Origin of the sequence: Sinanaerobacter chloroacetimidivorans (assembly GCF_018128545.1) — a bacterium.
Lineage (GTDB): Bacteria > Bacillota > Clostridia > Peptostreptococcales > Anaerovoracaceae > Sinanaerobacter > Sinanaerobacter chloroacetimidivorans.
Window position 1 is genome coordinate 173015 of record NZ_JAGSND010000002.1, and the last position, 57671, is coordinate 230685.

The window sequence follows — 57671 nt, forward strand, 5'->3', positions numbered from 1 at the left end:
GAGTAGTACCTCCTTCATCTTATGCTGACCGTCGGTTAGTATGAGATTAACATTTTATTGACCATCGGTCAATATGTTTTTTATTAATATTTCTTGGTATAGTTTCCTTTTATTCTCTCCCGAACATTAGTACGTATTCTTTGGAACGTAACATCAAAATATATAAAATATATTTACCTGCAAATCTCGCGGAAGTTCCAGCAGGAGAAAAAATATTTTTATAAATAATGTAATATTTTTTAATTTTATGCGACTAATTAAAAGAAAGGAGGATTTAGATGAAACAAATAGAGAAGCTGTATTTTACATATAAAAAGGACATTTATCAGTATTTGTTGAGTATTACCCAGAATCCTGCCCTTTCAGAAGATTTGCTCTCAGAGACATTTGTGAGGGCGATCTATTCTATAGGCAATTTCAAGGAGAATTCATCGGTTAAAACATGGCTGTTTGGGATTGCCCGTCATGTATGGCTGCAAAATTTACGGAAAGACAAGTCTGCCATAGAATATAATGACCTTCTAGAATTTTATGTGGCTGACAATATAGTGGATACCATGAATGCAAAATTATTAGCAAACAGGGTCATGGAATTGCTTGAAACGAAAAAGTCCATTTTAAAAAAGGAGGAATTCATTTGAAAATAGCATGCAATATTATATTGGATCTAATCCCGCTTGTAAAGGACCATGTTGCAAGTGAGGATAGCATAAGACTGGTATCAGAACATCTGAAAAGTTGTGAAAGCTGCCTCCTTGAATTTGAAAATGATGCTTTACCAAAAGAAACAAAAATAGATGATATAAAAGTGATATCTTCAATCAGAAAAAAGCTTCTGTTTATCGCATCGGCATTATTATTAGCAGGTGCTTCTATTGGGATGATATTGAACAATAGCGTGTCTTCCAACTTCATTCCAATATTAATAATTATTTTGAGTATCCTTTTGGCAGGAATACTGATATTCAAATATGATCTAAAGGGAGGTAACAGAATGAACAGATTTTTTATGGGAAAAGCGATTGGTACAATCATTGTCTTTGCCGCATTGGGGATTTATTTGCTGCTTAAATATGATTTGCATCTTTTTTAGCAAAGGATATTCAAAACAAAGAATGCGGCTCTTCCTTCCGAGAGTCGCATCCTGTTCGTTTATCCATCAAATTTCTTATCAAAAGAGAACAGCTTCCTTGTTTTATTATTTCTCAGCAGCCAAAGCTCCTGTATTAATTTCTTAAATGTTTCGTACGCAGGTTTTGGCGAGTAATCATCCCTCATAATCCCAAATTGATGAAAAAGATCTTCTTTGGAGCTGTCCGCGTCCCAAAGTCCGAAAAGTTCATAATGGGTGATATGAAGCTCCAGCCGTAAATTGTAAACACATCAACGAATAATATTGATGACATCCTTTCTGGGTGCTGCGGGGTTTGGTTCATCAGCCGGATACCCCAGAACAACCGTACCATAGATGATATGATTTTCCGGAATGTCCAGTTCATTTAAAAGCTGTCGGATCACCGGCATATGGGTCAATCCGGGCAATTGATTCAGCCAGCAGGATCCGACTCCAAGGGAGTGCGCCGCCAGCATCATATTGCCGATGGCCAATGCGGAATCCGGCATCGCATTTCCGCTGTCTTTCAGATTCGATACAATGATATAGGTTGGTGCATGATATAAAAAATCGGCAGTCTCATCCTTTGCCTTCTCAATCAAGCTGGCCACATAGGGATGTGTTTCCGCTGTAACCGGAATGGACAGCAAAGCCTGCCTTATGGATTCATTCACTTTCTGCATCGCATCCCGCCCCTGGATCGCAGTAAACTTCCAGGTTTGCAGCCCCATCCCGGAAGGAGCATAGCTTCCTGCCAGAAGGATATCCTGTAGTTCCTGGTCCGTTATTTGTTCGGAACGAAATTTTCGGATGCTTCTTCTTGTCATAATATTTTCCAATATCTGATTCATATGATTCTCCCTTTTGAATGTATTATAGATTTTATTTATATGATTATTCTTTGACTCTTACCGGTACTTTATCTTGGCACGGAACCCTGGATTGGCACAATCCGCACCCGGAAATATAGCTGCTCTTGGTAAGGATATCCGGTCCGATTTCATTCTTTAATTTCTGCAGAAAAGCACTGCAGACATCTTTGTCATGGCCTTCCTTCGTTATGGCATTTACCGGACACCTTTGAATACAGGCGCCGCAGGTTCCATCGGCATAAAACTTACACCACTCGTAATGGCTTTGGTAAGTCCGTTGATCCGCCGGCAGACGTCCTTCTATAATGATGGTGCAAAACCGCATGGCTTTTCCCTGCCTTGTGATCAGACCATCAGATAAGCCGAAAGTGCCCAGTCCTGCAGCATAGGCAGTATGCCTGTGGGACCATTTGGAAGCGATTCCCAATTTTTCGGAAGTCATCCGGCTCCATTCCGGAAGCAGATCAATGGCAACGGCTCTGATTCCCTTCTTTTCCAACTCCTTTAGAACTCTTTCGCATACATCATAGATAAAAGGTTCCCACTCTCCTCTGGTGACAATCCATCTGAGGCTCGGCATCCCTTCCGCCTGCTTCTGAACCATTTTGGTTTCTGCTGTTTGTGCGAATCCAAAGCTGATTACTGTCAAGTCCTCATCCGTTACCGTGTCATCGTGGTATTTCAGCGAAAAGGCTTCGGAAGGCGACCAATAAAAGTCACCGATATGCTCTTTATAAAAACGGAAGAGTTCGTCACTGCCTGACGCAAATCCTATCATAGGCAAGTTCCACATGGGTTCATCCGGCAGGTCAAGGCTGTGAAAATTATTCAACCCGGATGATTTCACCGCATTCGTAATGATTTTGCTCACTTCCACTTTTGTCGTATTCATATTTTCCTCCATATCTTTCTGACTATCCCAGTTTATTTTGTTTTAACTAGTGGCAATCATACGCCTGGCCAGGGTTAAAATGTCTTCCAGCACCTTGATATCCTGTTTGTTTTTCATGATCATAATTCCCCCTTCAATCAAGGCCACGACACCCTGCGCAACTTCGACACAAGAGGAACCTTCCTTTCCCCGTGCCATCTCCTCAAGAACGATGCTGAGTTTATCGATCCATTTATCAAATACCTCTCTTACTTTTTTAGAGAAAGCCGGATCATGTTCACTCAATTCCAGCGCGATATTGCCGAATATGCAGCCGCATCGAGCTTGTTTGGAGGTATGATTCTCAAGAACCCATTGGAGCATTTCGTTTATTTTGGCTTCCGGGCTCTTTTTCGAGCTTAAAATGCCCTCAAGAACTTCTCTGTCAAATATTTCATAAAAGTAATCCAAAACCTCTAATCCAAGTTCATGCTTCGATGAAAAGTAATGGTAAAATTGGCCTTTTCCAATAGCGGCCGCTTCTAAGATGTCGCTCAGCTTCGTATTTTCATATCCTTTTGATTCAATTAAAGCTGCTGCTATTTTAATAATTTCCTGACGTTTTTGAGACATAACACCGCCTCCTTTCAGCGACATTCTTTTACCTACCGGTTGGTACAATTTTAATATAAAAAAATTTATTTTGTCAAGCAATGAAATTATTCTTTCATTATGCCCGTCATAACGGTCAGATCCACCGTAATATGAGTCGGCATTTCAAAATCCCGAACTTCCAGTCTTGCCTCATCCGCTCCCCAGGTCAGTGGTGTCATTTTCATCAATTGAGGAAAAAGCTCCCTGGAAATTTCGAAAGAATAGGTTATCTTACGGGTATCTGTTACGGTGAGCTTCTGAGCAAAGTAATCGACCATCCTATCATTTGAATAGGAAATATTCTCTTTTCCATGATACAGTATATTTCTTAGTTCCATCAGGTACCGGGAGTCCGGAAATACCTTTACGATGATCCCGTCATTGCGGAGAACCCGTGTGAATTCAAGGTAATTCGCCGGAGAGAGAATATTCAGAATCACGTCAAAGCTTCCGTTATGAAAAGGCAGCTTAGCCAGATCGGCTACACACCACAGGATATCTCCCCCATCACTTCCTGCTGCGATATGAATGCTTTCCTTTGAAATATCAGCACCGGCAAAAAAATATTCTTTCTTCCCGGTTTCTTTCTCCGTGGATTTTCCCTCATCCGCTGCCACAAGCCGCCGTGTAAGGCTGGAAAGGTGGGAGCCTTCACCGCAACCTGCATCAAAGACAGCAAGTTTCCTGTCTCCGACTTTATGCTGATGCTTCTTTATGATTTCTTCCAGAACGTCCATCAGGGGATCAAAGAATCCGGCTCTGCATACCTGATGTCTTGCTTCAAATAAGTCTTTGGAATACACCGCATCATAATGCGATGTCAGTAAATTCAGATAGCCTTTTTTAGACAAGTCAAAGCAATGCTTTGATTTACAAGTCAAACTGGAGGATGCCTGAATCTGCATCTGCTTTCCGCAGAGAGGGCATTTCAGGATTCCTTTGTTCTCCATAATTAATTTACTGATTCTGTCTTTCTTTTTCAGCATTTGATTCATATGACTGTCACCTCTTATTGCCATCTTTTCCGTATCGAGTTCATCATAACATAGACCCTTTGGAATTTCAATCCTGGGGGTATGTACCACTTAATTAAAAACAAAAAATTTTTTTATTTTATTCCTTGACAATTTCTAGCCATTGGAATATATTACATATTGAACAGTGTTCAATAACCTAACACCGTTTACAATCACAGGAGGCAATTAACATGACTATAGAAGAACGCAGAGATCGCGAAAAGGAAGAAATGCGGGAGCTGATCATCAGAACAGCGGGAGATATCATTGCGGCGGAAGGAATCGAAAAGCTTTCCATCCGCAAGATCGCAAACCAAATGGAATATTCTCCGGCCATCATCTATCACTATTTCAAAGATAAAGAGGATATCTTAAATCAGCTGATGTCCAGAGGGTATCAGAAAATCATGTCGGCACTGGTCTCCGCAGATGCAGCTTCAGGAGATCCCGAGGAAAAGTTAAAATTACTTACAAAAAATTACATCGAAACGGCTTTGAAGATGCCTGAGGAATATAAACAGGTCCAGCTTTCCGGCTCACCGGCCTCTTTGCAGTTCACTTCATCCATGTTCCAAGGAGCTTCTGCAAAAAAACCGGCTTTAAAAGTTCTTTCTCAATGTCTGAAGGAAATGTATCCGAATCAGGATGCAAGCGACAGCACCATAGAGCTCACTGCCCAGCTCATTGCCGCTTCCACCTTCGGATTGATTATCAAGCTCATTATCGAAAAGGACATCGACCAAGAGCAGCAGGCAAGGCTCATCGATTATTATGTTGAAGTCATGATCTTAAATATGGCTTCAGGCAGTATTTCTAAAAATAAAAAATAAGGAGGTTTCCAATGAAAAGATTACTGAAAATAGCAGCTTCCATATTGATCTTAATTGCAGTCATTTGCGCCGGAGGAATATTCTATATCAGCCGAGGACTGGAAGAAGGACAGAATCTGGCTCTGAACGGCGTCGATCCCCCTTCCCTTTCGGACGGAACATACCATGGAATCTATGACGGTGGACGTTGGTCCAACGAGGTGAACGTTACGATTACCAATCAGCAGATATCAGAAATAGAAGTTGTAAAAGACGTCCGTTTTCCAAAGCCGGAGGTAACCGGTGAGTTGATCAGCCGTGTTATACAGGAACAGACAACGGCCATAGATGCCGTCTCAGGATCCACAGTAACTTGTAAAGCTTACTTAAAATCAATTGAAAATGCATTGAATCGTTAAGATTTAAAGGATCGCCCAACAAGTCCGGTGTAAACGAAAAAATTTGTGATCGGATCAAAACCGGCGAAAAGCCAAAAGAAAGGAATAGGAAATAAAAATGAAAACACTTGTGATCTATTCAACCAAACATGGCTGTACAGAGCTTTGTGCAGAAAAGCTTTCCGGTCAGCTGCAAGGTTCCGTTGATCTTTACTCGCTGAAAAGCAAAAAGGTTCCGGAGCTCACGCTATACGACAATATCATTATCGGCGGATCCATCTATATGGGAAAGATACAGAAAGAAGTTTCTGAGTTCTGCAATCAGAATTTGGAGCTGCTGAAGAAGAAAAAACTTGGTCTTTTCATTTGCTGTATGGGAGAAGGAGAAACTGCCGAAAAGCAATTGGAAACCTCTTTTCCAAAAGAGTTATTGGATATAGCCGTTGTCAAAAGCAACTTCGGCGGAATGTTCGACTTTAAAAAAATGAATTTTATGGAGAGAACCATCGTAAAAAAGGTTTCGAAAATTACGGGAGACACTTCAAATATCCGGGAAGATATGATAAAGGAATTTGCAAATTTCATGGATGAAGTGGTAAAATAATAGAATAAGGGCAAAATTCAAATAATATGCCCAAGAAAGACGGGAAAGGAGACTTGTTTTATGAAAATTCAAAAAAATGCGGCCATTGTAGGTTTAATGGAGGGCGTTAAAGTTCATTAAACTTGCTACCCTCCAAAAAAGTAAAATCAAAAGCACGAAATTTTGGAGGAAAAAATGGAATATAGAAACTTAAAAAAATATGGTCTGACAGAACGTTTTGAACAGGAAGCCACTATGTATGAGGAACTTTTTCTGGCCAGAGTCAGTGAACAGCACCGAGATCTATACAAAGTAATCTGTGAAGAGGGAGAATTGAATGCCGGTGTTTCAGGAAAGCTTGCCTATGAAGCCTACGATGCCGCTGACTATCCGGCGGTAGGTGACTGGGTCATGATTGACAGGCAGAGAGATGATTCCGGGAATGCTGTGATTCATAAGATTCTGCGCAGAAAGAGCGTCTTTGAGAGAAAGGCGGCGGGTACCTCCCAAACCATTCAGATTGTGGCCGCAAACATTGATATCTTGTTCATCTGCATGTCACTGAATGCCGACTTTAATCTCCGGCGTTTGGAGCGTTATCTGACAGTGGCCTGGGACAGTATGGCTGTACCGGTAATCGTTCTCACAAAATCTGATCTATGCAATGATCTTAGCCTGCGGCTTTCGGAAATTGCAGCGGTCAGTGCGGGTTCTGATGTGGTTGTCTGCTCAGGTATGGAGGAAAACGGCTATGAAAGCATCCTCCCCTATCTCAAAACAGGCAGTACCATCGCGTTTATCGGTTCTTCCGGCGTTGGAAAATCCACATTAATCAACAGGCTTATGGGCCGTGAGGTTCTGGCGACAAAGGAAATCAGAGAAGACGACAGAGGCCGGCATACCACTACTCACCGGCAATTACTTCTGCTGCCGGACGGCGGTGTTGTCATCGACACACCGGGAATGAGGGAATTACAGCTGGAATCCGGTAATCTCTCCAAAACCTTTGAAGAGATCGAAGAGCTTGCTTCCCAGTGCAAGTATGGGGACTGTTCTCATACGACAGAGCCGGGATGCGCTCTTAGAAAAGCAATCGAGACAGGGATCATTTCCAGGGAACGCTTTGAAAGCTATCAAAAACTGCAAAAAGAACTTGGATATGAAGGTTTGAACTCCCGGCAGCTGGAACAGGAAAAAATCAAAAGAATGTTTGGAAGCAAAGGTGAAATGAAGCAGACCATGAAATATGTAAAAAACAAGCATAAAAGATAAGCATGCTGAAGGCTGCCCGTCACGGGCAGCCTTTCTCTATTCATCATCCTTCTTATTCTGTATTCTTCTGATTGCGGCCGTAATGCCCGCAATAATCAGAGCGATTGCGGGAACAAGAAAAAGGATTGGAGCTCCCGCATCCTTCAGTCCCCCGCCCGCCGGACTGCCGGCAGTCAAATCAGGCTGGTATCTGGAAAGTATAAACACCGTAACGGCCGCACAGGCTCCGGCTGCTATAGCACCTATTACAATAGAAGCTGTTGCTGAAGTTGATTTCCGGTTCATCGAGACGGGGCCTACATAGGCATTTCCCTTAATCAAGCGGATCACATAAATACCGGAACATACCGTTAACAGGATCACGATATTGGCCGGATATGCAATCCAGCGGAATCCAAAACCGTAAAGTCCTGTATCAATCAATAAAAGATACAGTAAAAGAAGAAAAGACTGGTTTCCGATTTTATCTCTCCTCTGCATCTGCATTTCATCCAAGTTATTTTTTTTCATTGCTCTCATCCTCCCAAAAGATATCATTAAGGGTCTTCCCCAATACTTTACAAATTGCAATACATAGATTAATCGAGGGATTATAATCCCCGTTTTCTATAGCATTTACCGTCTGTCTCGTGACTCCTACGGCGTCGGCTATGTCCTTTTGAGACATATCCTTGGCTGCCCGTGCTGATTTCAGCCTCAAATTTTTTCCCAAACTACCACCTCATTTTACTTATACATTATCTTATTTTCGGCATGTCCTCGCATTTCTGTATTCACCCTGCATTCACAGTATCATATATGCGATATAATGTCAATTATATTTTACATATATTATAATTAACTTTACACATCCTTGCATTCAAGGTGAATTGTAAAGTAAACTTCCTATTTGCAAATCAAAAGTCTCCTTTTGAAGTGGTCAATATCGCTCATCTTTCATCACCCTTTCCGATGATCGTAAATTTTTCTTTTGATCATACTATTGGTTATTTGAGTCGGTTTCCCTTCTCCGTTAAATAAAACCTTTATCTCCGGTTCGTATCCAAGCTTATACTGGAGAGCTTCCTTTATCCTGCGGGCTGCTTTTCCCTCTATCCTCCGAAAAACCTCTTTATCCTGTACCGCCAATTCCAAAACCAGATTTTCATTCGTGTCCATACTGGCTTTATAATCCATCACTTCTTCAAAGGACAGCACGATTTCATCCAGTTCTCTCAAGTAGAGAAACTGGTTTTCTTGTAATACGACCCGGTTATTCAGCCTTCCCAGAACTTTATTCATGGTATTCAGAAAGGTGCCGCAAGAACAAGCTTTCGATGAAAAGGAGGCGATATCTCCTGTTCTATATCTGATTAAAGGCATGGCCTGTCTATTCAAGGTGGTAAACACTACTTCTCCGTATTGTCCGTTTTCAACAGCCTTCCCAGTATCAGGGTGAACGATTTCAAAATACAAATCACCTTCCCTCATGTGATACCCATTCAAGGCTTCACACTCCACGCCTCCTCCGTATCCCATTTCCGTCATCCCGTAATGGGTAAAGACGCTGCACCCATAGCGTGCCAACTCCTGTACCAATATGGAAGGTACATAATCCGTACTTAACAATACTTTTTTAATTCTTCTTTTAAATAATTCTCTTTTTGCTCTGCTTAGATATAGAATCTGCAGAGGGATCCCTACAATACAGTTGATGTCCTTTTCTTCAATACACTTTGCAACCTCTTCCGTATCTGTAAGGACTCCATGAACCACACATTCTGTCTTTGACATTGATAATGCTTTTTGCAATAAATCTCCGATACTGCCGTAGGAGCTTCCCGGAAGAAGAACCAGTACACGATCTTTGTTATCTGTTAAACAGCTCATACCGAATTTGAAAAAATCAACCGTTAGATTTAGATCTTCTTCCGTGAAAAATATTCTTTTTCCATCACCGGTTGTACCGGAAGTATTCAACGTTACGATTCTTTTTACTTCATGCTGTGGTACACAAAGGAAGTCAAAGGGATTACAGCTGATATCCCGGGGAAATGTGAACGGCAAACGCTGAAGATCTTTTAATGTTTTTATATCATCTTCATGAAGGTCTTTCAGCTTTTCTTTGTAATAGATACTATTTTTCTTTGCATGATTTATCATTTCCCGTATCCTGACTAATTGATAAGCTTCCAATTTTTCTCTGCTTCTCTCCAAGATGCCGGTCCTGTCTACGATCCAGCTTTCAAGAGGTGTGGTTCTCATATTGATTCCTCATTTCCAAACGAGACTGTAAGGTTTGTTCCCCACATCTCTGTAAGGTTTGCTCCCCAGCGCTCTGCAATAAGCTATACTTCAGATTTATCTCTGTTCCCGAATTCATGATTATGATTCTCTAATATCTCACGAACCTTTTCATAGCTCTTAAGTAAAACATCACCACATTTTATCATATAATCCGTATTTCCGTCATCATCGAAGAATCTGCAAACACCGATAATATCGATGCATTCCGTACTCTGAAACAGTTCTTCAAACCACGTTATATATTCATCATCCATGCTCCCAATAACTGACAGTTCTATAAGATATATAATTGATACAATAGAAAATGCTTTCTATCCCCATCTTAAACAGAAAAACACCTCAACAGGCAGTTTCCTATTGCCTGTTGAGGTGCATTTTTTTATTTTTTATTTATTTTCATCATTTATATAGGAATATCAAAGAAAGCACATTAACCGTTGCCGCTCCTTATTTATGACCCATCTTCCGAATGACGTCCGTGATATCCTCAAGAGCCCTTTTCAATTTTATCAAGTCCTCTTCTTCCAATACAGTCAATCGATCTTCAACGTATTTTGCTAATACTGCCTTATGTTCATGAAGGAAATCAACACCCTTTTGGGTTAATGAAACGTTTACAATTCTCCTGTCGTTTTTATCTGCAGTTCGTTCAATCAATCCATCCTGATAAAGCCGATCCATCATGGTTGTCAAATTTGGCTTTGAGATGCATGCCGACACTGCCAGGTCCGACATGGAAACGGGGTTATTGCCTTTTGACAGGATCCAGCGCATTACATGAATAAATCCAGGCGGATAGTTGGTGGTTTTCTCCATTTCCCGAATAGGTTTGATAAAGTGTGCTCCTACTAAAAAGCGTAATTTCATGAGCAAATCACTGATAGATCGTATTAATTCCTTACTCATTTTCCTCCTCCTTAGCATCGAAACGCTTTGCAAATTGGCTGTTATAGAGGTCCTCATAAAAACCCTTCCGTTTCATCAGCTCATCATGGGTTCCCTGCTCGATGACAGTGCCGTTTTTCATCACCAGAATCAAGTCTGCATTTTTAATGGTAGACAGGCGGTGAGCGATAACAAAGCTGGTACGTCCCTCCATCAGGCTTTTCATCGCTTTTTGTATCAGCGCTTCTGTTCTCGTATCAACGCTGGAGGTGGCTTCATCAAGGATTAAAATCGGGGGATCGGCAAGAAGCGCTCTTGCAATGGTTATGAGCTGTTTCTGACCCTGCGATATATTGGATGCCTCTTCATTTAATATTGTATCATATCCCAGGGGTAAAGATCTAATAAAATGATCCGCATGAGCAGCTTTTGCTGCTTCTATAATTTTTTCCGGATCGGGATTTTCCAGACCGTAACCGATGTTTTCCAGGATCGTTCCTTTATAAAGCCAGGTATCCTGAAGCACCATGCCGAACAATCCCCGGAGATCCCCTCTCGTCATCTTTGTTATATCGATACCATCAATGGTGATCCGCCCCCCGTTTAATTCATAAAACCGCAGCAGCAGGTTGATCATGGTTGTTTTTCCTGCCCCTGTAGGTCCGACGATGGCTATCATTTGTCCGGGATTTACGTGAATATTCATATCCTCGATAAGAGGAACATCCTCTTTGTATCGGAAGCTTACGTGCTCAAAATCAACCTTTCCCGTTATGTTCCCTTTTTCAATTCTTACGTTATCAACGGGGTCCGGGATCTGCTCTTCCTCATCCAGTACCTCGAAAACTCTCTCCGCACTTGCGATGGTTCCCTGAATAATATTGGCGATGTTGGCAGTTTGAACGATGGGCTGGGTAAATTGACGCATGTACTGAATAAAAGCCTGAATGTCGCCGATTTCAATGGCCTTTTTTGCCACCAGCAGACCTCCTATGATACAGATGAAAACATAACCGAGATTATTCACAAAGTTCAGTGCCGGCATAATGACACCAGACATGAATTGGGCTTTCCATCCTGCATGGTAGAGCTGCTCATTGATCCTGCGAAACTGCTCAATGGATTCCTTTTCGTGTCCAAAGACCTTTACGATTTTATGCCCCGTATACATTTCTTCAACATGGCCGTTTAATTCTCCCAGAGATTTTTGCTGACGGGCAAAAAATATCTGAGATTTTTTAGCTATGAATACTGTCAAAATACCGCAAGCTGGCAGCGTAACCAAGGCAATCAAAGTCATCAGCGGGCTGATAGACAGCATCATGATCAAAATCCCGATAATCGTAACCAGGGACGTGATAAGCTGTGTCAAGCTCTGCTGCAGTGTTGTGGCAATGTTATCCATGTCATTGGTTACACGGCTTAGAATTTCTCCATGGGTTCTGCCGTCAAAGTATTTTAGCGGCAGCCGATCCAATTTTTCCTTTACTTCATTTCGCATGATAAAAACCGTTCTCTGTGAAACCCCTGACATGATAAAGGACATGGCATAGCTGCACAGACAGCTGATGACATACAGAAAGATCATCAGGATCATGATCCTGCCGATATAGCCGAAGTCAAAAAGAGGAATCGGCGATTTTCTCAATCCATCTATGACAGGTTCCGGCGCATGCTGACTGACAGCGGCCTGAATCTTTGCAATATACGCATATTGAGCAATTACTCCATCAGCGATTTTCGTTGTCGCTTTTCCCAGCACCTTCGGTCCGAAGATAGAAAAAACAGTGCTGACGACGGCTAGTATCCCAACTGCGAAAAAGCGCATTTTCTGAGGCTCCAGATAACGGACCAGCCGCTTCAGGGTTCCTTTAAAATCCTTCGCCTTCTCAGTGGGCCTTCCCATGGCGCCTCCCATGGGACCTCCCCCCATGGGGCTTTTCACTGGCTGTTTTTTTTCATCACTCATAAGTATTCATCTCCTCTTCAGAAAGCTGGGACGATACAATTTCTCTGTAAACCTGACAGCTTTGCAAAAGTTCTTTATGGGTGCCCATCCCAACCAGTTCTCCATCGTCGAGAACCAGGATTTGATCTGCATCCATAACCGTACTGACTCTTTGTGCCACAATAATCACCGCCGCATTCCCGGTTTCATTTTTTAAGGCAGCCCGGAGCTTTGCATCTGTTTTAAAATCAAGTGCTGAAAAGCTGTCGTCAAAGATATAGATCTCCGGTTTTCTGACCAAAGCCCTGGCAATGGAAAGCCGTTGTTTTTGTCCTCCGGATACATTGGTGCCCCCCTGGGCAATGATCGTATCAAAGCCGTCGGGCATATCCGCAATGAAGTCGGAAGCCTGCGCGATCTCTGCTGCATGGCAGATTTCTTCTTCAGTGGCATTCATCTTTCCATAGCTGAGATTTTCCGTAATGCTGCCGGAAAACAAGACTGCTGACTGCGGTACAAATCCAATCTTATTGCGAAGCTCCTCCTGGGAGAAATCCTTTACATTGATGCTGTCCACAAAAACGGCCCCCTGGCTTGCATCATAAAATCTGGGTATCATATTGATCAAAGTGGATTTTCCGGAGCCGGTTCCCCCTATAATAGCCGTAACCTCGCCAGGCCCTGCCTCAAAGGTAATATTGGATAATGCCGGCTGCTCTGCTCCCGGATAATAAAAGGAAACATTCTCAAAGGCCACAAATCCGGTTTTACCGCCAGACGGCCTCCTCTCTTCAGGATCCAGAATTTCCGGTTCCATTTCCAGGACTTCATTGACACGTTCCGCAGAAGCCTGAGCCCTTGGTATCATTACAAACATCACCGCTACCATGACAAAGGAGAACATAATCTGCATGGCGTATTGGATAAATGCCATCATATCACCGATCTGCATGTTGTTCTGGGCGATCCTCCAGCCTCCGAACCAGGTAATGGCAATGGACGTCACATTCAATAGAAGCATCATCACCGGTTGAATCACCGCCATGGTTTGATTTGCCTTGATGGCCGTATTGGTCAGATCCCCATTGGCATCCTTGAATCGGTTATGTTCATGGTTCAGCTTATTGAAAGCCCTGATGACCCGGATTCCTGTCAGATTTTCTCTAAGGACCATATTCAGCCGATCCAGCTTCTTTTGCATGGATTTAAATAGCGGCATCACGGCCAGAGAGACCGCTCCCATAAATGCCAACAAAACAGGGATAACCACCAGCAGAATCACCGTCAGCCCCTTATCCCTGGATACTGCCATAACAATTCCGCCGATGCACATTACCGGTGCATAGATCATAAAGCGGAGCATCATAACCAGAACCGTCTGGATTTGAACAATGTCATTGGTGGTTCTGGTGATCAGGGAAGCCGTTCCCAGTTTATCGAATTCATGGAGTGAATAATTTTCCACCCGGGTAAATACCATATCCCTCAGATTTTTTCCAACACCCAGTGCAACCTTGGCCGAGAAAAATGCGCCTATAATTGAGCACAGCGAGCTGCCTAAGGCTACCAGCAGCATATAGCCGCCGTATGTGAGGATATATCCGGTATCCCCCTGCATCATCCCGTTATTGACCACATCGGACATCAATGTCGGCAAAGCCAGCTCTGCCATGGCTTGCCCGAATATGAACAATAATATGAAAAAAATCATCGTAGAAAATGGTTTTAAATTTTTTAATATCTTAAACATATCTATTCGTTCGCGATTTGAACCGGCATACTATCAAATAAATGATTCGCATTTGTTATCGCTACCGACTCATTGCCGTTCAAACCTTTTAGAATTTCTATCTCGCTGTCATTTTTCAATCCGGTAATAACCATTTTCTTTTTGGCAATGCCATCCTCTATTACAAAGAGATAGCTTTCCCCATTATTTTCTACGACTGAGGAAGAAGGTACCACCATATGAGAAACCCCTTTTGCCTTTATCTCTGCATGAGCGGATAAACCCGATGCGAAATTTTCGGTATTTTCCAAACGGATTTCTACCGGAAAATAAGTCCCTGTACTCACCGACATGGAGCCAATGGTTTCAATTCTCCCTTGAAAGCTGCGGTCAGGATAGATATCAATGGTCAACTCCACCAGGTCTCCCTTCTTTATGTAGGGAAGTGCATTTTGGGGTACCGTACCCTTCAGCTTCAAAACACTCATATCCGCTATCGTCAGCATCGTACTGCCCACTGCAGCGTTCTCACCTGCCGTAATATTTTTATTTAATACAACTCCGGCGATGGGACTCTTAATGGAAGCATTTTCAATCTGAACTCTGATAGTATCCACCGAGGCCTTGGCCGCATTAGCCTGGGAAGAAATGCTGGACTCATATTGGTTTTTTGCAAGATCATATGCCTTTTGATCTGCCTCCAATTGTGTCTTCGCAACGGCTCCCTCTGCGTAAAGACTCTTTGTTCTTTCCAAGGTTCTTGAAGCATTGTCCAAATTGATTTTTGCCTGGGTTTGGGTATTCTGAGTGCCCTGATAGGCAGCTGCGGCTTGCATCATCTGAGTGTTCAGCTGAGAATCATCCATTCTGGCAAGAATTTGACCCTGGGAGACGGAATCTCCTTCCTCAACATTCACTTCTGCCACTTTCCCCATGAAAGGAGCGGAGATCTCTGCGGTTTGAGCCGGAACAACAGCGCCTGTGATGGTAAAAGCGGCTTCGATCTGACCGGTTCTAACGACTTCTGTCTTTACTTTCATTTCTCCGCTGTCACCGCTGCACCCGGGAAGCACAAGTACCATTGCTGCTGCCAGAAGCATTACGGTTATTTTTGCTGTGTATTTCATATTACCAGTTCCTTTCCTTATTTAATGCTGATTTTTACGGTAGCGTTCATGCCGATCACCATAGGAAGTTCTTCATCATTGATCAGCGTAATCCGTACCGGGATCAGCTGTGTCACCTTGCTGTAAGTTCCGCTGGTATTCAGTGATGCATATTGCGAGAAAGCATTTTGAGTTGCGGCTCCGATTGATTCTACATATCCTGTAAAGTTTTTCCCCGGATAGGCATCAATTTTAATTTTGACCCTTTGACCTTCCTTGATTTTAAAAATATCTGTTTCTTCTACGTTAGCCTTGATGAAAAGATCCGAAGTATCGGCTACCACAGCAACGGTGGAACCGGCTGATGCAGTTACCCCCTTGATCACATTGGACTGAACGATTTTTCCATCGATGGGAGCCTTGATTTCTGCCTTTGACAGGATAGAATCTGCTGAGTTTTCAAGGGCGTTCTGATCGATCTTGCTGCTGTTTACCATAGATGACAAATCCTGTTTTCCCAGCAGCTGTCCCTGCTTGACATCCTCTCCCTCTCTCACTTCCCAGCTTGAGATCGTGCCCGACAGCAGCGGCATTACATTGACCATGTTGGCAGAGACAGATGCATTGTTGGTTTTAAAGTAATTTATCGACTCATAGATGAAATATCCGCCGATGCTGCCGCCAATGAGAATCAATGCAATGACTGCAGGAATCAATATTTTTTTTGCTTTTTCCATAGATGTTTCTCCTTTAAACTTTGATTTCATTCTTTGTCAGATTATTTTTGAATATATAATATTTATATTTGAATAACTATTATACTCACATAACTATTATAGTTTTATAATATTATTTGTCAAGAGAATTTCTTAATAATGAATGTCCCTTTTAAAAATGCCAATCTCTGAAGTAACATAAAAATGAGAACTTAATATTATGTACTAAAAACTTTTTAAAGGAGGTTTCGTGTGTTATCAAGTTTGGAATATATTAGGCAATCTTTAGAAACACATCTTTTTTTTGCCAGAATTATGAAAGAACACTCTTTCTTTTTAGAAATTGGTTTTACACCAAAAGACAGTATCTTATCTGAGCAAGCAGATGATTTTAGAAAGGGCTTTGACAGCTTATTAGAAGAAGCCATTACATTATCCAATGGCATCGTTAGTCCGGAAGTTCTTCATTCCGGAGAGGTAATAACTCAGTATACACTTGCTGCGGAAAAAGCATCTGCATATTATACAGGTATAAGAATTCAAACATCTCTTACAGAAGAAGAAAAAAATCTAATGGCTGCTGCTGATCATTGTAGAGATATTAACAATGCGTTTATTCAAAAAGTATATATGCTGAATCATAGGGCAATGGATTTACTGGAGGGTCTTATTGATTTCAAGACAAAGCTCCTGTCCAACGTACTATCCTGTAAATTGTTTACTGTTAATTATCCGCTCTTGATTGATCACATATTAAGAGAAGCAAAATTCTATTTTACATTAATTCAAAGATTACAAAACCAGGAAGATTTTAATTTAGAGCAAGAGGCTTTAGAACAGGAATTATTCTGGAATAGAATCATGGCAGAACATTCATTATTTATCCGTGGTTTATTAGATCCAACGGAAAATGATTTGATTATTTTAGCAAATAATTTCGGATATGAATTTGACCAGCTCACGGAAGAAGCAAGAAGGGCTATGGATCGTACATTGCCTTTGTCTCAAGTTACCAGTGAAAGTCTGACAGCCACTAGAGCGATTCGTGACTTTAAGGCTCAGGGTACTCAGGGAATACTTGAGTGTAAGGTAAAGTCAATTATTATCCCTTTATTAGGTGACCACACACTCAGAGAAGCAAATCACTATTTACGTTTACTTGAATCCTATAGAAGATAGTTTTTTAATTACCTTCATTTATCAGATAAAACATTTCTATTCGATCTTCATATTTTTAAATAAATTGAGAGGTGCATGATTGAACCTCTCAATCTTTTTTATGATTCCGTCCATATCGCTTTCAGCGGTATGGACGGAATATCAAAGAAAGCTATAGAGTTGATTTATTAAATAGTGAATCAAACAATCGAATAAACTCCTTCTCTACTTCCTGAAACTCCCTTTGACGAAAGTCCGGAAGGCTCTGCAGCTCCGGTGCTTTTGCGAAAATTGGTTCATCCATAAGCTCCAGCAATTCATAATACAGCATGGCATCATCAATTCCCTTCACGTATAAAAGTTCCCGTTCAGTCAGATCCTCTGTGAAGAATTTCCGGTATATAACAGTCTGCAGAACGTCTTCATACTCCATATATTTAGGAAGACTCCTTTTTACCGGACGTGTAATATCCGACAAATAGGCTTCACTGGCATCATGGAGCAGGCAGGCAAGCTGTATCCGATCCGGCAAGCCCCTGACCTTTGCCTCCAAAGCACAGTTTAAGGAATGCTGCGCTACGCTGTAAAAATGCTTTATATGGCCGTTTGCTCTGCACATCAGGGATAAAGCATGTGCAATATCAATCACGTCAATATGTTCGGCTTTTCCTGCAATTGGTGAAAATTTCAGCTTTGAATAGGTAATAATAAAGTCTTCATTTTTGTCTTCTGCCATCAGTGTCACAACCTTTCTTTTATCTTTCAGTTTTATCCATGGTTCCGATGATCCTTCTATAAGTGCCGGGAGGAATGGAAAGACCCAGGCTTTCCACGCAGGCACAGTATTTGTCAACCATGGCTACGATCAGGGATTCCCTGTACCTGGGCATCTTGTATGTCAGGGGCCACATGTGTTTTACAATGATATCTTTTTCCAATTCATTCAAGGGGAACAGGCTCAGGGCATTTTTCAAAGCCACATGAGGATGGGTAAAGCCGTGCAACCCCTTCTCCGTTTTCGTGCAATGCCAGTCATAAAGGAAAAGATCATGCAGTAGCCCCCCTCTGGCTGCCGCGATATAGTTCAAGCCCAGGGTTCTGCAGATCAGATAGCTGTAGAAGGATACGTTCAGGCTGTGCAGCAGACAGGAGGTGCGGCCATGGTGCTTAAAATGATCCATGGAGCGTACCGTTTCATCTTCAATCAATTCAGCGATATATTTTTTATATTCCTTAACACTACAGGAACCTGCTCTTGAATTCCATTTTGATTTTATCAATCTGCTCACTGAGTATACTCCTTATATCTCTGTTTATAATACCGGCATTCAGGATCAATAACCTTGGGAAAGCAAAAAACAGCCGTTCATATTGAATGATCTTTTCGTAATATTTATCCACCGGAATTTGAGAATAGTTCAGAAGGACCTTTCTCAAATCCAATGCGCCGGCTACGGATTTCATGATATCCGCCAGAAAGTAGATCACAAGCAAGATGGACAAATCCCTCTGGACAGATACCGGAATCTCGGAAAGAACTGCAGAAACTTCCGGATGCACAATCTGAACCAATAAGGAGCCTAGCAAGCCCCATAGCAGCGAATATTTGATGCAGATATACCCTTTGATATTCAGGGCATTGCTGCTGTAGTCCCACCACTTGCAATGAAAAAATTTTTCCAGGAGAAATCCGGTTACAAACTCTAATGCGGTCACCGAAAAGATTGCCATTAGTATGATGACAAATTGAGACTGAAAATATCCATGAAAAGCATTGTTGACCCACTCATAGGACTGCACGATAAGAACGGCGGAAAATCCGTAAATCGGGCAAAAACAGCCGGTAAGGAATCCCCTGTTGATGAATTTCTTTTCACAGGCCGTCGCAAATATCGATTCCAGCAGCCAACCCAAAAAAGAATAAACGGAAAAAAGTAAAATCATATATGTAACATATTCCATCATCTCTAGCCCCCCTAAGCGTTATTTGTTTCAGTGTTTTCTACATTTTAGTATGTTGTGAATATCCATTATGTTACAATCATTTCTACCAAATCTAACGATGCAAAATCATGTTCCTCTTCAAATTCAAGCAGGATTTGTACGGATGTACCGTACAGGGCCCCTAATATGAGCTTTGATAAGGACTTCGGAGAATACTGCTCTCTCCTGCCGTTCATGTTTTCATCTGTCAGGATATGTTTCTCAATGATTTCTGACAAATTTTGAAACAGTTCCTTTAATAAGGATTTAAAATTGGGAACCCATATAGACTGGGCCGTAAAATCAAGAAACAACCGGAATAGTTCGGTTCTTTTTCTCAACAGCCTGTTAAAATATCCGATGAGTGACCCGATCTTTTCCTTTGAATCGGCAACAGACTTCAGTTCTTCGTCAACTTCCAGGAGAAATTGCTGCATCATCATCCGAATTACTTCCATATACAGGCCTTCCTTGGTTTTAAAATGATAGTTCAGCTGACTTAGAGCAACCCCTGCTTCCTCGGCGATATCCCGCATGGAGACATTCGCATAGCCTTTTGACGATAGGCAATGAAATGCTGTCCATAGTATTTTCTGTGATTGATTTGCCTTTGAGGCGAGAGTTCCCATAACAGACACCCTTTCTTTGATATTCCGACAATATCGCTTTCAGCAATATCTCCTTCATAATAAAAAATTAATTCGTACATACGTACGAATTAATTTTATCATACCAATTCTTGCCATGTCAAATCTAGGAATCTATTTTTAGTACCCTTTTTTGCCCACTGTATGCTGATGGAATTTATCTACTTCCTCTACCATACGGTACCCTACGCTTACTTCCGTTACAATATATCTCGGCTCTGCCGGATTTACCTCCAGCTTTCTTCGAATATTGGCCATGTTTACCCGTAAAGCCTGTATCTCATTTGCATAGGGCCCCCAGACTTCTTTTATGATAAAGTCATAGGTAAGCACCTTTCCGATATACTTGGAAAGTAAAACCATGATCTTATATTCTATCGGGGTTAGATGGACTTCTTCCCCCGCAAGGAGTACAAGCCTTTTCTCATAATTGATCTCCAGATCCCCGACGCTTATTTTTTCCGAATCCGGTTGATTATCGTTCATCGCTTTTTGACTATGACGCAGTGCTGTTCTGATTCTTGCCAACATTTCCGATGTGCCGAAGGGTTTGGTAATATAATCGTCTGCCCCCAAATCCAGCGCTTCCACTTTCTCCCGTTCATAGCCCCGGGCAGAAACCACCACTACCGGGATTGCAGACCACTGCCGGATTGTCTTTAATACTTCTATCCCATCCATATCCGGCAAGCCAAGATCCAGCAGTATCAAATCCGGACTATGCGAAGCGGTCAGAGAAATGGCATCTTTTCCTTTAGCTGTTTTCATAACATTAAAATCATTGGAAACCAGCACTGCAGAAATAAAACTGCAGATGGCTTCTTCGTCTTCAACAATGAGAACCAGCGGATTCTTATTCATTTGCTCACTTCCCCTCTAAAGGCAGTTTAAACAGGAAGACAGCTCCTCCTTCTTTTCTGTTGGCGGCCTCCATTTTTCCGTTATGCGCTTTAATGATGGACATGCAAATAGAAAGGCCGATTCCCATTCCTCTTGAGGAATCAGAACTGCGTTTTCCGTTTGGCACATAACTCTCAAACAAGTAAGGGAAATCCTGCTCTGCGATACCCTCTCCATTGTCACGTACTTCAAAGACGGCAAATTTTCTTTCCTTCTTCACTTCCAGCTCAACAGCCGATTCCTCCGGCGAATGCTTGATCGCATTTTCGAGAAGATTAATGAGTACTTGTTCTATTAAGGTTCCATCCATTGGAACCATCAGTAACTCATCCGGCACTTTCACAGAAATTTTCCGATTCGGAAACCTTTTTCGAATTCTGCTGAGGGTTTCCGCAACAATTTCTTCCACAGCCTCAGGGGATTTCGCAACGTTCATGGTTCCCTCATTGATACGGGTAACCGACAGGAGATTTTCCACCATACGAATGAGCCATTGGGAGTCCTCTTTTATATTGGAAATTAATTCGTCATGAGTGTGCTTATCTAAATTATCACCATTTTCAAGGATTGCGGAACTAGCCCCCAAAATACCGGTAAGAGGTGTCCTCAAATCATGGGATATGGCACGAAGCAAATTGCTTCTCATTTTTTCCTTTTCCGATTCTATGACGATTCGTCTTTGCTCATCCGACAAGGATTGACGCTCCAAAGCCATGGCCACCTGAGAGGTCAGCATTCGCAAAAACAAGCGGCTGTTTTGGTCAAGCTTGCCGTTGGCGCAGGAAATACCGATTACACCAAGTACTTTGCCCTGTGAAATGATCGGCATATAGTAAGCGCCGGCCCCCATCAGGGTATCCGTACCCGCACCTGCCCGTTTTTTATTCAGGAATACCCAATGCGCTACGGCTCTCTCATCATCCTTAAGCAGGAAAGAGGCTTCCGAATCTGAAGGTGATTGCATGAGAACCCCTGTAGAGCTATCCTCAGGATCCTGAGTGTAAAAAATTACTGATCGGTCAAAGATTTTCGTAATATATTCGTTTGTCAGCGTTACTATATTTTCAAGCCCTCTGGTTACCAGAAGCTTTTTATTGATTTCATAGAGCACTCTTGTACGATGCTCCCTTTCCACGGAAAGACGTACCTGTGTTTTTATCCGGACAGTGAGTGTACTTGTAATAAATGCTGCAAGGAACATAATCACAAAGGTTATCGGATAGCCCGGCTGTATTGCATTAAAAGTATAAAAGGGAACTGTAAAGAAAAAGTTAAACAAAAGTACGCTCAGTACAGATGCCACCATTCCATAAAGATGCCCCATCGTAATCCTTGAAATTACCAGCACGGACAAGATAAACACCATGATTACATTTTGATCGCCGATATCAACGGCTCGCAGTCCCATGGAAAGCAATGTAGCTGCCAGGAGAATTCCGATGGTTTTCAAGGTATCGGGCCAAGACAAGAACAGGTTTTCTCTGATCCGTATTCGTTTCTGCTTTCGGTACAGTTTTTGCGGCGCTCCCGGAATAATATGAATTTCAACGTTTGGAAGCAACGAGATGAGCTTATCCTCCAGGTCTGTTTCAAACAGGCTTTTCAGTGATTTTTTCGTTTTGCTTTTACCGATTACAATATTGGTTACGCCTGAAATTTTTGCATATTCCGCGATGGTAGCCGCAATGTCATGACCGTTTAATCGCACGGTTTCAGCGCCTAACCTCTTTGCCAGGTCCAGATTTGCCTGGATATCATTTTTTTCACCATCGTCAAAAAGGCGGCCTCCTATATTATCTACATAAATAGCCGTCCATGGTGCATGAAATGCTTCTGCGGTTCTCGCAGTCCATCGTATGGACTTTGCGGAAGAAGGCGATTCACTGACACAGACCAGCAGCTTAACATTTGCCATTTTATTTGCGATACAGAATTCAAGCTGGTTATCATGGCTGATTCTGTCCGCCGCTTTTCGCATGGCAATTTCACGAAGGAGACGAAGATTCTCTTTGGTAAAAAAATTCTTCATGGCGGTTTCGGCTCTTGCCGGCCGGTAAACCTTTCCTGCCTCGAAACGCCTTAACAATTCGTCAGGGACAAAATCTATAATCTCCACCGTATCGGCATTGTCGAAAATATAATCGGGAATGGTTTCCCGTACAGCCACCTTTGTGATATCCTGAACGATATCATTCAGACTTTCAATGTGCTGGATATTTACCGTTGTATAAACATCTATCCCTGCGTTGAGGAGTTCTTCAATGTCCTGGTACCGCTTTCTGTTGCGCATGCCAATATCATTGGTATGTGCCAGCTCGTCAACCAGAATCAATTCGGGCTTCCTGCCAAGTGCTGCATCCAGATCAAATTCTTTAAGCTCAATATTTTTATGCTTCACCACCTTTGGCGGCAAAGCCGGCAATCCTTCAAGCAATTGCATCGTTTCAGGGCGCGCATGAGGCTCCACATATCCCACCACAACATCAATGCCGCTTTGGAATTTTTCCCGTGCATCGTCAAGCATGGAATAAGTCTTGCCTACTCCTGCCGCATAGCCTAAGAAAATCTTCAGTTTTCCTCTTTTACAGGTTTCATTGGAACGAATACTTTCCAAAAGTAAATCCGGATTTGGACGTTGATCATCCTGATTAGTCATTGTAATTCACCACCTAGGTAAGCTATTATACTCGCTTTATCGCAATCCATCAAGTGCTAAATTAACATTTAACACATTCACGGAAGGTTCACCCCAAAATCCCAGAAATCTTCCGGCTGTATTTTCTGCTATAATCGCTTTAACGGACTCCTCGCTGATCCCTCTTTCCCGGGCAATCCGTTCCACTTGATAAGCGGCACCGCTCGGTGAGATATTCGGATCCACACCACTGCCGGATGCGGTAACCAAATCCATAGGGATATCCTTCTTGTTATCGGGATCCAGGGAATGCCACCACGCAATCCGTTCCGCTACAAGCCTCTCCTGCTCCTCACTGACCGGAGACAGGTTGGTTGTTCCCATGGACCTTCCGATCAAATATTTGGGATCGGAAAACTCCTGAGCAATCAAAGACGAACCATAAACTTTCTGGGTTCCATCCTGTAACGTTACCGACACGACACTGCCGTCAGCCTGACTAGGGAACATAGTCTGGGCAATGACCGTTACAATGCCGGGATAAATAACACCACAGAGTACCGTCATGATAAGAAGGCATAAAAATGCCGATCTCAACCCATTTATAATCTTTTTTATCATTTTCTTCACCTCATGATCTCTGCTTTATGCGAGACCCAATACGGTCAGCAGCATATCGATTAGTTTAATGGCCGCAAAGGGGGCGGCAATCCCTCCCAGACCATAGATACTCATATTTCGTTTTAAAAGCTTCCCGGCGGGCATCTCATGATATTTTACACCCTTCAAGGCCAACGGTATGAGTGCCACGATGATCAGTGCATTGAAGATAACAGCCGAGAGGATTGCGCTTGTGGTACTTGTCAGCCCCATAAAGTTAAGCGCCGATAGCTGCGGATAAATGCCAAAGAACAGGACGGGTATAATAGCGAAGTATTTTGCTACATCATTAGCTACGCTGAAGGTAGTCAGTGCTCCTCGTGTCATCAACAGCTGTTTTCCGATTCTCACAATATCGATCAGTTTGGTGGGATTCGAATCCAAATCCACCATATTTCCGGCTTCCTTCGCAGCTTGGGTACCGGTGTTCATTGCCACTGCCACATCTGCCTGAGCGAGAGCCGGAGCGTCATTGGTACCGTCACCGGTCATTGCCACGAGATGGCCTTTTGTCTGATACTCCCGGATTAATGCCAGCTTCGTTTCCGGTGTTGCCTCGGCAAGAAAATCATCTACCCCAGCCTCGGCAGCGATTGCGGCGGCTGTCATCGGGTTGTCACCGGTTATCATGATGGTCTTGATTCCCATTTTACGCAGGTCTTCAAAACGTTCTTTGACACCATTCTTTACAATATCCTTCAGATAGATAACGCCTAGAACGCTGTTGTTCTTCGTAACCACAAGAGGCGTTCCGCCTTCACCGGCCACCTGTTTTACAATCCTCTCACATTCCTCAGGATACTCGCCGCCTTTGTCAACCACAAATTTTTTTACCGCATCAGCTGCTCCCTTTCGAATTTCATTTCCCTGGTAGTCGATACCGCTCATTCTGCTCTTTGCCGTAAATGGAACAAAGGCTGCACCCAGCTTGGATAAATCCCTGCCTCTGATGCCAAAGCGTTCTTTAGCGAGAATTACAATGCTCCTCCCCTCTGGAGTTTCATCGGCAATGGAGGATAGCTGAGCCGCATCGGCGAGTTCCTGCTCGCTTACACCCTGCACCGGTATAAATTCACTGGCCTGCCTGTTTCCAAGAGTAATGGTACCCGTTTTATCCAATAAAAGAACATCCACATCTCCTGCCGCTTCAATAGCACGGCCGCTCATTGCCAGAACATTGGCCTGATTCAGCCGGCTCATTCCCGCAATACCGATAGAGGAAAGAAGAGCTCCGATGGTTGTCGGTGCCAGACAGACCAGAAGAGCGATCACATTGGTAACGGAAATTGCCGATCCCGATCCTGCCTGAAGGCTTGCAAAACCTGAAAAAGGAAGCAGCGTGGCGGTTACCACCAGAAAGATGATGGTAAGCGTGACAAGCAAAATCTGAAGTGCAATCTCATTGGGGGTCTTTTTTCTGGAGGCTCCCTCTACCATTGAGATCATCTTATCTAAAAAACTCTCCCCCGCCTCTGCGGTGATCTGAATAACAAGCCAGTCTGAGTCCAGTGTTGTTCCTCCGGTAACAGCGCTTCTATCTCCGCCGGACTCACGGATAACTGGCGCAGATTCACCGGTAATGGCGCTTTCATCAACAGATGCTGCTCCTTCAATGACCTCCCCGTCCATGGGGATCTGTTCCCCTGCTTTTACATAGACGATATCACCTTTTTTCAGGCTGCTGGACAGCACCTCGGTATAGTCTTCCAGGTTTGACGGTGACTTTAATTTTTTTGCTTTTACATCTTTACGTGCACTTCGCAGGCTGTCTGCCTGCGCGCGCCCTCGTCCCTCCGCAACGGCTTCTGCAAAATTTGCAAATAAAACCGTGAACCACAAAAGCAGGGATATGGCTAGGATATATCCCGGATTCTCATCTTTTATTCCCGTAAGAGACAGGACATAGAGAGCAGTTGTAAGGATCGCCCCTATATAGACTACCATCATTACGGGATTTTTCGCCTGCACGCGGGGTGCAAGCTTTACAAAGGACTGGCGTACGGCATCTTTGAATATGCCTCTGCCGGTACTGTTATCTTTCATCTATCATCACCTCAATTTATAGGTCTAGTTATAATTGTGTCTGCAAAGTACTTTCGGTTCATCATGATTGAAATGTACTATAGGTTTGTAAAATAGTCAGCAATTGGGCCAAGTGCCAAGGCAGGCAAAAAGCTGAGGGCGCCGATAATCAATATCACGGCAATCAAAAGCCCGACAAACATAGTATTTGTAGTGGACAACGTTCCTTCACCTGCAGCAACGGTTTTCTTCTGCGCAAGATTACCGGCAAGAAAAATTGCTGCCACCATGGGAACAAAGCGAACCAATAGCATGATCATTCCGCCTGTGACATTGGTAAAAACGGTGTTCGCGTTAAATCCTGCAAAAGCACTTCCATTGTTGTTGCCCATGGAAGAAAAGCCATACAGAAGCTCTGAGAATCCGTGTGCGCCGGAATTTGTCAGCCATGACGCCGCCTCCGGAACCATGACAGCACCGGCTGTGCCAAGGAGAGTTAACAGCGGAGGAGTCAAAACGATAAGGCAAACCATCTTCATGTCAAAGGGTTCAACCTTCTTTCCTAAATATTCAGGTGTCCGGCCAACCATCAATCCTGCTATGAATACCGCAAGCAGTACAAAAGCCAGCATACCATACAAGCCGCTCCCAACACCGCCGAAAACAATTTCACCAAGCTGCATCAGAAACATGAGCGCCATCCCGCCAAACGGGGTGTAGCTGTCGTGCATAGAGTTTACCGAGCCATTGGAAGCAGCGGTAGTTGCTGCCGCCCATAAGGCTGATGTTCCCACGCCATGTATCACTTCTTTGCCTTCCATATTGGCTGATGCCGTTACCCCTTCAAAGCTTGGAGCGGCAAACTGCTCACTGACGGTTACCGCCGCAAGAGATAACACAAAGAGTATCATCATGGCAATAAAAATGGTCCTGCCCTGCTTGCTGTCTTTTACGGCTTTGCCAAAGGATATGCAAAGTGATGCCGGAATCAGCAGAATGGACAATAACTGTATAAAATTGGAGAATGGCGTTGGGTTTTCCAGCGGGAAAGCCGAATTGACTCCAAAAAAACCGCCTCCGTTCGTTCCCAGCTGTTTGATGGCGATCTGACTAGCCGCAGGTCCCAATGGTATGGTCTGGGCAGCTCCGCTTTCCAGCATGACGGCATCCTGATAGGCGCTGAACGTCTGCACCACACCCTGGGATGCGATGAGAACCGCAACGATGAGTGAAAGCGGAATTAAAATATAAAGTACTGTTCTTGTCAGGTCTACCCAAAAGTTTCCGACGGTAGTTTGCTTTTTGAGAAGAAAACCTCTAATCAAAACAAACAATACTGCAATTCCTGCCGCTGCCGACACAAAATTCTGAACGGTAAGTCCCAATGCCTGTGTAAAATAGGACAATGTGGATTCGCCCGAATACGCCTGCCAGTTTGTATTGGAAACAAAGCTTGCGGAGGTGTTAAACGCCAGATGCCAGCTTGTTCCTCCCAACTTTTCCGGATTAAAAGGCAGAAAACCCTGCAGCATCTGCAGCCCCCAAAGAAAAATAAGACAAATGCCGCTGAAAGCGATTACCGAAAAGGCATACTTTTTTGGTTCCATTTCCTCATCGTCACGAACACCCATGATTTTATAGATTCCCGATTCAACGGGAGAAAGCACACGGGTTAAAAACACCTTCTGCCCTGTTAAGACCTTATACATATATAGGCCTAAGGGAATCGAAAGCCCAATCAGCAGGATCAGATAAATCACATCCTGCAATATAATAAAATTTACGCTATTCATTAAAACACCTTTCCAATTCCTGAACCGTCAGCAAATACGGATAAATGGGAATGATCTCCGAACCGTCCACAAACTGTTCATTCGCTTTATAATCATAAATTCTTGCAACGACTTTCTGCACTTTGAAGACCTGTTTCACAATTTCAGCAATCATGATATTGGTTCTGTCACTGCCGGTTGCCGCCAGAAAAATTGCCGCACGCTCGATACCGCATTGTTTCAGGATGTCGATATCCGCAGCATCTGCCTCTAACTTTTCAATCTCCAAATGGTTTCCCAAATTTTGAAAGGAGTCCCTATCCATATCAATGATTTTTACGTCCTTGCCCTGTTCCGAAAGCATGAAAGCAATACTTGCACCCATATTCCCGCAGCCGGCTATAATTGCCAGATCCTTCTGCTTTATTTTCATATCCGAACACCATCCTCCCAGGCTCTATGCATTATAATTTCAATCAACAAAATCATTATAAAAACATTCTTATTAAAATGGTGTAAAGGAACGCAGGCCGGATATAAAGATGGTATAAAGAAATTAAATTTAAGGATTATCCTTGCAAGTTATCGTTTTTTCAGGTAATACTAGATTGACTGATAGTTCTATGCTATAATTTCTCAAGAAAAAAGCAGCATAATATTACTGCAGGAGGATAAAAAAATGCAAATAATCGTAGTAGGTTGCGGTAAGGTAGGCTCCAGATTCGCACAGATGATGTCGGAAGAAGGACATGATATCGTAGTTGTAGATAATAACAATGAAAATTTCAAGTTACTGGATCAAAATTTTCGTGGATTAAAAGTGTTGGGGGTTCCCATCGATGAAGATGTTTTAAAGCAGGCCGGTATTGAAAGTGCCGACGGTCTGGCTGCATTAACACCGGATGACAATATCAATATGATGGCATGTCAGATAGCGAAAGAAATTTTTAAAGTTCCGCGCATCTTTGCCAGAATTCAGGATCCTATCAGAGAACAGGTTTTTTATCAATTCGGTGTTCATACCGTGTGCCCAACCAATATGGCAGTTCAGGAGTTTCGTGCACTAATGATGGGCGAATGCAGCACAACAGCCTGTTATATTGACAATAACATTATAGATTTTGAATATCAGCGCGTGAGAGAAAGTGATATCGGAAAAAAGCTCAGTGATTTATCGGTCCCCAAGGATAGCATGATCCTGGGATTAATAAAAGATGGGGAGCTTCACTTCAACCAGCCTTCATTGAAATTAGGAATCGATGATGAAATTGTCATTGTCAATAAATTATAAAGGAGATGCCAATGGATATTGTAGTTATAGGCGGAGGGAAAGTCGGTTATTATCTTGCGAAAACCTTGCTTTCCTATCATCATAGAGTAAAAGTAATTGAAATCAAACGAAATATCTGTGAAAAAATTGCAGACGAACTGAATATACCTGTATATAACGGAGACGCCACAAAGGTGGATGTCCTGAAAAATGCAGATGTGTCCAAGGCCGATATTTTTATTGCCGTTACCGGACTTGATGAGGAAAACCTTATTGCCTGCCAATTGGCAAAAAATAATTTAAGAGTGGGAAAAACAATTGCGAGAGTCAATAATCCTAAAAATACAAAGGTATTCCTGACTCTGGGTGTAGATATCCCTGTAAGCAGTACCACCATCATCGCCGATATCATCGAAGAAGAGGTGGATTATGCAGGAATGAAGACCATAAAAAACATAAAGAATAATAAATTAATTATCAGTGAAATTGAAATTAAAAAAACCTCCCCGGTATTTAACAAAAAAGTCAAAGACATAAAAATCCCAAAGGATTGCATGCTGGCCTCCATTATTAAAAACGAGGAGGTACTAAGGCCATCAGAAAATCTGGTTCTATTGGAAGGAGATTCTGTCATTGTGATATCGGATCACGAAAACAAAAGACTTCTCAGAGATCTTTTTGTAGGTGCTTCCGAATAATCTTTGTGAAAGAGTCTCTAAATATTCTAAGGAGTCTCCAAATATTCTAAAGCTTCCATAGAAGCTAGCCTACCATGATTTTACCTTCCGGGAAAACGGCATTCTGCATTCGCTTATTTGCTCTCATGGCAATGGCAATGGCAAAGGTCAGAGGGCCGACTCTTCCAAGAAACATGGTAAATATAATAAGGATTTTGCTGATATTATGAAGGCTCGGAGTCATCCCGGTGGATAGACCTACCGTTCCGAAGGAAGAAGTAACTTCATAGAGCACATTGATGAAGCTTAATTTCTCTACTCCATTAATGATAACCGTCATAATAAAGATCAGAACCATGCTGAGTCCCACAATTGACAGGGCTTTGCTGACAACTTCCTGAGACACTCTTCTTCTAAGGACGATAGTTTCACTATCGCCCTTTATATTTGAAATAATAGCCATCAAAATAATTCCAAAGGTTGTTACCTTAATACCGCCAGCCGTAGATCCCGGTGCCGCACCAATATACATGAGCAGAATACTGACCATTTTAGATACTTCGCTCATCTCATCCAGAGGCAGCGTATTAAATCCTGCTGTACGGCAAGTAACCGAGTGAAAGAACGCCGCATTCACCTTTTGGAACAGCGTAAGACCACCCATGGTATCCGGATTGGAATATTCCAATCCGAAGAAAGAAACAGCGCCGAATACGATCAGGAAAAAAGTCACGATGAGTACGATTTTGGTATGAAGATAAAGTTTGTGTTCAATACGGAAGTGATAAAGATCCTTCCAGACAATGAAACCCAACCCCCCTACGATAATGAGCAGCGCCGTAGCATAAATGACGAGAGGATCCTCATAAAACCCTGTCAGGGAGCTATAGTTGCCAAATAGGTCAAAGCCGGCATTGCAGAAGGCTGAAATGGAATGAAAGATTGAAAGATAGATCCCTCTTACACCAAATCGCGGCACAAAACTGATGGAGAGAAATGCAGCGCCGATGAGCTCAATGACAGCCGTAATCAAAACAATATTCTTTATCATTCCCAAAACATCTGTATAACTGTATTCGCTGATTGATTCCTGTGCAATAATTTTGCCTTTTAAGCTGACTTTTTTTCCCAGCAAGACCGAGAAAAAGGTAGTCAGGGTAACGAGACCGAGCCCGCCGACTTGTATCAAAATGAGGATCACAATCTGACCCAGCAATGTCCATTGGGTCAAAGTATCTGCAACTACCAGACCTGTCACGCAGGTAGCCGATGTTGCGGTAAAAAGCGCATCCAAAAATCCGATACTTTTTCCGTCATTGGAAGCCATCGGAAGATTCAGTAAACATGCACCCACAAAAATAATCATGACAAAGCTGGATACAATGATTCTGGTAGGAGAGATGTTGGTTAATTTTTTATTTTTTTTGCTATAAGTGATGTATGCCATGGAAAGCCCTTTCTGAAAAATATCTTTTATGTCTTAATCTTGTCCAATACTCATATATTGTTCTATTCGACCAAAATCCATTCGTTTATTGTACCATTTCTGTCTTTTCATGTAAATACCAATCGTACCGAGGGAGCATTATGCTTTTAAGCTCTTATTTTGCCAAACACACCAGGCGGAAATTGCGGCAATTACCACGATTGCTCCAAACAATGCATACAACCCGGGCGCCTCTCCATCGAACAGGAATACCCACACCGGATTCAGCAACGGTTCCAAAGTTCCGATCAGTGAACAGGCCAATGGCGGGCAGTGCTTAGATGCGATAGAATAAAGCACGTAAGGTATCCCCAGCTGAAAGATACCTAGTATGATTACATACAGCAATTCCAGCGATGTGGTATGAAAATCCACAAACAGCAGGGAGCAGATGCCCACAAGAGAGGTAAAGATATGCGCCAGAAGGATGCCGCTCATCCGAACGGAATCATCTTCAGCTGCCTGCCCTACACAAACAAACATGACGGCAAGGAAAAAACCTGCTATAATGCCGAGGATGTTACCGACAATACTTCCCGGTGACAACTGATCAAAGAAGAACAAGGCAATTCCTCCTGTCGTTGCCAATACTACGGAAATATCTCCCCTCTTCAATTTTCGTTTGAACAGAAATGCCGAAAACAGCAAGATAAAAATGGGTGCCGTATATTGCAATACAATCGCATTTGCTGCAGTGGTCAATTTATTTGCGATGACAAAGCTTATGCAGGAGCCGGACAAGCCTATCCCCGCGCAGACAGAGTACTTATTTATTTTTAATTTCCTGCCCGTTGACGCCATAAAGATTCCAATGACGGCTGCCGAAAGGATGCTCCTGGCTCCGGCTATTAAAAGAGGATTCCAGGATATCCACTTGATAAAAATCCCTGCGATGCTCCACATTACTGCGCATAATACCATGAATAACATTGCTTTTCGTTGTTGTGCTATGGTTCCCATTGTTGTTCGATTCCTTTGCTTCATTTCTATTGATTCCGGCAGCTCAATCGTTGCGGGCTCCGCAACCTCAGTTGCTGCCGATCCTCTATCATTATATAACGTTCAAGGCGGATTGTCTAAAGATTCGACACGAAAGAAAAGCTTTCTCAAAAATTGTTTTGGAGTCATGCAGATTCGTTAGATCTTCTTTTCATTTTTCTATAACCTGCTTGCATTAGATGGACTTTGCCGTGTAAATTTGCTATACTCGTCTAAAATAAATCGCCGAGGTGACATATGGCATACATTTACCTGGGTTTGGCCATAGGAGCTGAACTATTTGCAACAACATTGTTAAAGTATTCAGACGGTTTTTCAAAGCTTTTACCATCTGTTAGTTCCCTGACATTATACGGTTTATGCTTTTTCTTTCTCTCAAAAGCACTGCAAAATATCAGCCTGAGCGTTGCCTATGCAACCTGGTGCGGTTTGGGAATTGCGGTGACCACCCTGATCTCCGTTTATCTCTTCAAAGAGCATCTAAGCGCCATCGGCGTTATCGGCATTCTATTGGTTATTGCCGGTGTAACCATTTTAAATTTCTACGGTCCATCCGGCTGACAGCCCTCACATTTATCTTTTATTCTAAATACTATAAAGGATAGAATAAAAGAGGTGAAACATCATGTTATCTTATTGTGCAAGTTCTCAGTTTCAGCACAACGACAGGGTCGTATCTTTGGTATATCATCATCCCCCTGAAATTATGCCCGGAACAAAAGGAACCATATTAACACCAAGAATAGGCAGTCTCTATACCGTACAACTGCCCGACGGCGAACTTCACCGCTGGTTTTCCGGTTCTGAATTGGAGCCGGATCGTTCGCTGAAATATACCGACAGAATACTTTGCCCGGGATCCATGGCCCGGATCATAACCTCCGAAGGTCATCCGCAACATATCTTTCCCGGAATGACAGTACGTATTATAAAAGTGATAGATCCTGTGATTTTCTATGATCTCATGATAGATGGATACGGATATCATCGATGGCTGGCGGATTTTGAAATCGCTTCACTGGATTTAGTTTCGGCGGTATGATGTAACGGATGATGCCATAAATAAATAAAAGATAGGCCTGCACCTATCTTTTATTATGGGATATTACCTCTATTCCGGTTATTTGATTTCAAATTCACAGTGAACAATTGCCGTGATTTCTTTTTCCAGCGAATAAGTATCATTCATTCCATAATCAGATACTTCGTTTGAATAAAGGGGCGTGATCTGAATAACCCCCATGTCTGCATATTTCAATTGTCCCAGCTTATTCCCGGCATTTTCTGCAATCATTTCCGCTCGTTTTTTTGCGTCTTTTGTAGCTTCGGCAATCATGGTAACCTTCAAGTCCGCAATTTTTGTATACAGATATTGAGGTGCATTTGACTGAAATTGAACACCTTCGTTAATAAGCTCGGTAACATTTCTGGATATATCCGTGATTTTTTCTATTTCTTCAGAACTGATGGTAACGGTTTGATTGAGATCGTAATATTCGATGTCGCCGGTATACTGTCCGTTCGGCAAAATAACATAATATGGGTTTGTATTGATTGATGAAAAAACAATTTTATCCTTTTCAACACCTTTCTTGATCAGATAGTCCTGAACAATATTTTTATGTACCTCGAGCTGCGTATAAGCATCCTGCAGCGATGGTGATTTCGTATGAAAATATCCGGTCCAAACAATCAAGTCGGATGTTATTTGCTGTTTTGCGGATCCGGTGACAATGATTTTATTGCCGCTTCCTTTTAATTCAGCAATACCGCCCGCCATCACCACGGAAGATACGATAATGCCTAAGACCAGGATCATTGCTACAACACTGTTGGTTATAAACTTGCTTTTAAATTCGTTCATTCAAAACTCCCCCTTTGAATCGATTTTAATTTTCATTTGTAAGCGTTACAAATGAAACATGCCACTATGATATTTTACCAATTCTTTCCGATGTTTGTAAATATATTTATTGTAGAACACGATTCAGTAACTCTTATCTTTCATTGGAATATTATATAGTAGTCAATTCGATATATGATTCATTTTATATTGAATAAACTTACTATTCCAGTATGAAACGAAGGAGCTGATTTCATGAAATATATCGTTCAGCCTTGGGAAACCTGGGAAACAATGAATTCCCTGGCCTCAAGATATGGCGTAACAGTAGATGAACTAAGAAGAGCAAATCCGATACTAAACTCTATCAATTTATATCCTGGCATGATTTTAACCATTCCAGGACGACAGGCCGTCACCCTTCCCTCAGAGGGATATATTGAATATGTTGTTCAACCCGGAGATACATTATTTAATCTAGCAAAAAAATACAGATTGGACTATGGAAGAGTTATTGCTCAAAATCCGCAATTAATCAATCCAAACCGGATCTACCCGGGAGAAATCATTTATTTGATCTACTTAGGATATTAGAGAAACATGAAATGGGGCTTTCTCAAAGATTGGGATAGCCCCTTATTTAACATCTATTATTTTCCTATAGGAATACATTTCACCAGCTCATAACGAAGGAGATGTTTATTTTGAGTGCAAATATTATATTATTGTTGATTGTGGCCGCAGCCTTATTCGGCAAAGCAAATACGGTTGCCATAGCGGCGGGAGTTTTACTCATTCTCAAATTGATGGGCCTGGATAGATATACATATCCTTTTATAGAAAAAAACGGTATCACATACGGCATCATTATCCTGATCGCAGCAATACTGTTACCCATTGCGAACGGAACCATAACGGTTGACAGTATCAAAAATATATTTGTATCGTGGATTGGAATAGCCGCGTTAGTGTTATCTTTTATCACAACTTATTTGAGCGGTCAGGGTCTGGATTTTCTTACCACCCTTGGGCATAGCGAAGTAATGCCCTCTTTAATCATAGGTGCGGTCATTGCAGCATCCCTTTTAAACGGGCTTCCGGTAGGGCCGTTCATTACGTGCGGGTTGCTGGTCGTGCTGATGCAGATCGTTGAAATCTTTAAAAACTGAGTACGAATGACTGAAATGTCCATATTGAAATGACATCTGTCAAATGACTCGTACACCTAATAATTGGGCTATATCTAAAGCCTGAATCATATTTACTTTCGCTCCTCGTAATTCCGTATGAGTATCCGATACCATAATGCCGTCTATCGTACACTCTGTTAAATCAATTCCTTTTAGTGGTGTTTTAAAGAAATCAACTTTTGTAAAATCTACTTTGCTGAGACTTATTTTCTTAAATTTCACTTCAGACAGAAAGGCTTCTTTAAAGTTACATTCTTTTATCGTACAATTTTCCCAAATAGTATTGACACAATTTGCGTAAGGAAAAGAACTCCCAACCAACCGAACTTCTTTAAAAACAGTTTGATTGAACTTGCTTCCGTCAGCCTTGCAGTCCCTGATTTCTGCGTTTTTCCAATAACTTTTGGAAAATATACAATTTGAAATATCACAATTTTCGAGGGTCACATGATAAAAAGCGGCCCCTGTAAAATCACAAGCTATAAACCTGCACTTTATAAATTGTACGGATTCAAAATCAACCTTAGTCATGTCCATTTCTGTGATTGTCTCATTTTCAAAACGTATTTCCTTGATAGGATTTTCATCTGCTTTTGCCTCTAAAATTTTATCACTTAACATAAATAAGCCTCCCAAAGCCTCCATATCAGGATGGTCAGTCAATGAGCGTCCATTCTATCTGAATAAATTAACGCCTTTAATGATTGGATATATTTTCTAACACCTATTATACTATAAATGTTTATTCGTGCACTCTCTTTTCCTTTTACTCCCTTCTATTCCGTTACATTTGCCTGTAAGCAAAACGAAAGCTGACCTGACGGTTCCATTTTTGTCTATTGTAATGCAAAGTCCATGATGTTAAAATGTCTTTAATTATACATTCGGAGAACATCGCACAAATACCATAGATCTGAGAGAATCCAATACCGCAGAAGGTCATATGAGATGATAGATAGGGAGTAAAAATTGTGAAAAAGAACAGACATTATTACATGCTTCTAGTTACTGCAATATCAATGATACTTTTATTAACATGCGCTCCTTTCTTCCATGAACCGTTGGTAAAACTGCTGTCCGTTGTCTCCTATATTACATGGCATAGCATTTTTGAGTTTTCTAGTATCATTATCTCGATCTGCATCTTCTGTGTCGCATATTACTCATTTGAGCAAAACCGGAATTTCAGAAATCTGTTTCTGGGCAGTATGCTGCTCCTTATGGCGTTTATCGATTTTTTCCATACAATGACCTATAAAGGAATGCCTGTCTTCCTTGTTCCGATCACCACTTCCAATACGGCTACGACCTTCTGGATCATTGCCAGACTGATTGGGGGATTTGGATTGCTGGCTGCCAGCATCATACCTACCGGACTGAAGTTTCGACTTAACAAAGTGTTTTTTTTCATTCTGCCCGTAGTGATCAGTCTGTTGATTTTGAATCTGGTCATTTATCATCCGGGAGTACTTCCCCTGATGTATATCGAGAAGGAAGGACTGACGGATACGAAAATCCTGCTTGAGGCTGTCGTTATATTATCGTATCTTTTCGCGGTTTTATTTCTAATAAGAGAATATCGAGAGAGCCGTGACAGAACTTTGATGTTACTGTCCGCTGCACTGATCATTGGCATCTTCAGCGAACTGTCCTTTACGCTTTATGTCGATGTATACGGCGTTTATAATTTCCTCGGTCATCTGCTTAAGTTCACCTTGTACTTCATCATCTTCAGGGTCACATTTATACAGAATATCAAACGGCCTTATCTTGATCTTTCCATCGCGAAGGATGAAATCAAAAATTATGCCGACAATCTGGACAGGATCGTTGAGCAAAGAACGGAACAGATCAAGCAAATCAATCAAAAACTTCTTGATGATTTGGAATACGCCAGAGACATCCAGCTGTCAATGCTTCCAAAAAAGCTTCCAAACTCCCAGAATGCAGTGTTTGAAGCATGCTATTTTCCGGCAGACCGGGTGGGCGGTGATTTTTATAATATTTTCAAAATTAATGAAACAAAAATAGGCATGTACATCGGGGACGTATCCGGTCATGGTGTATCTGCCGCAATGCTGACGGTATTCCTTAATCAGAGTGTCAAGGCAAAAAAGGATAACGCGCACGGCGGTGCCAAAGAGGTTCTGCTCCCTTCGGAGGTTTTGAAGAATCTTTTCCTGGATTTTAACGAAACAGAATTCAAAAGCGAAGTATACATCGTTATGCTGTATGGTATTTATGACCTTGAAACCAGGGATTTTACATTCTCATCAGCGGGTTTAAACGTACCCCCTCTGATTTTAAACGCTTCGGGAGAGGTCAGTGAATTAAGCATCAAGGGCTTTCCGATCTGTAAGTTCCCGAACATCCAGAATGTGGAATACCATGACTCTACCGTCAAACTGAAAAATGGAGACAAAATTTTATTCTATACAGATGGCCTCACCGATGCGGAAAACACGCAGAAAAATCAATATTCAGACTCAAGATTGAAAGGTCAGCTGCAAAAGAACAAGAGCTTAAGTACCTCACAGCTTACGAAACTAATCTCGGATGATGTGTTCCGGTTTATCGGCTGCGGCAAGCCGCAGGACGACATCACGTTTTTTGTCATGGAAGTTAAAAGATAAGTCAAAAAAACTAATTGGTACATACCAAAAACATTGTTCCCAGTAATGTTTTTAAGATTATCTTCCACTTTCTATAATTTTTTTATTTTTATTTCTTTCTCCCATTTTCGCCTCAAAAACATAATATTACATTCCTATACTTTATCGAAGATATGACGTACGAAAGATGACAGCGCAGCAGTTATAAGGTCTATCAAATTAGACATACGCATTTACCTCATCTTTCCCATGCAGACCGTTCCGGTAGTGAGGTTGTAAAAATAGATCCGATCGCCGAAGATGGAAATATTCCGGCAATATGCCTTATCCGAAGTCTTGAAGATCACGTTTCCGCCCCTGTCAAATACCATGATCCTGTATTTTGCCGTATCTGTTTCCCCGAAGGTGCAGACGAGATATTCCCCGCTGCTGCCCATGATAGCCATATCGTCAAGGACAGCGCCTTCATTCAGGTTCTTTCCTTCAATATCGTAAAGGATTTGATCGGAACGCTTCATCCAATATATTTTCCCGTTCAGTACGAGGAAGTTCTGAATGTCTTTCGGCTCCAGGGCAAATGTGTTCGGCGTCACTTTTCCCGGTTCCGGGACAACTACCTGCCTGATCTTCTCTTCCTTTCCGTCTTTGATCGACTGGCGGTAGAAGGTGCCATCACTGTGGTAATAAAGAAAATCTCCTTCCATTTTGAATGCCAATACTTCTTTATCACTGACCCTGACCGTTTCACCTGTATTGATATCCACCCTGTATATTCCGTTTGTGGCGTCCGGTTTCATGCCGTCAGCGGAACTGTACAGGGGATCCTTGAATGCAAGAATGTAGAGATCATCTCCCACCAGATATACATCGTCCGAGCCACTTCCGCCGCTGCTGCCATCTTCCTGTGCCGTCCATGCCCAGCCGTAAAGGTAATCCGTGCTTCCAAGCGGCTTGTATTCGCCGTCTCCAATCTTCATGGAAAGATTGCCCGGCCCCGGCGCCCCGCCTGTAAAATAGGAAAAGCTTCTGTCGCCGAAGGTCTTGGTTCGAGTATAGCTATTTTGCAGCTCATCGGTCGTACCGTCGTCGTTAAGCCGGAGCAGCCAATCGGACCCCATGACGGCTCCGCCCTGATGATATTTCAGATACGCCGTACCGTTTTCAACATACAGGTTGGGATAAACATATTCTCCGTTGCCGTATGACCATACGGGAAGCTGGTAAACGGTTTTCATTTGTGATGGGTCGGCCAGCTTAGCCTGTATGATTTGCCCTTTTTGGTTTTCGTAGTAAATGTATTGGTCCGTCACCGTAGCACTGCCGGGAGTGCTTTCATATTCTCGCTTCGCTACGGCGGTTGCCGGCTTTTTCTGCTCCAGCCTGATGTTGTCAGAATTGATGACAAGCCCGTCTTTGTTGCTGAAGCTGTAATCCCAACCGAATTCATTGACGCCGAATTCCCAAGTCATGGGGAAATAGGTGATATTCCGGAAGGACAGCAGCGGATATTTCTGACTGCTGTTGTCTACTGCCTTTCCATTGATCCTGATGGGGAAGCCCGGTACGGTCGCCCTATAGCTGCCGCTGTTTCTGGTGTTTGATTTGTAAGGCTTCCAGGCCGCGGCGATTCCCGTTTTCTCGATTAACAATCCTCCCGAATTTCCTTTCCATTCCGATTCCAGGCCCAAAAATCTGCTGCCGCTGTAAGTCATGGGGAAATATGTGATGTCGTTATATATGATAAACGGATATTTATCGTAGCTGTTATCGACCTTGGTTCCGTTTACCGTTACCGGAAAATCCGGAATCGTAACCGTTGCAGATTTCGCATATACTGCTGTTGGGACTAAAAGAATACATAGGATGAATAAAGGGATAATGCGTTTCATTTTCACTGTTTATTTCCTTTCATTAATCATAGAAATGTTTAACTGAAGATTCATAATATACTCTTTTGATTGAAACACCCTGCTTCCGTCAAAGCTGGTATATGTTCCCTCGTTCATATAGGTAAAGCCTATTTTTTTTATTATCTTTTCTGAGGCAACATTGTCTATAGCATGAGCAGCAAACAGTTGCTTCGTTTTGAGTTCATCTTTTGCAAATTCCACAATTCTTTTGGCTGCTTCTGTTGCAAATCCTTTTCCCCAGCAATCCCGCGCCAGATTATACCCAATCTCATACATCTGATGCTTCTGTGAATAAATTAATCCCCCACAACCGATCAACCTCTTATTTGCCTTTAAAACAAATCCCCAATTGAAAACAGTATCGCCCATTTCTGCAGCTTCTTCGCTAACCAGCCATTCTTTTGTTTCTTCAATATTTTTATGTAAATTCCATCTCATGAAGCGCGCTACTTCCGGATCGCTTCCCCAGCTTTCAAATATAGCTTCCGCGTCTTCAATTTTTAATGGCCTTAATATTAATCGTTCGGTTTCTATAACTGGTGTTTTCATTCGATGCTCCTTTCATGTTGTGTACTGACTACTAGCCCATCTTTTGGATTAAGCGCTAAGCATTCTTTAAGATATTCTTGTGCCTGATCGAGGTCTCCTTTTTGGGAATATGAATATGCTAATTTGGCTAAAGTTAATTCTTTGTACGTGTATCTCAAAGGATTTAAGGAAATTATGGATCCGTATTTATTCAGTATTTTATGCTTTGTAAAAAAAGTATTACATTTATGAAAACAAATAATTGCTCCTTCAAAATCACATGTTTTCATTCTCCTATTTCCTTTTTCACTATTGAAAAAAATAGTATAGTAAATTAAATATCTATAGATTGATACAATTAGTATAGATACTACGAATGCATTAAAAACATTCTTTGACAAATTGGTAAAATAAATTACTGCTGTTAGCAGTGCTATTATACCTGATCGGAGTAATGCGCGAAAAACCGGCCTTTGGATAGGAATATCTATTTTAAATCATCCTCCTTTTCTCTGTTTCTTATTAACTTTTAACCAAGTTAGCAATCATAAATGTCTCTCATTATTTATCAATTCGTTAATGTTATGGTATAGCCTTGTTCGTGAATATTGAGCTGGGACGGCCATTGATCGTCCCTACAATTGCGCCCTTTTATTATTAATCCAACTCTGTCCAAAATCTACTGCCGCCTTTTGTCTAAAGAATTTTGACTCTGCAGAACCGATATAACCAATCGTTGCTTTTGAGTGTTTCTCAAAATCTTCTCCTAATTCTTCAAATAAATCCGAATCCATTTCGATATCATCATATTCCTGCCAAACCCTGATTCCTTTATTAAGAATAGGGGCCCCTAATTTTTCGGTCTTTGGGTTTGTGGCCCTATATTCAGAAAGATGAAAAGAAGTATTATTACCAAAGCCCACTCCCAGAAGCAAGACATAGCCATCTAAATCGTATACCCTTTCCAATGGAGAATTTTTACCTAGTGAATAATCTATAGAATGATTTTCTGTGATTTCTCGTGCATATTTCCCCCAGGCACAAAATGACATCGCGGGATGGGAGCTTCTAATTACATGGGGAAAGTTTCGAAAAGTCTCTGGTATAACACCAATTCCACTAGTTGGAGTTATATCTTCTTCAAAAGCCGGCATCGTTTTCTTTATTTCATTGATCCACTCTTTTGGTACAGGAGGATTTTGCCATTTGGATGGATCTGAATAATTGCCTGAATGTGCAGGCATAACGAGTGTTCCTTCTTGCGTCACTGCATCCATTAAGGCTTGGATCACGGCAACAGGCCCACCACAAACCCAGCCGATTGAACTTAGTGATGAGTGAACGATTAGTACCATACCTTTTTTGATGCCAAGCTTAACAAAATCCTTTTTTAAACTCTCCCTGGTATTCAATATCTTTGTTTTTTTTATTACTTGCTCTTCGTTCATTTTGATTTTCTCCTTGTCACTGACAAAAGGTCTTCATTCTTTTATTATACCATTAACATCATAGCTGCCACCTTGTAAACGGTAAAATAAAGTGTACTTCTTCGCTATTGAAAATAAGACCGTTTTATGGTTTAATTTATTGTATATAAATAATTGCACAGGGGAGCTGGGATTGGCCAGCTGAGAGTAAGAACCACAAATCTTTTACCCTATACCTGATCTGGATAATACTAGCGTAGGGAGTTGTTAATACTTATATTTTTATAGTATTTTAGACACCGGTTCTACGAATTGGCGTCTTTTTATTTTGGCTATTAAAGCACAAATCCTATGCGGCATTCTCCAAAAGAAGAGAGGAGAACGAAATGAAAACAAAACAATTGACCTTATCCGCATTATTTACCGCTATTGGAGTCATAGCAGGCAGCATGATTTATATCCCAGTGGGGATATCTAAATGTTTTCCAATTCAAAGCTCAATAAATGTCGTTTCCGCTGTAGTCCTGGGACCATACTACGGTACAGCCATTGCATTCTGCATTTCATTAATAAGAAATATAATTGGCACAGGTTCCATTCTAGCTTTTCTAGGAAGCATGATTGGGGCTTTTTTAGCCGGAATCATTTTTTATAAAACAAAAAATGTTCTGGCTGCTGTAGCTGCGGAGATGTTTGGTACAGGCATTCTAGGAGGTTTGTTGGCTTTTCCTATAGCTAATCTTATAATGGGTACCGAAGTAGCAGCACTGTTTTTCATTCCTCCATTTTTAATAAGTGCCATCGGAGGAAGTATCATCGCATATTGCCTTGTAAAAATTTTGCATTCTTCAAAAATTCTTATTTTAATAAAAAAGAAACCGAAATTTAGAATTTGACTATTACAAAAACTAGTAAAACACAACTGATACATGCAATAGAGGTTCGCTGTTCAGAGGTCCATAAACTAAGCTAGTGATATAACCCTTTACAATCTATTTTGTAAGGGGTTATTAATAATCTCACCTAGCAATTTTACTTTTCTGTATACAATAATTGAATTAATAACATCTGCACAGAATACAAACTGGAATATACCATGGATAATCGCTGTTTTTTTAGATAGCTTTTCTTCATGAAAGGCTCTTATTACCCCAGCTAATCCTATCAATCCACTTAAGAGGATCGTCATTCCGTCCAGAATCATTAAAGCAATTGATATGCCAAATGTAAATATTGTAAGTAAGCATATTGAGCCGACGCAAAATATGAGTATATATGCCGGGATATGTATCAGTTTTATGACCATGTTAATACGCAGCAAATCTTGTGCTTCCCGCTTCTTTATAAGGCCTGTAATAAACACTACTATGGAGAAGACAAGTGCAATAACATATAAAATCAGCAAAGCCAAAAGAAGGTAAGAACCATCATTAGAACAGAATGTTTTCATAAAATTCTCATTAAACATGCATAGCAGCGTGAATACAACCAAATATGGGAAAATAATTACCGGCAGTAAGGGCAAATATCTTTTCAAACTCATTCCTCCTTAACAGCAAGAAGCTGGAACGTATTTCTTTTCATATAATCCCTCTTTGGAAAATACAAAGAACCTACTACCCTTCTCCCACTTTTTTATGAAAGTATCCGTTTTCATAATGATCCCCTTCAAAATAATAGTCTATATTATAAACATTCATTTATGGCTTTTGACTTTGACGAATACTTCTAAATATATCCCTATTTCTTTTTTCAGCCTTTTAATAATATCGTATATTTTCATTTCCCTCCAATTCTCCTTTCTGAATGTGTAATTATCATATCATTAAGTCTTCCTGTTATTACTTTAATGTACAGCTGGAATCTGATGTCCTAATTTTAATTTTCAGGCCAGATGTCAACATAGATCATACTCATAATCTCATCACCAAATTAGAATTTGTCGGTCTTGTACTGTTAAATGATGACTTCACCTAAGATTTTATCATGTGGAACAATCAAGCACTTTTCTATCGCTTTCCAATAAGTTTCATACAACTGTTTTTGAGATTTACCATAATTTTCATCTGTATCAAATTCCCAGTAGAGTGCATAGCGAACACATTTTACAATACGAGTAAGTTTGTCAGGTTGAAGTCCATCCTTAATAGTTTTCATATCATTTATATAATGTGTACGCTGTATAAGTCGAAGAGATTGACAACCGTCTATTGCTTTCATCATTTTACCAGCGTCTTTCATAATAGCTTCAAACTCATCCGTCTTATCTGGCTTTACCTGATAAATACTAATTTCCGAAAATGACATCCTTCTACCACCTCCAAATACCTGTTAATCTAAAAGTTATACAAATAACCTTCACATATAGGATATTGTACTATAAATGAAGTAATCTTCAATATCGGTTTGATAAATTATTTCTGCTTATGTATACAACTTTAAAAAAGATACTCATATGTCAACAAACCAACTCCTGAGAATGAAAACTAAGTCTTCAAAATCAGACATTCCCCTACTCAATATTACAGTACTTTTTCAGTGCTTTGCTTTTATCCATATACTGCTCGTCATTGAGATATCCTATCTCTTTCAATTCGGAATCGGTTCTTAATTAATAACACTAAACAAGAGAATTGGTTTTGCACTTTTCGTTTGGTGAGTTAATTTTAAATAAGAGCTGAATCTATTTATTCATCTGATTATTAGTCAACATCTATTGAATCATTCGTAGAATATCATCCTTTAATTTTTCACTCTGATGAATTTTATAGCCACCTTTATCAGCACTTTCGTATATTACATTGGTATTACCGAGCAAAATGTGCATGGTTTTATTTCCATCTATGGCATCAATCTCAATATCACCAACGGTTATTTGAGTTGGAGCAAAAGGGAGACGAATCTTGCTTCGAGAGTACGAACTAATAATCTCAGCTAGCTTTCCGCAATCAAGCTGAGATGTAATAGCTTCTTCTCTATAGTCGGAATCGATTATAGCAACATGATAAATTTTAACATCATCTAAATTGTTTATTATTGGGGATGGAAGTGAATAGTACGTTGTAATAATGACTATTAAGCATAATATCGGCGCAATAACAACAGCTCTTTTCTTCATGAATAAACACCTCCGGAATAGGTAAGATGGTGACTTTATTTAACTGTTTCTTCACAGTGATTTAATGGCTTTACCTACTTATATATTGAATTTGGTTCGATACTTAATGAAGATTATGCTGCCAGTTCTTCATCCCAATTTTTTGTATAATAGACAGTTAAGTAATATAAGCAGGAGGGCGCATTCTCAATGCACGGCCTTAATCCCACACAGACATTTACCAAATAATACCATAATATGAGGTGATCTTCAATATCAGTTTGGTAAATTATTTCTGCTTATGTAAACAAATTTAAATAAAATACTTTTATTGAACGTTAAATACTGTATCGTTTATTTTTATTCCCATTAAAAAAACTTCCTCTCTTGAATGTACTTGTTGACAGCAAGGAAATTTTCCTATTCTTTTATTTACAAAAAATCTTCAGGACTTCTTTTTTTGCCTATAATATAATAGTGCTTCAATGGAAAAAATTAAATAACCAAAATACACTATATACCAATAGACTCCATAACCTGGATCAATATTTTGTATTTTAATAGCTTCTGGAGTGGCTTCGATTACATATCCTTGCCATCCGCCTTTCAATACGTCATTGATTACAGAACGGCCCTCTGTATTATCCAATACGTAGCTCTCTTGGCAGTAATATCTGTCCAAAAGAGGAATCTTAATGTAATTTGCTATACCTATTTCAGTCTTTCTAACAGAAAAGAAAACAATTTGTGTCACTTTTGTATTCTTTTCAGACAAAATAATAGTGTTTTGATATTTCTCCGAGATGTCTTTGCCTATCTCATTTTTTTCTATAGTAAAAAATATGATAAATATGGATACGACTAAAACACAGACTACAGCAAAGGTTACATTTATTTGTTTAAACTTGTTCATAATTTAATGATAAGCAAAGATTAATAACTTATATCCCTTTGCCTCCTTTTTATATTTGAAATCACTGTGCTAAAATGATTTTTCTATATATTAAGACCCTTCTGAGAGATGTTTTGTGACCGATAAATTTAACTTTTTTAGTACAGGGGTGATAAACGAAATAGAAGATTTCTATTCGCTTATGTTGCCCAAAGGGCAACAACACGTTGTCATCACTCTTCTGGCTATGTTCATACATTTTTCTACATCCTGTTCCGTTACTGTCAACGGTGTGTCAGCCGGGTAGCGTGCTTCAATGTAATACTGATTCAGATAAGCACAATCTTTTCTGACCAGAGATGCCTTATGGGCATGGCCTTCCCATGCCTTTCACTAAAAAAAGCAGGTTATGAAAACCTGCCAAATCCCTACCCCTTTGGAATAACAAAAATTATGACCGGCATAAAAAAAGATAGGTAGTGATACCTATCATAATTTTTGTGGTTGCGGGGCAAGGATTTACACAGATGTGCTTTTCTACTTTACATAAGCACATCTGCCGTCCCGCGCTTGTGCGACAAGCTTGGACCGCCCGCCTAAAAACAGTCCACGACTGTTTTCTTTACGTCGGACGCCTGTTCAGGTTCAAATCCCTACCCCTTTGGAATAGCAAAAATTATGACCGGCATAAAAAAAGATAGGTAGTGATACCTATCATAATTTTTGTGGTTGCGGGGCAAGGATTTGAACCTTGGACCTTTGGGTTATGAGTTTTAATTGTTACTTATTTTGTTTTATTCCATATTCAACTAATCGTTTGTAATTCAACACAATCTCCTTGTATTCTTGTTGTAATTTATTCTAGTTTTCTCCAACTTCCAGTGAAAAAGTTGGAGAAAAGTTGTAGAATTTTCATTGTGCTTGCTTACTACATATATCAATAATTTCATAAATATTTGAGTCTTGCAAATCCTCCATTAAAACATTAATCAGCTGGAGGGGATACATATTCTTATAATTTATTTGATCTAATCCTTTTACCATTTTTAAAAATTGACTAGAATCAATTAGTTTTAAATAATAGGCTTCAAACGCTAAGCTAAAAATTCCCGAGACCAGCCTTGTTGTGTTTATATGCCAGAACATATCATCACACACAAAACCCTGTGGTTTTGTACCTTCATATAGTAAGATGTTTAGAGTATCATTATCGTATGAATCAGGATTATGCACCTTAATTTTGTTATTATAATTTAAAAAAGGAACATAAAGTTTACGGCTATCATCAATTCTTAAAATACTCTCTGCTATACGTTGCAAAATATCGTCATAATAAATTGGCGTCCCGCACCTACCTTCAGCTAAATCAATAGTTGGCACACTATATTTTTCAATAATCTCTTCACATAAGTTGCCTGACAAAAAGCATGTTTCATTTTTTTCTATTATATCCAGACAATCTAAATATCCCGCAAGTAAAAGTGTCGATACATGAATGAGTTTTTTCCCTTTAATTGTAACAATATCATTGCTAATATTATCAAACATCCTATTATTTTTATCTAGGGTTTTTAGTGTTTTCATATACTCTTCAAGAGTAAATACATTCATTAACGTTGTAATAAATTCACCATTATTTATAATCTTATTTTTCAACTCATCAGTTTTATCTTTGCCTATTGCTTTATTAAGCGCTTCAAAAATCTCATCTGTATTATCTGGTATTGTAATTTTCTTTAAATTAAAGGCTTGATCATTACTAAATACTATAGTTGTAACCATCTTCATTATTAAAGAGAGAGGTTTTGATTTATCAAAATCAACTGTATCTGTTATTTCAATTCCATTCCTTGCATAGATTTCATTTAAGTCATCATTTTTAATAGCATAAAATTTCATATCTGATGAATAAATAATATCCTGTTCACAGAATGTGAAATCCTCACCTCCCAATGTATTAATAAAACAAAAGTGCGTAATAGCTTTTTCTAAGTCTGTAAAATCATTGATATTCTTATTCATTAGTATGTCGATGTAATGAATTAAATCTAAATAATCTTCATCTTTTATTCTCTTATTTAGAAAACTATATACCAATAGGATTCCTTTTGATAATCCTTTTCTATTGCATAGATCAGTTATTCTTACTAAATCTATCCCCCCTATTCTATTCTCGCTTATATAGCAAGCCATGTTATATAGGAAGGCTTCGATTGAATCGTTATGTAAATATTCAACTTCATCTAGTTTCTCTAATAATAATGAAAAAAGCGAATTAATTTCATCTGCTTTCACTCCGAAAGTATAATATGATATAAGAAATAATTCTGATAAGGTTATAAAGTTAAGTTTGTCAAATGAATTGCCTCTAATTGATTTATATATGTTTTCAAAATCATTAAACTCACAAGCGATCTCACACTTCTTAATCTGTGTCAATATATATAGAATTATCCTATCATACTCTTGCACATTCTCTATACTTAACTTGTTTATAATAATTGTTAGCCAATTATTATTGGGGGCTTCTTTCATGACCTTTAAATATCTCTCAAACATTGTCAAAGTGCAGATTATTTCATTGCACTCTGCTAATTCTTTTAAAAAGTCTTCATATTGGATGAGTTTATTGTCATATTTTACAAAAAGAATGATATCTTTTTCTACTATTATTTCTTGTTTTTGTATCTCCTCAAAATCTATGATTTGCCCCTTGTAAAATTTCGAAAGGCTAATAAATAAATCTAACACAACTTTAATATTTTCATTTCTAGGTTCAATATCTAAACCAATAATACCATCAAAATGATTATGAAATAGTTCATTGATCAATACTTGATAAACATCTTTCATCATATAAATATTGTCAGAAGAATTTAAGCCTTGAATTGTTTCCTTTAGGTTATTCGTATGTTGGTTAAAACCTAAAACATATTTAGAAAATGGATCTAAAAACATAAAATAGTCCTGGATAAATTTATTTAACTCATCTTCATATTTTTTATCGTCTTTTATTGTTGCAAGCATTTTTTTGACTCCTGTTATTGTTCTGCATATATCCGACTTCTTCTTGTCAGAAAACAAATCAATATAAGGAAAAATAACTCTATCATACGATATGAGAAATCTTTCTAAATTTAAAGAACTCCAATTTTTCATGATTGCATGATGATTAAGATCAATAACAGAGATAAACTTCGACAAGCATATAATATCTTTAAGAGCACGATTTGGTTTTTCAAGTAAATCATATAAATACTTTTCCACGAATCTCCGGAATCCATTATGATTGATTATCGGTGATTCTAATGTCATATTTTGTGCGTATATTAGTAGACATAAAACTATACTTTTACCTAAATAATTCGGCCAACTTATAAGAAACTTTTTATCGTTAATTATTCTCATAAGTTGATTTATTTGGTCTTTTCCATTTTCCGTAAATCTTAGATTAATAAATCGCTCGTCCTTTGCGAATTCTTTTATCAATATATCTTTAACTTTATTCAGTTCAAAGGTTTTCTTTTTTAATTCATATATATTTAGCCATAGCTCATAATAGCCTTCCTCGTCAGACAGGCCTTTAGTCTTTTTGGTATTTAAGTCAATTAGTTTTTCTTCAGCATTATCATAATAACCTAGGTCATATATGTCCGTAATTATTTCAATCTTTTTGCGTACATCTTCAGTTACAGAGTATTGTAGCTCAAGCTCATCTAGGTTATAAAGTTTTTTATCATTATCACTCATTTTTTTGTTCCTCTATCAACTTTTTATAATTAATATAAAATAGTTTAATATTTTTATTTTGTTTCGATATTCCTTCTATTTTATCAATATAATCCTTGTCTATATAACTCAAAAAACTAATAAGCAATTTAAAAAAAGTAAAATCATTGACCGTTATATTTAACGTCATATATGTATATAAATATTCAAATTCTTTCTTTTCTTTTAGGATGTACAACAAGGCATTATTGATATCCCTCAAGATTTCATTAATCTCATAGTCCTTGCTTTGTAATAATTCTTGAAGTGTATTTAAAAAAGCATTTTCCTTATTATTAAAGCATCCTGTTGTTACACTTTCACATACGGAGATTATTTTATATTCAGTTTTTATATTACTTCCAATTAATTCCTCACAATAATAGTTTATTGTTCTTCCATTGATATTACAGTAATAATAAAATATTTTAAGAAAGAGGTAACTATCCGCAGCCGTTGTTTTTACCGATAAAGATGTATTAAATATTGGAATTAGTTTCTCGAGATGTATCTTAATTAATTGCTTATCTTCAAGATTATCACTTTTGGTTATTGAATTTTGAATTTCCATTAAATAATAACCAAGCCTATACTCTTTATCTCTTTTTAATTCTTTAATAATGATTTTCTTAACATAATCCGGATATTCCTTTGTGATAAAATTCTGATGATCAAGAACCGGTCTTAGTATAAAATATAAATATATCATGCTATATATAATGAAAATTGATAACATGGCCGAAAAAGCTGCCTTAAAACTATACTTCCATATACCAATTTGAAAATAAATAATAAAATAGCAGATCAAAGTCCATAAACTTGGCAAAAGTAATAGTTCGACTTTAAAACGAAACATATTCATCATTGGTACGCCAATACTTTTTCTATTAAAATAACCATTTAGCAAAGCATACCCTGCAAACAATATAGCAGAGAATGAAAACATCCCAGAGATTGCTGCAATTATTAGGGATTCTTTTAGATCCATAAGACCTCCATTTTTATAATTAACATTCTGGCGAGGAAAAGTAAGTTGTCCGATCTACTTCTAATTTACTCCAACAATTACTAAAATACAACATAATCTTCCATCTTATTTGCTTACTTTAATTTATAAAGCCCTACTAATTTGAATTTATCAATTTAATAGGGCTTTTTTTGCTAATTGTAATTCACAAATCTATTGCTGAATCTTACAGGTTCATTAGCATTCTTCTCATTAATTCTAAAGTGCTTGTTATAGTAGTAACCGACATTTTGAGGAAGCTCTTTAATTTTATCTGGAGGTACCTTAAAACTTTTTACAACTTTCACTGTTCCCATACCACTTAAATCTTGCCCCTGAGTTTGGCTGGTCATTTCGATGGTATCTCTTGTCCCCATAATTTTTGCTAATTCCTCGGCATCCCCCGGATCATTTTGCCTATAAGCAAGAAACACATTCGAGTTGCCGATTATTTGATGCGCTAACTTCTCATTATCGTCACAGTATAGATCTGATAAGGACTGGCACATGGCTATTGCCTGTATTCCTGCCGATCTTCCTTTATTAAATACGCTTAAAATATCGTCAGATAGATATGTCTGGATTTCGTCGCAGATTATTAATACTTTCCTCCTCTCGCTTTGAGGCATGGAGTTAATTTTTGAAATCATTTTCTTACAGTCTTGTATTATTAATGCTCCCATGATTTCTGCGAATTCTGCATAGGATTGTCCATCGACTAAAACCAGTATACAGGCATTTTCATTGTACACATCCATCAGATCTAGTCCCTCGCTTGAAAACATCTTTCCACCAGTGCCTCTAATAAATCGCCCAAGTCTCGGGATTGCATCTTCAGCGCTTTTACTATTAGTTTCAATCACACGTTTCCAATCTGAGTATTCATCATTCTTGATAAGGCCGTTTTTCTTAGCGAATGCAAGCAAGTCCAAACAAGTACTTTTATTTGAGCATCTGACGACGTTATGAATATCAATTGGCTCATCAACTAATTCCATAAGTTGAACCATTACTTGCCAGAAATCAGCTGCCTGAGCTTTGTAATGCGGCTCACTCCAATCTGATAAACCAATAATCTGATCGATTATTTGGGTTTCGTTGCAGTTTTTAAACGTGTTTATTCTATGAGTATGGTAAGGATCAAGCATGTCTACGACATAGAGTTTCTTACTATACTTTTTGCATAGTTTTGGTATAACATCGTAAAATGTGAAATCCCCTTTATCCCCTTTACCGTCAATAATAATGGTGACGTTGTCGTTCTGAACATATGCTTCTGCGATATTCAGAACCGCAGAAGTCTTTCCACATCCGGTTGAGCCTATAGCGATGCAGTTAATACCCTCTTTTGTTGGAATCGTCACCTGACGGTTATTTGAGAATCCGATCACCGCGTACTCTCTTCCATGAAAGCCCTTACTGCTGCTTTCTATGTCCTTATAGACAGTTTTAGGTATAATTCTATCCTCTAAGGATGCTGGCTCAAGTATAATCAATGCTCCAGTAATGGCGATCGTTGACAGAATAATGGGAATGGGATTGAATAACCAGTTAAATAGTTTCATCTCCTGTGTGCCAAAAATGCTTGCCATATTATTTGAAATGTGCTGCATTTGTCCGACAATTACAGCCTCGATTCCGCCACTGCCTACTATAGTAACTGTTAGTACCAGTATTATTAGCATGGCACCCACTGATATTGCTTTAACTTTTATGTGTCCATATTTAGGAGCAAGATATTTCGTAGCAGTAATGGTTAGAACACCTCCAAGTATTAAGGCTATCGGCGAAAACAACGTTGCCGCTAACATAACCGCTACTCTGAACTTCAATATCATGCTTTCTGTACTTTGACGCATGTATGTATTATTGTTTGTTTTCAAATTCCCGTACCGTCCTTTCAATTTCTTCGATAGTTAAGATTTCAACATCTGAATCCCAATACTTCGATTCAGAGTACTTATTCCTACTTTCATTTATCTGTTTTTGGAGTGCTTTGTTTGCATCCCTAACAACCCATATTTGCTTGCCATAAATTCGATTGTTATAAATCTTCTGCGATAACCGTTCACGGGATTTAGGAGTCAGTTCCACCTCAACGCATGTATTCCATATGGGGATAACTAAATCAGGCTTTTTATCCTGCCTAAATCTCCCCCTACTTCCTATCAAAGCAAACTGATCTCTTTCTGTAATCAAATCATCCATATTCAAGCCATATTTTAATTTAAAATAAGCTGCCGCAACTGATATGTATGCTTCATGGAAGGCATTTGCAGTCCTCATGTCATAGGTCTTAATTTTAGAGTCAATTAATGCCATGCCTTTTGTCGTTACGGTTATCAAGTTGGGATATCGAGTATATATCTTCTCTTTTTTCAAATATCCGTACCTTGTAAGTTTGGCAATCCGTTTTTCTGCGTAATTGTCACTCGAGTAACCTCCTAATACTGCCAGACTATATATAAAAGCACACCTGAACCTAAAACAAATCCTCAAGATATCCAAATCCCTGTCATTAATTACAACACGTCTTTTGCTCATATTTTCCTCCTTTACTACTACCGTTCGCCATCCGATTACGCGCGCGCACCTGTTGCACTCTGTGCAGAACAATCTAATATATTTTCCTGACGTTGCGCGCCTGTGGTCAAGCATACAATGGTTGACCACAGGCGCGCAAGGTAAGAAATTCCAAGGATTGTACGGTGCGCGCCGCGAAAAAGGTATGGCGGATCGCTAATTACTTTAGTGCAGATAGTCGTCACCTATATGTGCCGTTAATTTTCTTGCAATCCATGACTCAATCTGCTTATCTTTTATGCTTCCACTACTTTTGAAATTATTAGCTAGATAGTGTTTTATAATGTCGTCAAGATGATCCAGACACTTTGGCGCATAGCACATTAGCTCATAAAAGAAGTCGAAATGCAGCCTGTTGGGTTTTATACCAGACATCTGTTTATTGACACCTTTAAATTGGTTTATATTAGACACCTTATCAATCATCAGGTAGTCAAGTAATAAAATCTTCATATTGTTCTCGTCCGTTATGATTAGCTCCTTGACAACAAGATTGTTGATAGATTCTTTGAAGTCCTGCTCTTCAAACTTAAGTTCTTTTATTGCCGTTTCTGCATCGAAATTGTAATAACCAGTTATATTATTTTGCCGGTTAGTTAGTAGATACAGATATAAAAGCTTAGCATTACTTGGGAGACCCCGCAGCCTTATCCAGATATCGTCTGGAATATAAGTGCTTCTAGCCATTGTTTACCTCCCCATTTTTCGCCGTGTTGAGGAAATGAACTAGCATCTGCATGTTAATGAGTATTTTGCCACGTTCTTTGTTATGCCCGCAGCGAACACCGACTATCTGAGAGTTTAGATACCATTGACGTATACGAAAAGCGGGTATACCTGTTGCTTTACTGGCATCGTTTATTGTGCATAGGGTAGGTATTTGTAAATTTGAGTTTTCCATTTTTTATCCTTCCATTAATTGGTCTGAGCTATAGTGTATTAATCTTAAATCCAAATAAAAAAGAGCATTCTACTAGAATACTCCTTGGGATCTGCGATAGCAGACTTGTTATTAATCAAACACTACGGGGCTGACCCCACCCCATAGTGTCTGATTCTTTTCTCCTTATTAGTGGCACATCAACAATTGATATACCTCAAATTCCTTCATTTACGGAAGTTATCCGATTAAAAAATCTTCTTGGATCTTGCCAACAGCAAAACCACTGTAAATAATCTTCTTGGATCTTGCTAAATAGCAAAATCTCTGTAAATAGTCTCCTTGGATTTTGTCAAATACAAAATCTCGTTAAATGGTCTTCTTAGAATACCATCCCTATTATTATACCGCAAATTAAGGAAAAAAGTTTTTTAGAAAAAAGATTTTTATATTTTTTTCAAATTAATATGTTCAATTGGGATAAAGGGACTTAAGCGGCTTAAGGGCTTGTACTGTAATGCTAACTGTAATGGCTGATATGAACGGTACTATCCTGCTTGGTATTATTACGGCTGCAATATCCAAGGGGCTTAAGGGCTTGTACTGTTCTGTTATGCTTTATGCTATAGCGGTACTGTATTTGAACACGATAGTCTATCAAGACTATCGCAAGACAATATCAGCAAGTTTTTCAGCTGATTGCTCATCAGCCTCCTTAATAAGGTGGCCGTACAAATTAGCCGAGGTTGAGGGCAGAGCATGGCCGAGTCTATCCGCAATGCTTACGATATCCACCCCAGAAAAAATTAAAAGACTTGCCGCTGTATGCCTAAATGCGTGGGGATTTATATGAGGCAAATTGTATTTCTTTGCAAACTTCTTTAAATAATCAGTTACGCTATCTGGGTGCATTGGTTCACCATTATACTGCACAAATATAAAATCTTTATCTTGCCAGTGAGAACCTAACGATATTTTTTCTTTTAAATACCAATCGTTATAATCTTTTAATAGTTCCATAGTTTCAGCCGGAAGCTTGATAGGTCTCTTAGATTTTTTAGTTTTGGGAGTTGTTAAATATATGCCCTTAGAAGGGGAATAAAGCAAATTATTGCATATGTGAATACGTCCTTCTTTCCAGTCGACATTCTTCCATTGGAGGCCTAAAATTTCACCTCGCCTTGCACCAGTGATTAAAAGCATATGGACGATAAGTTTCCACTTAAGGGATTCTGATTCTAAGCAAGACAAAATGCTTTTTACTATATCAGTCTGAAAATAATTCGCTTCTTTTCGTTCTACCTTTGGAGGTGTCGCTTTGCTTGCCGGATTATAGGGTACAAGCATTTCTTTTTCTGCCAGCGAAAAAATCGTTGAGATAATGCGATGATGTTCCAAGATAGTCTTATTTGACAATCCGCAGCCGTTTCTTTTATTGATGTCAGGAGCTCCAAGTTCCTCATATAGCTTGTTTAAATGCTGTGGTCGGATATCAGCTATTTTCAAATGACCTATTATTGGGTTGATCCGGTTGAGTAAAAGTTTATAACGCTCAATCGTGCTAAACTTAATTCCATTGCGTTCTTTTAAAGCAAGTGCGTATTGAGAATACTTTTCGAAGGTGTATTTGCTGTCCGCGACTAATCCTTGTTTGCATTGCTGCTCAAATAATACGGCTTGCCGGTTAAGCTCCTTTTCAACCTGTTTTTCCGTTAAACCCTCTGGTACTTTCCAAGTTAAAAGGTATGGTTTAAGTGGTTTGCCGGAGGAATCTCTACCCTTGTATACTCTGATATCATAAGAAACAACTTTGCCATCTTTATTTTTGTACTCTCGTATTGAAGCCATTGTTACCTCCTTATCATCATAAAAGAACTGGGTTCATTTTCTTCATCTTACACTTAAAAGGAAGTGGTTGCAACATGAAAGTTGGAGAATAGTTGTAGAAAACAGTTTTGCTAGGTGTTAATGAGATAAATAAAAAACCCTGAAACCGTTGGTTTCAGGGATATTTTCGTGGTTGCGGGGCAAGGATTTGAACCTTGGACCTTTGGGTTATGAGCCCAACGAGCTACCAGCTGCTCCACCCCGCGATGTCTTTAGCATTATATGCTAACATTGGGTTGATTGTTCATTATATTAAATGGTGCCGGGGACCGGGGTCGAACCGGTACGATCGATAAAGATCGCAGGATTTTAAGTCCTGTGCGTCTGCCAATTCCGCCACCCCGGCTAATTGGCTCCAAGGGTGGGGCTCGAACCCACAACCTATCGGTTAACAGCCGAGTGCTCCACCATTGAGCTACCTTGGAATACCAGTCCTCATCACTGACGACAAGGTTTATTATACAACAAAACTTTTATAGCTGTCAATATAATTATGGCCAAATTTAAAATTTTTTTACTCATTTTTGAAACTTTTTACTTGATGGATTCAATTAAGAGTTTAAGCTTAGTAAAAACAGTAAAAGGGTAAGGCCTCTTCATGATCTCTTATGAGCTTTTGCCGTCTTGAAATCACTTGGGATCATTGATAATTACTTACGATCTCTTTCGAGTTCTTACCCTTCTCATATGTATTTAAGCTTGCACTTGCTCGGCGCCTGCTCTGAATGCTTTGATGTTGATGTCTTCAAAGCCTTTTTTTACATTTTCCTTGATTACCGTTTCCCAATCGATCCCTTCGATGTTCATGGCCTTTACCAATGCGCCAAAGAGAACGATATTCATGGTTTTGGAATTGCCCAGCGCTGCTGCGATATCTCCCGCCTTAAACACGGAGACCTTCGCCTTGGATGACAATTCCTCCAGAATTCCCTCCGGGTATTTGGCCGACCCCAGTTGAATGGGTACCGAAGGAATCTCAAAGTCGTTGATTACCATTCTGCCGTCAGGCTTTAAAAACTCGATCCAACGCAAAGCTTCCATCTTTTCAAAGGCAACGATAACATCTGCTTCGCCTTTTCCAACGATAGGAGAGTATACTTTTTCTCCGTATCGAATCTGTGTGCTTACATTTCCGCCTCTCTGAGACATTCCGTGGATCTCGGACATTTTAACATCATAGCCGGCCTGTGCAAGCCCTTCGGATAAGATCTTGCTGGCAAGGATGGTTCCTTGCCCTCCAACACCCACAAGAAGTATATTCTTTACTTTACTCATTATTTCACCTCCTTGATGGCATCAAAAGGACAAACCTGTTTGCACACACTGCAGCCTGTGCAGGCCTCCTTGTTTATGGTGATGCTGTCGCCGGAGAAGATAGCCGGACAGCCGGTCTTCACGCAGGCTTTGCACTTTTTGCACTTTTCCTGATCGATCTCACAGGATTTCGGAGTGAGGTCGAATTGCTTCTTATCCTCTTCGGTGAATTTTTTCAGGATGCAAGGCCATTTCGCGATAAGAACGGTAGGTTCATCCTTTGCCAGTGCATCGTCGAGGGCATCTCCGGACTCTTTCAGATCCAG

59 protein-coding genes, 3 tRNA genes and 1 riboswitch (1 of these 63 cut by a window edge) are annotated in these 57671 nt (G+C 40.1%); of the genes, 15 read left to right on the top strand and 47 right to left on the bottom strand.

What is annotated here, in order from left to right; translation table 11 throughout:
* Positions 1-278: 278 nt before the first annotated feature.
* Together KCX82_RS03830 and KCX82_RS03835 are read left to right on the top strand one after the other, a co-directional pair.
* Entirely contained in the window at positions 279-641 is a 363-nt protein-coding gene (locus KCX82_RS03830) for an RNA polymerase sigma factor (protein WP_227017122.1), read from the top strand.
* On the top strand, positions 638-1093 hold the full coding sequence (locus tag KCX82_RS03835; protein ID WP_227017123.1) for a zf-HC2 domain-containing protein: 456 nt from the start codon (positions 638-640) through the stop codon (positions 1091-1093). The genes KCX82_RS03830 and KCX82_RS03835 overlap by 4 nt, the downstream gene beginning before the upstream one ends.
* A gap of 290 nt (positions 1094-1383) precedes the next feature.
* Here KCX82_RS03835 and KCX82_RS03840 read toward each other — a convergent pair whose 3' ends face one another.
* The 4 genes from KCX82_RS03840 to KCX82_RS03855 all read right to left on the bottom strand — a co-directional run bounded on the left by KCX82_RS03840 (position 1384) and on the right by KCX82_RS03855 (position 4497).
* On the bottom strand, positions 1384-1965 hold the full coding sequence (locus KCX82_RS03840) for a nitroreductase family protein (RefSeq protein ID WP_227017124.1): 582 nt from the start codon (positions 1963-1965) through the stop codon (positions 1384-1386).
* A gap of 43 nt (positions 1966-2008) precedes the next feature.
* Positions 2009-2878 (bottom strand): 4Fe-4S double cluster binding domain-containing protein, encoded by an 870-nt coding sequence (locus tag KCX82_RS03845; protein WP_227017125.1) that lies wholly within the window; start codon positions 2876-2878, stop codon positions 2009-2011.
* A 42-nt stretch (positions 2879-2920) separates the two neighbouring features.
* Positions 2921-3490, bottom strand: coding sequence for a TetR/AcrR family transcriptional regulator (locus KCX82_RS03850; protein WP_227017126.1), 570 nt, complete (start codon positions 3488-3490; stop codon positions 2921-2923).
* Between the two features lie 86 nt (positions 3491-3576).
* Positions 3577-4497, bottom strand: coding sequence for a putative RNA methyltransferase (locus KCX82_RS03855; RefSeq protein ID WP_227017127.1), 921 nt, complete (start codon positions 4495-4497; stop codon positions 3577-3579).
* 221 nt (positions 4498-4718) lie between these two features.
* On the opposite strand from KCX82_RS03855, the gene KCX82_RS03860 reads away from it, so the two are divergent.
* From KCX82_RS03860 to rsgA, 4 genes are all read left to right on the top strand, one after another.
* Positions 4719-5357 (top strand): TetR/AcrR family transcriptional regulator, encoded by a 639-nt coding sequence (locus KCX82_RS03860; RefSeq protein ID WP_227017128.1) that lies wholly within the window; start codon positions 4719-4721, stop codon positions 5355-5357.
* Positions 5358-5368: 11 nt separating this feature from the next.
* On the top strand, positions 5369-5755 hold the full coding sequence (locus tag KCX82_RS03865) for an FMN-binding protein (RefSeq protein ID WP_227017129.1): 387 nt from the start codon (positions 5369-5371) through the stop codon (positions 5753-5755).
* Between the two features lie 97 nt (positions 5756-5852).
* Positions 5853-6338, top strand: coding sequence for a flavodoxin domain-containing protein (locus KCX82_RS03870; RefSeq protein WP_227017130.1), 486 nt, complete (start codon positions 5853-5855; stop codon positions 6336-6338).
* A gap of 174 nt (positions 6339-6512) precedes the next feature.
* Positions 6513-7589: a ribosome small subunit-dependent GTPase A gene (gene rsgA / locus KCX82_RS03875; protein ID WP_227017131.1), complete on the top strand. Its 1077-nt coding sequence runs from the start codon at positions 6513-6515 to the stop codon at positions 7587-7589.
* Positions 7590-7625: 36 nt separating this feature from the next.
* Here the strand turns inward: rsgA and KCX82_RS03880 are convergent, their stop codons facing one another.
* The 9 genes from KCX82_RS03880 to KCX82_RS03920 form a co-directional block, all read right to left on the bottom strand.
* Positions 7626-8099, bottom strand: a complete 474-nt coding sequence (locus tag KCX82_RS03880) for a DUF6773 family protein (protein WP_227017132.1) — start codon at positions 8097-8099, stop codon at positions 7626-7628.
* The gene (locus KCX82_RS03885; protein WP_227017133.1) at positions 8086-8301 is read right to left on the bottom strand and encodes a helix-turn-helix transcriptional regulator; all 216 of its coding nucleotides are present in this window, start codon (positions 8299-8301) and stop codon (positions 8086-8088) included. Before KCX82_RS03885 ends, KCX82_RS03880 begins: the two co-directional genes overlap by 14 nt.
* 227 nt (positions 8302-8528) lie before the next feature.
* The gene (locus KCX82_RS03890) at positions 8529-9833 is read right to left on the bottom strand and encodes a DVU_1553 family AMP-dependent CoA ligase (protein ID WP_227017134.1); all 1305 of its coding nucleotides are present in this window, start codon (positions 9831-9833) and stop codon (positions 8529-8531) included.
* 83 nt (positions 9834-9916) lie between these two features.
* Entirely contained in the window at positions 9917-10129 is a 213-nt protein-coding gene (locus tag KCX82_RS03895; RefSeq protein WP_227017135.1) for a C-GCAxxG-C-C family protein, read from the bottom strand.
* Between the two features lie 193 nt (positions 10130-10322).
* Positions 10323-10781, bottom strand: a complete 459-nt coding sequence (locus tag KCX82_RS03900; RefSeq protein WP_227017136.1) for a MarR family winged helix-turn-helix transcriptional regulator — start codon at positions 10779-10781, stop codon at positions 10323-10325.
* Complete coding sequence (locus KCX82_RS03905) at positions 10774-12729, bottom strand: ABC transporter ATP-binding protein (protein WP_227017137.1); 1956 nt, start codon at positions 12727-12729, stop codon at positions 10774-10776. Before KCX82_RS03905 ends, KCX82_RS03900 begins: the two co-directional genes overlap by 8 nt.
* On the bottom strand, positions 12722-14458 hold the full coding sequence (locus tag KCX82_RS03910; RefSeq protein WP_227017138.1) for an ABC transporter ATP-binding protein: 1737 nt from the start codon (positions 14456-14458) through the stop codon (positions 12722-12724). Before KCX82_RS03910 ends, KCX82_RS03905 begins: the two co-directional genes overlap by 8 nt.
* A gap of 2 nt (positions 14459-14460) precedes the next feature.
* On the bottom strand, positions 14461-15564 hold the full coding sequence (locus tag KCX82_RS03915) for an efflux RND transporter periplasmic adaptor subunit (RefSeq protein ID WP_227017139.1): 1104 nt from the start codon (positions 15562-15564) through the stop codon (positions 14461-14463).
* A gap of 17 nt (positions 15565-15581) precedes the next feature.
* Positions 15582-16280 carry an HlyD family secretion protein gene (locus KCX82_RS03920; protein ID WP_227017140.1) on the bottom strand — a complete coding sequence of 233 codons (699 nt, stop codon included), beginning with the start codon at positions 16278-16280 and terminating at the stop codon, positions 15582-15584.
* 231 nt (positions 16281-16511) lie between these two features.
* Between KCX82_RS03920 and KCX82_RS03925 the strand changes: the two genes are divergently transcribed.
* Entirely contained in the window at positions 16512-17438 is a 927-nt protein-coding gene (locus KCX82_RS03925) for a DUF2935 domain-containing protein (RefSeq protein WP_227017141.1), read from the top strand.
* Between the two features lie 151 nt (positions 17439-17589).
* On the opposite strand, the gene KCX82_RS03930 is transcribed toward KCX82_RS03925, so the two are convergent.
* The 10 genes from KCX82_RS03930 to KCX82_RS03975 all read right to left on the bottom strand — a co-directional run bounded on the left by KCX82_RS03930 (position 17590) and on the right by KCX82_RS03975 (position 28469).
* Complete coding sequence (locus KCX82_RS03930; protein ID WP_227017142.1) at positions 17590-18153, bottom strand: phosphohydrolase; 564 nt, start codon at positions 18151-18153, stop codon at positions 17590-17592.
* Positions 18154-18172: 19 nt separating this feature from the next.
* A complete protein-coding gene (locus KCX82_RS03935; protein WP_227017143.1) occupies positions 18173-18706 on the bottom strand; it encodes an HD domain-containing protein in 534 nt (177 codons plus the stop codon).
* Entirely contained in the window at positions 18657-19382 is a 726-nt protein-coding gene (locus KCX82_RS03940) for a putative ABC transporter permease (protein WP_405127664.1), read from the bottom strand. Before KCX82_RS03940 ends, KCX82_RS03935 begins: the two co-directional genes overlap by 50 nt.
* A gap of 65 nt (positions 19383-19447) precedes the next feature.
* Positions 19448-20029: a TetR/AcrR family transcriptional regulator gene (locus KCX82_RS03945; RefSeq protein WP_227017144.1), complete on the bottom strand. Its 582-nt coding sequence runs from the start codon at positions 20027-20029 to the stop codon at positions 19448-19450.
* 138 nt (positions 20030-20167) lie between these two features.
* A complete protein-coding gene (locus KCX82_RS03950; RefSeq protein ID WP_227017145.1) occupies positions 20168-20908 on the bottom strand; it encodes a response regulator in 741 nt (246 codons plus the stop codon).
* Positions 20909-20912: 4 nt separating this feature from the next.
* A complete protein-coding gene (locus KCX82_RS03955) occupies positions 20913-23603 on the bottom strand; it encodes a sensor histidine kinase (protein WP_227017146.1) in 2691 nt (896 codons plus the stop codon).
* Between the two features lie 36 nt (positions 23604-23639).
* The gene (gene kdpC, locus KCX82_RS03960) at positions 23640-24203 is read right to left on the bottom strand and encodes a K(+)-transporting ATPase subunit C (RefSeq protein ID WP_227017147.1); all 564 of its coding nucleotides are present in this window, start codon (positions 24201-24203) and stop codon (positions 23640-23642) included.
* 24 nt (positions 24204-24227) lie between these two features.
* Positions 24228-26285, bottom strand: coding sequence for a potassium-transporting ATPase subunit KdpB (gene kdpB / locus KCX82_RS03965; RefSeq protein ID WP_227017148.1), 2058 nt, complete (start codon positions 26283-26285; stop codon positions 24228-24230).
* A 77-nt stretch (positions 26286-26362) separates the two neighbouring features.
* Positions 26363-28057, bottom strand: coding sequence for a potassium-transporting ATPase subunit KdpA (gene kdpA, locus KCX82_RS03970; protein ID WP_227017149.1), 1695 nt, complete (start codon positions 28055-28057; stop codon positions 26363-26365).
* On the bottom strand, positions 28050-28469 hold the full coding sequence (locus KCX82_RS03975; protein WP_227017150.1) for an NAD-binding protein: 420 nt from the start codon (positions 28467-28469) through the stop codon (positions 28050-28052). The genes kdpA and KCX82_RS03975 overlap by 8 nt, the downstream gene beginning before the upstream one ends.
* A gap of 246 nt (positions 28470-28715) precedes the next feature.
* On the opposite strand from KCX82_RS03975, the gene KCX82_RS03980 reads away from it, so the two are divergent.
* Together KCX82_RS03980 and KCX82_RS03985 are read left to right on the top strand one after the other, a co-directional pair.
* Positions 28716-29327, top strand: a complete 612-nt coding sequence (locus KCX82_RS03980; RefSeq protein ID WP_227017151.1) for a potassium channel family protein — start codon at positions 28716-28718, stop codon at positions 29325-29327.
* Between the two features lie 11 nt (positions 29328-29338).
* Positions 29339-30004: an NAD-binding protein gene (locus KCX82_RS03985; protein ID WP_227017152.1), complete on the top strand. Its 666-nt coding sequence runs from the start codon at positions 29339-29341 to the stop codon at positions 30002-30004.
* Positions 30005-30068: 64 nt separating this feature from the next.
* Here the strand turns inward: KCX82_RS03985 and KCX82_RS03990 are convergent, their stop codons facing one another.
* Complete coding sequence (locus tag KCX82_RS03990) at positions 30069-31430, bottom strand: TrkH family potassium uptake protein (RefSeq protein ID WP_227017153.1); 1362 nt, start codon at positions 31428-31430, stop codon at positions 30069-30071.
* Between the two features lie 138 nt (positions 31431-31568).
* Positions 31569-32453, bottom strand: a complete 885-nt coding sequence (locus tag KCX82_RS03995; protein ID WP_227017154.1) for a DMT family transporter — start codon at positions 32451-32453, stop codon at positions 31569-31571.
* Positions 32454-32705: 252 nt separating this feature from the next.
* On the opposite strand from KCX82_RS03995, the gene KCX82_RS04000 reads away from it, so the two are divergent.
* Both KCX82_RS04000 and KCX82_RS04005 read left to right on the top strand, forming a co-directional pair.
* Entirely contained in the window at positions 32706-33029 is a 324-nt protein-coding gene (locus KCX82_RS04000; protein ID WP_227017155.1) for a DMT family transporter, read from the top strand.
* A gap of 64 nt (positions 33030-33093) precedes the next feature.
* Positions 33094-33510 carry a hypothetical protein gene (locus KCX82_RS04005; protein ID WP_227017156.1) on the top strand — a complete coding sequence of 139 codons (417 nt, stop codon included), beginning with the start codon at positions 33094-33096 and terminating at the stop codon, positions 33508-33510.
* A 78-nt stretch (positions 33511-33588) separates the two neighbouring features.
* On the opposite strand, the gene KCX82_RS04010 is transcribed toward KCX82_RS04005, so the two are convergent.
* Positions 33589-34332 carry an SIMPL domain-containing protein gene (locus KCX82_RS04010; protein WP_227017157.1) on the bottom strand — a complete coding sequence of 248 codons (744 nt, stop codon included), beginning with the start codon at positions 34330-34332 and terminating at the stop codon, positions 33589-33591.
* 234 nt (positions 34333-34566) lie between these two features.
* Between KCX82_RS04010 and KCX82_RS04015 the strand changes: the two genes are divergently transcribed.
* Together KCX82_RS04015 and KCX82_RS04020 are read left to right on the top strand one after the other, a co-directional pair.
* Complete coding sequence (locus KCX82_RS04015) at positions 34567-34905, top strand: LysM peptidoglycan-binding domain-containing protein (protein WP_227017158.1); 339 nt, start codon at positions 34567-34569, stop codon at positions 34903-34905.
* Positions 34906-35015: 110 nt separating this feature from the next.
* Positions 35016-35480, top strand: coding sequence for a DUF441 domain-containing protein (locus KCX82_RS04020; RefSeq protein ID WP_227017159.1), 465 nt, complete (start codon positions 35016-35018; stop codon positions 35478-35480).
* A 39-nt stretch (positions 35481-35519) separates the two neighbouring features.
* On the opposite strand, the gene KCX82_RS04025 is transcribed toward KCX82_RS04020, so the two are convergent.
* Positions 35520-36122, bottom strand: a complete 603-nt coding sequence (locus tag KCX82_RS04025; protein ID WP_227017160.1) for a pentapeptide repeat-containing protein — start codon at positions 36120-36122, stop codon at positions 35520-35522.
* Positions 36123-36472: 350 nt separating this feature from the next.
* Here KCX82_RS04025 and KCX82_RS04030 point away from each other — a divergent pair, with 350 nt between their 5' ends.
* Positions 36473-38134: a PP2C family protein-serine/threonine phosphatase gene (locus KCX82_RS04030; protein ID WP_227017161.1), complete on the top strand. Its 1662-nt coding sequence runs from the start codon at positions 36473-36475 to the stop codon at positions 38132-38134.
* Between the two features lie 212 nt (positions 38135-38346).
* Here the strand turns inward: KCX82_RS04030 and KCX82_RS04035 are convergent, their stop codons facing one another.
* From KCX82_RS04035 to KCX82_RS04050, 4 genes are all read right to left on the bottom strand, one after another.
* Positions 38347-40002: a DUF5050 domain-containing protein gene (locus KCX82_RS04035; protein WP_227017162.1), complete on the bottom strand. Its 1656-nt coding sequence runs from the start codon at positions 40000-40002 to the stop codon at positions 38347-38349.
* 9 nt (positions 40003-40011) lie between these two features.
* Complete coding sequence (locus tag KCX82_RS04040; protein WP_227017163.1) at positions 40012-40572, bottom strand: GNAT family N-acetyltransferase; 561 nt, start codon at positions 40570-40572, stop codon at positions 40012-40014.
* On the bottom strand, positions 40569-40841 hold the full coding sequence (locus KCX82_RS23210) for a tetratricopeptide repeat protein (RefSeq protein ID WP_227017164.1): 273 nt from the start codon (positions 40839-40841) through the stop codon (positions 40569-40571). Before KCX82_RS23210 ends, KCX82_RS04040 begins: the two co-directional genes overlap by 4 nt.
* 345 nt (positions 40842-41186) lie before the next feature.
* Entirely contained in the window at positions 41187-41999 is an 813-nt protein-coding gene (locus KCX82_RS04050) for an AAC(3) family N-acetyltransferase (protein WP_227017165.1), read from the bottom strand.
* 149 nt (positions 42000-42148) lie between these two features.
* A riboswitch (TPP riboswitch) is annotated at positions 42149-42259 on the top strand.
* A 105-nt stretch (positions 42260-42364) separates the two neighbouring features.
* Between KCX82_RS04050 and thiW the strand changes: the two genes are divergently transcribed.
* Complete coding sequence (gene thiW, locus KCX82_RS04055) at positions 42365-42874, top strand: energy coupling factor transporter S component ThiW (RefSeq protein ID WP_227017166.1); 510 nt, start codon at positions 42365-42367, stop codon at positions 42872-42874.
* A gap of 89 nt (positions 42875-42963) precedes the next feature.
* Here the strand turns inward: thiW and KCX82_RS04060 are convergent, their stop codons facing one another.
* The 16 genes from KCX82_RS04060 to iorA all read right to left on the bottom strand — a co-directional run.
* Positions 42964-43515 (bottom strand): DUF6652 family protein, encoded by a 552-nt coding sequence (locus KCX82_RS04060; protein ID WP_227017167.1) that lies wholly within the window; start codon positions 43513-43515, stop codon positions 42964-42966.
* 419 nt (positions 43516-43934) lie between these two features.
* Positions 43935-44285, bottom strand: a complete 351-nt coding sequence (locus tag KCX82_RS04065; protein ID WP_227017168.1) for an antibiotic biosynthesis monooxygenase family protein — start codon at positions 44283-44285, stop codon at positions 43935-43937.
* Positions 44286-44691: 406 nt separating this feature from the next.
* Positions 44692-45096: a hypothetical protein gene (locus KCX82_RS04070; protein ID WP_227017169.1), complete on the bottom strand. Its 405-nt coding sequence runs from the start codon at positions 45094-45096 to the stop codon at positions 44692-44694.
* A gap of 424 nt (positions 45097-45520) precedes the next feature.
* Positions 45521-45988 carry a hypothetical protein gene (locus KCX82_RS04075; RefSeq protein ID WP_227017170.1) on the bottom strand — a complete coding sequence of 156 codons (468 nt, stop codon included), beginning with the start codon at positions 45986-45988 and terminating at the stop codon, positions 45521-45523.
* A 171-nt stretch (positions 45989-46159) separates the two neighbouring features.
* On the bottom strand, positions 46160-46324 hold the full coding sequence (locus KCX82_RS23215; protein WP_227017421.1) for a HEPN domain-containing protein: 165 nt from the start codon (positions 46322-46324) through the stop codon (positions 46160-46162).
* Positions 46325-46879: 555 nt separating this feature from the next.
* Positions 46880-49717 (bottom strand): hypothetical protein, encoded by a 2838-nt coding sequence (locus KCX82_RS04085; RefSeq protein ID WP_227017171.1) that lies wholly within the window; start codon positions 49715-49717, stop codon positions 46880-46882.
* Complete coding sequence (locus tag KCX82_RS04090) at positions 49710-50723, bottom strand: hypothetical protein (protein ID WP_227017172.1); 1014 nt, start codon at positions 50721-50723, stop codon at positions 49710-49712. Before KCX82_RS04090 ends, KCX82_RS04085 begins: the two co-directional genes overlap by 8 nt.
* A gap of 173 nt (positions 50724-50896) precedes the next feature.
* Complete coding sequence (locus KCX82_RS04095) at positions 50897-52552, bottom strand: type IV secretory system conjugative DNA transfer family protein (RefSeq protein WP_227017173.1); 1656 nt, start codon at positions 52550-52552, stop codon at positions 50897-50899.
* A gap of 55 nt (positions 52553-52607) precedes the next feature.
* The gene (locus KCX82_RS04100) at positions 52608-53285 is read right to left on the bottom strand and encodes a hypothetical protein (RefSeq protein WP_227017174.1); all 678 of its coding nucleotides are present in this window, start codon (positions 53283-53285) and stop codon (positions 52608-52610) included.
* Positions 53286-53489: 204 nt separating this feature from the next.
* Entirely contained in the window at positions 53490-54011 is a 522-nt protein-coding gene (locus KCX82_RS04105) for a hypothetical protein (RefSeq protein WP_227017175.1), read from the bottom strand.
* 856 nt (positions 54012-54867) lie between these two features.
* The gene (locus tag KCX82_RS04110; RefSeq protein ID WP_227017176.1) at positions 54868-56052 is read right to left on the bottom strand and encodes a tyrosine-type recombinase/integrase; all 1185 of its coding nucleotides are present in this window, start codon (positions 56050-56052) and stop codon (positions 54868-54870) included.
* A gap of 169 nt (positions 56053-56221) precedes the next feature.
* Positions 56222-56297: transfer RNA gene (locus tag KCX82_RS04115), tRNA-Met, on the bottom strand.
* Between the two features lie 51 nt (positions 56298-56348).
* Positions 56349-56437, bottom strand: a tRNA-Leu gene (locus tag KCX82_RS04120).
* A 4-nt stretch (positions 56438-56441) separates the two neighbouring features.
* Positions 56442-56516 (bottom strand) — tRNA-Asn (locus KCX82_RS04125).
* A gap of 268 nt (positions 56517-56784) precedes the next feature.
* On the bottom strand, positions 56785-57366 hold the full coding sequence (locus tag KCX82_RS04130) for an indolepyruvate oxidoreductase subunit beta (protein ID WP_227017177.1): 582 nt from the start codon (positions 57364-57366) through the stop codon (positions 56785-56787).
* Positions 57366-57671, bottom strand: partial view of an indolepyruvate ferredoxin oxidoreductase subunit alpha gene (gene iorA / locus KCX82_RS04135; RefSeq protein ID WP_227017178.1) — the end only. It continues 1464 nt past the right edge of the window; 306 of the gene's 1770 nt are visible here — the last part of the coding sequence; the start codon falls outside the window, past its right edge; its stop codon occupies positions 57366-57368. Before iorA ends, KCX82_RS04130 begins: the two co-directional genes overlap by 1 nt.

Excerpts from the sequence above, each read along its gene's own strand:
- KCX82_RS03830 (WP_227017122.1), top strand. The coding sequence starts at position 279 with ATGAAACAAATAGAGAAGCTGTATTTTACATATAAAAAGGACATTTAT.
- KCX82_RS03840 (WP_227017124.1), bottom strand. The coding sequence starts at position 1,965 with ATGAATCAGATATTGGAAAATATTATGACAAGAAGAAGCATCCGAAAA.
- KCX82_RS03845 (WP_227017125.1), bottom strand. The coding sequence starts at position 2,878 with ATGAATACGACAAAAGTGGAAGTGAGCAAAATCATTACGAATGCGGTG.
- KCX82_RS03850 (WP_227017126.1), bottom strand. The coding sequence starts at position 3,490 with ATGTCTCAAAAACGTCAGGAAATTATTAAAATAGCAGCAGCTTTAATT.
- KCX82_RS03855 (WP_227017127.1), bottom strand. The coding sequence starts at position 4,497 with ATGCTGAAAAAGAAAGACAGAATCAGTAAATTAATTATGGAGAACAAA.
- KCX82_RS03860 (WP_227017128.1), top strand. The coding sequence starts at position 4,719 with ATGACTATAGAAGAACGCAGAGATCGCGAAAAGGAAGAAATGCGGGAG.
- KCX82_RS03865 (WP_227017129.1), top strand. The coding sequence starts at position 5,369 with ATGAAAAGATTACTGAAAATAGCAGCTTCCATATTGATCTTAATTGCA.
- KCX82_RS03870 (WP_227017130.1), top strand. The coding sequence starts at position 5,853 with ATGAAAACACTTGTGATCTATTCAACCAAACATGGCTGTACAGAGCTT.
- rsgA (WP_227017131.1), top strand. The coding sequence starts at position 6,513 with ATGGAATATAGAAACTTAAAAAAATATGGTCTGACAGAACGTTTTGAA.
- KCX82_RS03880 (WP_227017132.1), bottom strand. The coding sequence starts at position 8,099 with ATGAAAAAAAATAACTTGGATGAAATGCAGATGCAGAGGAGAGATAAA.
- KCX82_RS03890 (WP_227017134.1), bottom strand. The coding sequence starts at position 9,833 with ATGAGAACCACACCTCTTGAAAGCTGGATCGTAGACAGGACCGGCATC.
- KCX82_RS03895 (WP_227017135.1), bottom strand. The coding sequence starts at position 10,129 with ATGGATGATGAATATATAACGTGGTTTGAAGAACTGTTTCAGAGTACG.
- KCX82_RS03900 (WP_227017136.1), bottom strand. The coding sequence starts at position 10,781 with ATGAGTAAGGAATTAATACGATCTATCAGTGATTTGCTCATGAAATTA.
- KCX82_RS03905 (WP_227017137.1), bottom strand. The coding sequence starts at position 12,729 with ATGAGTGATGAAAAAAAACAGCCAGTGAAAAGCCCCATGGGGGGAGGT.
- KCX82_RS03910 (WP_227017138.1), bottom strand. The coding sequence starts at position 14,458 with ATGTTTAAGATATTAAAAAATTTAAAACCATTTTCTACGATGATTTTT.
- KCX82_RS03915 (WP_227017139.1), bottom strand. The coding sequence starts at position 15,564 with ATGAAATACACAGCAAAAATAACCGTAATGCTTCTGGCAGCAGCAATG.
- KCX82_RS03920 (WP_227017140.1), bottom strand. The coding sequence starts at position 16,280 with ATGGAAAAAGCAAAAAAAATATTGATTCCTGCAGTCATTGCATTGATT.
- KCX82_RS03930 (WP_227017142.1), bottom strand. The coding sequence starts at position 18,153 with ATGGCAGAAGACAAAAATGAAGACTTTATTATTACCTATTCAAAGCTG.
- KCX82_RS03940 (WP_405127664.1), bottom strand. The coding sequence starts at position 19,382 with ATGATGGAATATGTTACATATATGATTTTACTTTTTTCCGTTTATTCT.
- KCX82_RS03945 (WP_227017144.1), bottom strand. The coding sequence starts at position 20,029 with ATGGGAACTCTCGCCTCAAAGGCAAATCAATCACAGAAAATACTATGG.
- KCX82_RS03950 (WP_227017145.1), bottom strand. The coding sequence starts at position 20,908 with ATGAATAAGAATCCGCTGGTTCTCATTGTTGAAGACGAAGAAGCCATC.
- KCX82_RS03955 (WP_227017146.1), bottom strand. The coding sequence starts at position 23,603 with ATGACTAATCAGGATGATCAACGTCCAAATCCGGATTTACTTTTGGAA.
- kdpC (WP_227017147.1), bottom strand. The coding sequence starts at position 24,203 with ATGATAAAAAAGATTATAAATGGGTTGAGATCGGCATTTTTATGCCTT.
- kdpB (WP_227017148.1), bottom strand. The coding sequence starts at position 26,285 with ATGAAAGATAACAGTACCGGCAGAGGCATATTCAAAGATGCCGTACGC.
- kdpA (WP_227017149.1), bottom strand. The coding sequence starts at position 28,057 with ATGAATAGCGTAAATTTTATTATATTGCAGGATGTGATTTATCTGATC.
- KCX82_RS03975 (WP_227017150.1), bottom strand. The coding sequence starts at position 28,469 with ATGAAAATAAAGCAGAAGGATCTGGCAATTATAGCCGGCTGCGGGAAT.
- KCX82_RS03980 (WP_227017151.1), top strand. The coding sequence starts at position 28,716 with ATGCAAATAATCGTAGTAGGTTGCGGTAAGGTAGGCTCCAGATTCGCA.
- KCX82_RS03985 (WP_227017152.1), top strand. The coding sequence starts at position 29,339 with ATGGATATTGTAGTTATAGGCGGAGGGAAAGTCGGTTATTATCTTGCG.
- KCX82_RS03990 (WP_227017153.1), bottom strand. The coding sequence starts at position 31,430 with ATGGCATACATCACTTATAGCAAAAAAAATAAAAAATTAACCAACATC.
- KCX82_RS03995 (WP_227017154.1), bottom strand. The coding sequence starts at position 32,453 with ATGAAGCAAAGGAATCGAACAACAATGGGAACCATAGCACAACAACGA.
- KCX82_RS04000 (WP_227017155.1), top strand. The coding sequence starts at position 32,706 with ATGGCATACATTTACCTGGGTTTGGCCATAGGAGCTGAACTATTTGCA.
- KCX82_RS04005 (WP_227017156.1), top strand. The coding sequence starts at position 33,094 with ATGTTATCTTATTGTGCAAGTTCTCAGTTTCAGCACAACGACAGGGTC.
- KCX82_RS04010 (WP_227017157.1), bottom strand. The coding sequence starts at position 34,332 with ATGAACGAATTTAAAAGCAAGTTTATAACCAACAGTGTTGTAGCAATG.
- KCX82_RS04015 (WP_227017158.1), top strand. The coding sequence starts at position 34,567 with ATGAAATATATCGTTCAGCCTTGGGAAACCTGGGAAACAATGAATTCC.
- KCX82_RS04025 (WP_227017160.1), bottom strand. The coding sequence starts at position 36,122 with ATGTTAAGTGATAAAATTTTAGAGGCAAAAGCAGATGAAAATCCTATC.
- KCX82_RS04035 (WP_227017162.1), bottom strand. The coding sequence starts at position 40,002 with ATGAAACGCATTATCCCTTTATTCATCCTATGTATTCTTTTAGTCCCA.
- KCX82_RS04040 (WP_227017163.1), bottom strand. The coding sequence starts at position 40,572 with ATGAAAACACCAGTTATAGAAACCGAACGATTAATATTAAGGCCATTA.
- KCX82_RS23210 (WP_227017164.1), bottom strand. The coding sequence starts at position 40,841 with ATGAAAACATGTGATTTTGAAGGAGCAATTATTTGTTTTCATAAATGT.
- KCX82_RS04050 (WP_227017165.1), bottom strand. The coding sequence starts at position 41,999 with ATGAACGAAGAGCAAGTAATAAAAAAAACAAAGATATTGAATACCAGG.
- thiW (WP_227017166.1), top strand. The coding sequence starts at position 42,365 with ATGAAAACAAAACAATTGACCTTATCCGCATTATTTACCGCTATTGGA.
- KCX82_RS04065 (WP_227017168.1), bottom strand. The coding sequence starts at position 44,285 with ATGTCATTTTCGGAAATTAGTATTTATCAGGTAAAGCCAGATAAGACG.
- KCX82_RS04070 (WP_227017169.1), bottom strand. The coding sequence starts at position 45,096 with ATGAAGAAAAGAGCTGTTGTTATTGCGCCGATATTATGCTTAATAGTC.
- KCX82_RS04075 (WP_227017170.1), bottom strand. The coding sequence starts at position 45,988 with ATGAACAAGTTTAAACAAATAAATGTAACCTTTGCTGTAGTCTGTGTT.
- KCX82_RS04085 (WP_227017171.1), bottom strand. The coding sequence starts at position 49,717 with ATGAGTGATAATGATAAAAAACTTTATAACCTAGATGAGCTTGAGCTA.
- KCX82_RS04090 (WP_227017172.1), bottom strand. The coding sequence starts at position 50,723 with ATGGATCTAAAAGAATCCCTAATAATTGCAGCAATCTCTGGGATGTTT.
- KCX82_RS04095 (WP_227017173.1), bottom strand. The coding sequence starts at position 52,552 with ATGTTAGCGGCAACGTTGTTTTCGCCGATAGCCTTAATACTTGGAGGT.
- KCX82_RS04100 (WP_227017174.1), bottom strand. The coding sequence starts at position 53,285 with ATGAGCAAAAGACGTGTTGTAATTAATGACAGGGATTTGGATATCTTG.
- KCX82_RS04105 (WP_227017175.1), bottom strand. The coding sequence starts at position 54,011 with ATGGCTAGAAGCACTTATATTCCAGACGATATCTGGATAAGGCTGCGG.
- KCX82_RS04110 (WP_227017176.1), bottom strand. The coding sequence starts at position 56,052 with ATGGCTTCAATACGAGAGTACAAAAATAAAGATGGCAAAGTTGTTTCT.
- KCX82_RS04130 (WP_227017177.1), bottom strand. The coding sequence starts at position 57,366 with ATGAGTAAAGTAAAGAATATACTTCTTGTGGGTGTTGGAGGGCAAGGA.